This is a genomic window from Streptomyces sp. AC602_WCS936, assembly GCF_019049125.1.
Taxonomy (GTDB): domain Bacteria; phylum Actinomycetota; class Actinomycetes; order Streptomycetales; family Streptomycetaceae; genus Streptomyces.
Genome location: NZ_JAGMUF010000054.1, coordinates 109,820 through 167,490 on the forward strand (window position 1 = coordinate 109,820; position 57,671 = coordinate 167,490).

At 71.9% G+C, this 57,671-nt stretch carries 42 protein-coding genes (2 of these 42 running past the window's edge); 18 read left to right on the forward strand and 24 right to left on the reverse strand.

All coding sequences use genetic code 11. The features are described 5' to 3' along the window. The 4 genes from KUM03_RS17865 to KUM03_RS17880 form a co-directional block, all read right to left on the reverse strand. On the reverse strand, positions 1-618 hold the 5' portion of the coding sequence (locus KUM03_RS17865) for a dihydrodipicolinate synthase family protein (protein WP_217249993.1). Its footprint begins 342 nt before the window's first position; the window shows 618 of its 960 coding nt (coding positions 1-618); its start codon is at positions 616-618; the stop codon falls past the left edge of the window. A 93-nt stretch (positions 619-711) separates the two neighbouring features. Beyond that, positions 712-2,190, reverse strand: coding sequence for an exo-alpha-sialidase (locus KUM03_RS17870; protein WP_217249995.1), 1,479 nt, complete (start codon positions 2,188-2,190; stop codon positions 712-714). A 26-nt stretch (positions 2,191-2,216) separates the two neighbouring features. Further along, on the reverse strand, positions 2,217-3,239 hold the full coding sequence (locus tag KUM03_RS17875) for an acetylxylan esterase (protein ID WP_217249998.1): 1,023 nt from the start codon (positions 3,237-3,239) through the stop codon (positions 2,217-2,219). Between the two features lie 240 nt (positions 3,240-3,479). Then, positions 3,480-4,232: a FadR/GntR family transcriptional regulator gene (locus tag KUM03_RS17880; RefSeq protein ID WP_374225339.1), complete on the reverse strand. Its 753-nt coding sequence runs from the start codon at positions 4,230-4,232 to the stop codon at positions 3,480-3,482. A 185-nt stretch (positions 4,233-4,417) separates the two neighbouring features. Here KUM03_RS17880 and KUM03_RS17885 point away from each other — a divergent pair, with 185 nt between their 5' ends. From KUM03_RS17885 to KUM03_RS17905, 5 genes are all read left to right on the forward strand, one after another. Further along, a complete protein-coding gene (locus tag KUM03_RS17885; protein ID WP_217250002.1) occupies positions 4,418-5,971 on the forward strand; it encodes an ABC transporter substrate-binding protein in 1,554 nt (517 codons plus the stop codon). A gap of 107 nt (positions 5,972-6,078) precedes the next feature. Next, on the forward strand, positions 6,079-7,029 hold the full coding sequence (locus KUM03_RS17890) for an ABC transporter permease (protein WP_217250004.1): 951 nt from the start codon (positions 6,079-6,081) through the stop codon (positions 7,027-7,029). Continuing rightward, positions 7,029-9,008, forward strand: a complete 1,980-nt coding sequence (locus tag KUM03_RS17895) for a dipeptide/oligopeptide/nickel ABC transporter permease/ATP-binding protein (protein ID WP_217250006.1) — start codon at positions 7,029-7,031, stop codon at positions 9,006-9,008. Before KUM03_RS17890 ends, KUM03_RS17895 begins: the two co-directional genes overlap by 1 nt. Further along, positions 9,005-10,024 (forward strand): ABC transporter ATP-binding protein, encoded by a 1,020-nt coding sequence (locus KUM03_RS17900; RefSeq protein WP_254399484.1) that lies wholly within the window; start codon positions 9,005-9,007, stop codon positions 10,022-10,024. The genes KUM03_RS17895 and KUM03_RS17900 overlap by 4 nt, the downstream gene beginning before the upstream one ends. A gap of 93 nt (positions 10,025-10,117) precedes the next feature. Further along, positions 10,118-12,373: a PI-PLC domain-containing protein gene (locus KUM03_RS17905; RefSeq protein ID WP_217250009.1), complete on the forward strand. Its 2,256-nt coding sequence runs from the start codon at positions 10,118-10,120 to the stop codon at positions 12,371-12,373. A 48-nt stretch (positions 12,374-12,421) separates the two neighbouring features. Here KUM03_RS17905 and KUM03_RS17910 read toward each other — a convergent pair whose 3' ends face one another. The 4 genes from KUM03_RS17910 to KUM03_RS17925 form a co-directional block, all read right to left on the reverse strand. Continuing rightward, positions 12,422-15,805: a CARDB domain-containing protein gene (locus tag KUM03_RS17910; RefSeq protein ID WP_217250011.1), complete on the reverse strand. Its 3,384-nt coding sequence runs from the start codon at positions 15,803-15,805 to the stop codon at positions 12,422-12,424. A 373-nt stretch (positions 15,806-16,178) separates the two neighbouring features. Next, entirely contained in the window at positions 16,179-17,624 is a 1,446-nt protein-coding gene (gene argG, locus KUM03_RS17915; RefSeq protein WP_217250014.1) for an argininosuccinate synthase, read from the reverse strand. Between the two features lie 46 nt (positions 17,625-17,670). Further along, entirely contained in the window at positions 17,671-19,113 is a 1,443-nt protein-coding gene (locus tag KUM03_RS17920) for an NAD-dependent succinate-semialdehyde dehydrogenase (RefSeq protein ID WP_217250016.1), read from the reverse strand. 20 nt (positions 19,114-19,133) lie between these two features. Continuing rightward, positions 19,134-20,402, reverse strand: coding sequence for an aspartate aminotransferase family protein (locus KUM03_RS17925; protein WP_217250019.1), 1,269 nt, complete (start codon positions 20,400-20,402; stop codon positions 19,134-19,136). A gap of 242 nt (positions 20,403-20,644) precedes the next feature. Between KUM03_RS17925 and KUM03_RS17930 the strand changes: the two genes are divergently transcribed. The 3 genes from KUM03_RS17930 (at position 20,645) to KUM03_RS17940 (ending at position 23,794) form a co-directional block, all read left to right on the forward strand. Next, a complete protein-coding gene (locus KUM03_RS17930; protein ID WP_217250021.1) occupies positions 20,645-22,303 on the forward strand; it encodes a PucR family transcriptional regulator in 1,659 nt (552 codons plus the stop codon). A 119-nt stretch (positions 22,304-22,422) separates the two neighbouring features. Next, the gene (locus KUM03_RS17935; RefSeq protein WP_217250023.1) at positions 22,423-23,121 is read left to right on the forward strand and encodes a GPP34 family phosphoprotein; all 699 of its coding nucleotides are present in this window, start codon (positions 22,423-22,425) and stop codon (positions 23,119-23,121) included. Between the two features lie 100 nt (positions 23,122-23,221). After that, a complete protein-coding gene (locus KUM03_RS17940) occupies positions 23,222-23,794 on the forward strand; it encodes a dihydrofolate reductase family protein (RefSeq protein WP_217250025.1) in 573 nt (190 codons plus the stop codon). A gap of 7 nt (positions 23,795-23,801) precedes the next feature. Here the strand turns inward: KUM03_RS17940 and KUM03_RS17945 are convergent, their stop codons facing one another. The 5 genes from KUM03_RS17945 to KUM03_RS17965 all read right to left on the reverse strand — a co-directional run bounded on the left by KUM03_RS17945 (position 23,802) and on the right by KUM03_RS17965 (position 29,712). After that, positions 23,802-24,161 carry a DUF6463 family protein gene (locus KUM03_RS17945; RefSeq protein ID WP_217250027.1) on the reverse strand — a complete coding sequence of 120 codons (360 nt, stop codon included), beginning with the start codon at positions 24,159-24,161 and terminating at the stop codon, positions 23,802-23,804. An 86-nt stretch (positions 24,162-24,247) separates the two neighbouring features. Then, the gene (locus tag KUM03_RS17950; protein ID WP_217250029.1) at positions 24,248-26,629 is read right to left on the reverse strand and encodes a glycoside hydrolase family 3 N-terminal domain-containing protein; all 2,382 of its coding nucleotides are present in this window, start codon (positions 26,627-26,629) and stop codon (positions 24,248-24,250) included. After that, positions 26,626-27,444, reverse strand: coding sequence for a carbohydrate ABC transporter permease (locus KUM03_RS17955; RefSeq protein ID WP_217250031.1), 819 nt, complete (start codon positions 27,442-27,444; stop codon positions 26,626-26,628). Before KUM03_RS17955 ends, KUM03_RS17950 begins: the two co-directional genes overlap by 4 nt. After that, positions 27,441-28,397 carry a carbohydrate ABC transporter permease gene (locus tag KUM03_RS17960; protein WP_217250033.1) on the reverse strand — a complete coding sequence of 319 codons (957 nt, stop codon included), beginning with the start codon at positions 28,395-28,397 and terminating at the stop codon, positions 27,441-27,443. The genes KUM03_RS17955 and KUM03_RS17960 overlap by 4 nt, the downstream gene beginning before the upstream one ends. Before the next feature lie 10 nt (positions 28,398-28,407). Beyond that, positions 28,408-29,712 carry an ABC transporter substrate-binding protein gene (locus tag KUM03_RS17965; RefSeq protein WP_217250035.1) on the reverse strand — a complete coding sequence of 435 codons (1,305 nt, stop codon included), beginning with the start codon at positions 29,710-29,712 and terminating at the stop codon, positions 28,408-28,410. Positions 29,713-29,849: 137 nt separating this feature from the next. Here KUM03_RS17965 and KUM03_RS17970 point away from each other — a divergent pair, with 137 nt between their 5' ends. Further along, a complete protein-coding gene (locus tag KUM03_RS17970) occupies positions 29,850-30,899 on the forward strand; it encodes a LacI family DNA-binding transcriptional regulator (RefSeq protein WP_217250038.1) in 1,050 nt (349 codons plus the stop codon). Between the two features lie 22 nt (positions 30,900-30,921). Here KUM03_RS17970 and KUM03_RS17975 read toward each other — a convergent pair whose 3' ends face one another. The 3 genes from KUM03_RS17975 to KUM03_RS17985 all read right to left on the reverse strand — a co-directional run bounded on the left by KUM03_RS17975 (position 30,922) and on the right by KUM03_RS17985 (position 34,190). Next, positions 30,922-32,148, reverse strand: a complete 1,227-nt coding sequence (locus KUM03_RS17975) for a hypothetical protein (protein ID WP_254399486.1) — start codon at positions 32,146-32,148, stop codon at positions 30,922-30,924. A gap of 78 nt (positions 32,149-32,226) precedes the next feature. Beyond that, positions 32,227-32,661: a DUF2809 domain-containing protein gene (locus KUM03_RS17980; RefSeq protein ID WP_217250618.1), complete on the reverse strand. Its 435-nt coding sequence runs from the start codon at positions 32,659-32,661 to the stop codon at positions 32,227-32,229. Then, complete coding sequence (locus tag KUM03_RS17985; RefSeq protein WP_308406351.1) at positions 32,658-34,190, reverse strand: fused MFS/spermidine synthase; 1,533 nt, start codon at positions 34,188-34,190, stop codon at positions 32,658-32,660. The genes KUM03_RS17980 and KUM03_RS17985 overlap by 4 nt, the downstream gene beginning before the upstream one ends. A 241-nt stretch (positions 34,191-34,431) precedes the next feature. On the opposite strand from KUM03_RS17985, the gene KUM03_RS17990 reads away from it, so the two are divergent. From KUM03_RS17990 to KUM03_RS18005, 4 genes are all read left to right on the forward strand, one after another. Continuing rightward, positions 34,432-36,627, forward strand: a complete 2,196-nt coding sequence (locus KUM03_RS17990; protein WP_217250042.1) for a discoidin domain-containing protein — start codon at positions 34,432-34,434, stop codon at positions 36,625-36,627. 37 nt (positions 36,628-36,664) lie between these two features. Continuing rightward, positions 36,665-38,830, forward strand: coding sequence for a discoidin domain-containing protein (locus KUM03_RS17995; protein ID WP_217250043.1), 2,166 nt, complete (start codon positions 36,665-36,667; stop codon positions 38,828-38,830). A gap of 100 nt (positions 38,831-38,930) precedes the next feature. Beyond that, positions 38,931-40,010, forward strand: coding sequence for a DUF1996 domain-containing protein (locus tag KUM03_RS18000; RefSeq protein WP_217250044.1), 1,080 nt, complete (start codon positions 38,931-38,933; stop codon positions 40,008-40,010). Then, positions 40,010-42,442: a glycoside hydrolase family 3 protein gene (locus KUM03_RS18005; RefSeq protein WP_217250046.1), complete on the forward strand. Its 2,433-nt coding sequence runs from the start codon at positions 40,010-40,012 to the stop codon at positions 42,440-42,442. Before KUM03_RS18000 ends, KUM03_RS18005 begins: the two co-directional genes overlap by 1 nt. A 406-nt stretch (positions 42,443-42,848) precedes the next feature. On the opposite strand, the gene KUM03_RS18010 is transcribed toward KUM03_RS18005, so the two are convergent. Continuing rightward, the gene (locus KUM03_RS18010) at positions 42,849-44,168 is read right to left on the reverse strand and encodes an ROK family protein (RefSeq protein ID WP_217250048.1); all 1,320 of its coding nucleotides are present in this window, start codon (positions 44,166-44,168) and stop codon (positions 42,849-42,851) included. Between the two features lie 181 nt (positions 44,169-44,349). Between KUM03_RS18010 and KUM03_RS18015 the strand changes: the two genes are divergently transcribed. From KUM03_RS18015 to KUM03_RS18030, 4 genes are read left to right on the forward strand one after another with little or no spacing between them, the layout of a single operon-like run. Then, complete coding sequence (locus tag KUM03_RS18015; RefSeq protein ID WP_217250050.1) at positions 44,350-45,666, forward strand: sugar ABC transporter substrate-binding protein; 1,317 nt, start codon at positions 44,350-44,352, stop codon at positions 45,664-45,666. A gap of 14 nt (positions 45,667-45,680) precedes the next feature. Beyond that, positions 45,681-46,694, forward strand: coding sequence for a carbohydrate ABC transporter permease (locus KUM03_RS18020; RefSeq protein ID WP_217250052.1), 1,014 nt, complete (start codon positions 45,681-45,683; stop codon positions 46,692-46,694). A gap of 28 nt (positions 46,695-46,722) precedes the next feature. Next, on the forward strand, positions 46,723-47,562 hold the full coding sequence (locus KUM03_RS18025; protein WP_217250595.1) for a carbohydrate ABC transporter permease: 840 nt from the start codon (positions 46,723-46,725) through the stop codon (positions 47,560-47,562). 58 nt (positions 47,563-47,620) lie between these two features. Continuing rightward, positions 47,621-48,976, forward strand: coding sequence for a GH1 family beta-glucosidase (locus KUM03_RS18030; protein WP_217250054.1), 1,356 nt, complete (start codon positions 47,621-47,623; stop codon positions 48,974-48,976). A gap of 164 nt (positions 48,977-49,140) precedes the next feature. Here the strand turns inward: KUM03_RS18030 and KUM03_RS18035 are convergent, their stop codons facing one another. Beyond that, a complete protein-coding gene (locus KUM03_RS18035; protein WP_217250055.1) occupies positions 49,141-49,932 on the reverse strand; it encodes an aminotransferase class IV family protein in 792 nt (263 codons plus the stop codon). Positions 49,933-50,222: 290 nt separating this feature from the next. Here KUM03_RS18035 and KUM03_RS18040 point away from each other — a divergent pair, with 290 nt between their 5' ends. Continuing rightward, a complete protein-coding gene (locus KUM03_RS18040) occupies positions 50,223-51,611 on the forward strand; it encodes an MFS transporter (protein ID WP_217250057.1) in 1,389 nt (462 codons plus the stop codon). A gap of 42 nt (positions 51,612-51,653) precedes the next feature. On the opposite strand, the gene KUM03_RS18045 is transcribed toward KUM03_RS18040, so the two are convergent. The 6 genes from KUM03_RS18045 to KUM03_RS18070 form a co-directional block, all read right to left on the reverse strand. Continuing rightward, complete coding sequence (locus KUM03_RS18045) at positions 51,654-53,624, reverse strand: GAF domain-containing protein (RefSeq protein WP_217250059.1); 1,971 nt, start codon at positions 53,622-53,624, stop codon at positions 51,654-51,656. 76 nt (positions 53,625-53,700) lie between these two features. Continuing rightward, positions 53,701-54,501, reverse strand: a complete 801-nt coding sequence (locus tag KUM03_RS18050) for a 3-hydroxybutyrate dehydrogenase (protein WP_217250061.1) — start codon at positions 54,499-54,501, stop codon at positions 53,701-53,703. 54 nt (positions 54,502-54,555) lie between these two features. Continuing rightward, positions 54,556-55,035, reverse strand: a complete 480-nt coding sequence (locus tag KUM03_RS18055; protein WP_217250063.1) for an NUDIX domain-containing protein — start codon at positions 55,033-55,035, stop codon at positions 54,556-54,558. A gap of 68 nt (positions 55,036-55,103) precedes the next feature. Next, positions 55,104-56,717, reverse strand: a complete 1,614-nt coding sequence (lnt, locus tag KUM03_RS18060) for an apolipoprotein N-acyltransferase (protein ID WP_217250065.1) — start codon at positions 56,715-56,717, stop codon at positions 55,104-55,106. Between the two features lie 107 nt (positions 56,718-56,824). Next, the gene (locus KUM03_RS18065; protein WP_217250067.1) at positions 56,825-57,367 is read right to left on the reverse strand and encodes a hypothetical protein; all 543 of its coding nucleotides are present in this window, start codon (positions 57,365-57,367) and stop codon (positions 56,825-56,827) included. A gap of 78 nt (positions 57,368-57,445) precedes the next feature. After that, positions 57,446-57,671, reverse strand: partial view of a glutamate racemase gene (locus KUM03_RS18070; protein ID WP_217250069.1) — the 3' portion only. Its footprint extends 560 nt past the window's final position; only the last 226 of its 786 coding nucleotides appear in the window; its start codon lies off the right edge, out of view; its stop codon occupies positions 57,446-57,448.

The window sequence follows — 57,671 nt, forward strand, 5'->3', positions numbered from 1 at the left end:
CACGGTCAGTTCGGAGCCGGTGAGGATGCTGAAGGAGGGGGCCGGGCCGTCGGTGCGTCCGTGGCGTCCGCCGAGTTCGACGATCAGGCGGCGCAGGCCGCCCTCGTCGCCGCTGCTGTCCTTGAGGCCGGCCAGGGTTCCGTCCACGGCGAGGTCGCGCACCAGGGCGGTGGAGAGCTTGCTGTGTACGGAGACGGGCAGGTCGTAGGCGTACAGGGGCAGGTCGACGGCCGAACGGACCGCGCGGAAGTGGCCGGCGATCTCACGCGGGTGCGTGCGGGCGTAGAAGGGCGCGGTCGACACCAGGGCGTCGGCGCCCGCCTTCCGGGCGGCGTCGGCGTGCTCGAGGACCCGGGGCGTGGTCGTGTCGATGGCGCCGGCCAGCACGGGCACCCGCCCGGCGACAGCCTCGACGACCGTCTCCAGGGCGATCGCCCGCTGCCGGTCGGTGAGGAAGGCGACCTCGCTGCTGGAGCCCAAGGCGAACAGCCCGTGCACTCCCCCGCTGACGAGGTGCTCGACGAGCCGGGTGAGCGAGGCGGTGTCGACCTCGCCCGACGCATCCAGGGGGGTGCAGACGGGCGGCACGACGCCGCGCAGGGGCTGGGACGAGGACATGGTGTCTCCTGGGGCTTGCGAGTGGTGGTACGGGGTGGGACGGGCCGCCCGCCGCCGCGTCGTGGGCGGGCGTGCGGGCGGCCCGTGGCCTGGCTACGGCGAGGTGACGGTGAGCGTCGAGTCGCCGTAGGAGTACTGGTTGCCGCGGACCTCGTAGGTCGCGGTCGTCGTCACGCTGCCCGCGGTGGCGTTCGCGGGGACGGTGACGGGGATCCTGACGTTGGCGCCCTGGCCGGGGTTGAGGGCGGGCATGGTGACCTCGGGGGCGCTCCAGCCCTGGGGCAGCTTCAGGGAGACCGTGCCGGCGGGGAGCCGCACGTCGTTCTGGCTGACGACGCGCACGGTGACCTCCGTGGTCTTCCCGGCGGGCAGGGACGCGGGCGGCGTGACGGTGACGGGCGCGCAGACTCCGCCGAGCCACTTCAGGTCGAAGGACGAGTAGGTGATGTGCTTGTAGTCGTCCCGCTCCCACAGCAGGCCCATCCGCGCATTGGCCTCCGTGCCGTCGCCGAGCGGGGTGAGCGTCGAGTAGGCGGCCGAGCCGGCCTCGACGGTCTTGCGCACCGGCCAGTTCTGCCCGTTGTCGCAGGAGAGGCGGACGGTGAGGTTGCTGCGGCTGTTGGTGGTCGCGGTGTTGCTGAACATCAGCCAGGAGGCGCGCGGGTGGGAGGCCGGTACATCGGGGGCGAAGCGGGCGATGGAGCCGTTGTTGGCCGGGTCGGGCAGTTCCTTGTCCTGCTGGAACGGGGTGTAGGTGACGCCGCCGTCGGTGGAGTAGGCGATTGTGCGGTACGGCTTCGAACGGTTGTTGAGCATGACGCGGCCGTCGGAGAGCTCGACGGTCTTGTTCTCGTCGCCGCCCGGTCCGACGGGGGTGCCCATCCTCCAGGTGGCGCCGTGGTCGTCGCTGTAGGCACTGACCGCGTAGTTGGCGCCGTTGTGGCGGATGGCGTACTGCTGGATGAGGCGGCCCGCGTACTCGCCGTGCCGCAGCTGGATGCCCTCGCCGGAGGCCGCGAACATGCCGGCCCAGGCCGGGTTCTTGATCTCGGCGGTGATCCGCTCGTGCTTCCAGGTCAGTCCGTCGTCGTCGGAGTAGCTGTAGTCGGCCTGGAGGACATCCGGGTCGCTCTCGTCGTTGCCGGTCGCCGAGCCGAAGAAGCCCTGGTTCACGGAGGCCGCGTAGAAGAGGAAGATCCGCCCGGTCTCCCGGTCCACCAGGAGGCTGGGGTCGCCGTAGCCCTTGGGGGCGGCCTCCTTGCGGACGGTCTGCTGCGCCTGCCAGGTGGTGCCTCCGTCGGTGCTGCGCCGCACCACGACACCGATGTTGCCCGGCAGGTCGCCCAGGGTGGGCCGGGCGTCGTAGGCCGCGATCAGCGTGCCCTCGGTGGTCCGGGTCAGGGCGGGGATGCGGTAGTAGGGGGAGCCGGTGCCCGCGGTGGCGAGGTCTTCGGAGGTGAGCGTGCCGACGGCCGCCGCCCGCGCGGTGTCGGCGCCGTGTGCGGCGGGGACGGTGGCGGCCAGGACGGTCAGGGCGGCGGTGCCGATGGCCAGGGTGACTCTTCGCTGCATGAACAGGCCTCTTCTCGAGTGAGGGGTCAGGCGAGTCGGTGGTCGTGCAGTACGGAGAGAGCTGTGGGTGCCTCGGAGCGGGGAACGGTGAACAGCTCCCGCAACCAGGCGAGTTGTTCGCGCCGGTGGTGGCCGCCGCCGCCCTCGTGGCCGTTGAACTCGTAGACGCGCACGTCCTTGGGGCCGCCGTAGCGGTGGTAGGCGGCGAAGCACGTCGAGGGCGGGCAGATCTCGTCCATCATGGCGATGGAGAAGAGCGCCGGGGCCGAGGCGCGCGCGGCGAGCAGGGCCGCGTCGAAGTAGGAGAGCGTGGTGAGGACGGTTCCGGTGCGGTGGCGGTGCAGCCGCAGGTACTCCGCGATCTCGGTGTAGGGCGGCCGGGCGGCGACGGTCGCCGCGCGCCGTATGTCGCAGAGGAAGGGGACGTCGGGCAGCACGCCCGCCAGCCCGGGCAGCAGCCCGGCGACCGCGAGGGCGATGCCGCCGCCCTGGCTGATGCCGGTGACGACGACCTTCGACGGGTCGACGGACGGGTGGGCGAGGGCGGCCTCCACGAAGCGCACCGCGTCGGTGAAGACCCGGCGGTAGTAGTGGTCGTGGGGGCTTTCGACGCCGCGGGTGAGGAAGCCGGGGACGGTGCCGGTCAGGGCGGCGGTGTCGGGGGTGTCCCCGCCGGCCGTGGACCAGCCCTGGCCGCGGGTGTCCATGATGAAGTGCGCGTAGCCGGCGTTGGCCCACAGAACCTGCTCGTGCGCCAGGCCGCGACCGCGCCCGTAGCCGAGGAACTCGACCACGCAGCCGAGCGGACCGCTCGTCCGGACCGGCAGGTGCAGCCAGCCCCGGACGGGCTCGCCGGCGAAGCCCGGGACGGTCACGTCGTGGGTCGTCACCTCGGTGAGGCCGGTGTCCACGGGCGTGAAGCGGGCGGCGCCGCCCTGGGAGCGGGACTCCCGGAGGGTCCGGTCCCAGAAGGCGTCGAGGTCGGCGGGCTCGTCGAGGTCGGGCCGCAGTGCCAGGCACTCGGCGAGGGTGAGGTCCGTCAGTGGCATGAGTGGAGCCCCGGTGGGTGAGGCGTGCGCGCTGCGCAGCGCGAAGGTGCGGAAGGGGAGGAGGGAACGGGTCGGTCCGACCTCCGACGTCTCAAGAGCAGACGTCTGATGTCTGTTGTCCTGGGACACTAAAGATCCGGACGACGGCCGTCAAGTGCCCTTTCGAAGGCCGCCGGCTTGCGGCCGTACACAGAAGGCGCCCCCGCCACCGCGAGGGCGCCTCCGGGCCGGTCCGGTCGGTCAGCGGCGGGCGCGGGCCTCCGCGATCCGCTGCCGCACGGGCGCGTAGTGCTCCGCCAGCGCCTCCGCGAACTCGGCCGCGTCCCGCGCCCGCACCGCGTCCACGATCCGCTGGTGGTTGGCGATGGTGGCCGCCTCGTGCTCACGGGTGAAGACGTCGAGGTGCGGCGCGACGATGACGTAGACGTCCCAGAAAGCGGACGAGAGCTGTCCGACGAGGTCGTTGCCGAGCGGGGCGAGGAGCAGGGTGTGGAAGGCCCGGTCGGCCTCGACGAAGCCGTTCCCCTCCCCCGCGCCCGCCCTGCGCATCTCGTCGACGTGGGCGGCGAGGCGGTCGATCTGCTCGTCGCTCAGGGAGGTGACGAGCCGTTCGGCCATGCCCCGCTCGAACAGCTCGCGCACCTCGATGAGGTCGCTCATCACCTGGAAGTCGTCGTCGGGACTGAGCAGTCCCCGGAAGGCCAGGCTCTCCACCAGGGCGGACAGGCTCAGCCGTCCCACATAGGTGCCGTGTCCGTGCCGCACCTCGACGATGTCGAGCGCGGTCAGGATCCTGATCGCCTCCCGCACGCTGGAGCGGCTCGCGCCGAGCGCCTCGCACAGGGCGGGCTCGGTCGGCAAGGGGTCTCCCGGGCGCAGCTCGTTGCGCAGGATGTAGGCCTTGATTCCGTCCACGACTTCCTGCCGCAACGGTTGTCGCGCCGTCTTGGGCTCCGGCACCGAATGCCGAATCGCCCTTTGCCCCACCGCCACCTCTTGACCCCTCTCATTTGCCCAGCTACGTTCCCACGTTATCAAGCATCAGACATCAGACGTCTGATGCACTGTCGGTGAGGCGCCGACCACACTCGCCTCCTTCGGCTCGACCAACTCTCATCTCCCGCATGGAGGACTCCTTGTCCGCGCGCAGTGCAGCCGGCGTCGATCGCCGCACTTTCATGAGATACACGAGTGCCATCGGTGTGGCGACCGCGATCACCGCGGGGCTGTCGGCCTGCGGGGGCCCGGCCTCCAGCGGAGACGGTACCGGTGGTTCGGGCGGTGACGGCGACACCATCGAGGCCGGCATCGCCTACCCCCTGTCCACCGGCTTCGACCCGATGATCACCTCGGGTGCGACCCCGTACGCCGCCAACATGCACATCTTCGAAGGTCTGGTCGACCTCGACCCGGTCACGCTCGTGGCGCGGCCGACGCTGGCCACCGAGATGCCGAAGAAGATCAACGCGACGACCTACCGGGCCACCCTGCGCAAGGGCGCGACCTTCCACGACGGCTCCGCGGTCACCGCCGACGACGTGGTGTTCAGCTTCGAACGCGTCCTGGATCCGAAGAACGCCTCGCTGATGGCGCAGTTCGTCCCGTTCATCGACCGGGTCACCGCGGTCGACGCGTCGACGGTCGAGTTCAAGCTCAAGTACGCCTTCGCGCTCTTTCCCTCCCGGATATCCGTGGTCCGGATCGTGCCGAAGAAGATCGCGGGTGCCGACGCCAAGGCGTTCGACTCCAAGCCGGTCGGCTCCGGTCCGTACCGGTTCGTGTCGGCGGTCCGCGAGGACAAGATCGTCATGGAGAAGTACGACGAGTACAACGGCCCGCACCCCGCCAAGGCCAAGAAGATGGTCTGGCGCCTGATCTCCGACCCGTCCGCCCGGGTCAGCGCGCTCAAGTCCGGCCGGGTGCAGGCCATCGAGGACGTGCCCTACATCGACGTCAAGGGCTTCACCGGCCAGGACAAGGTGGAGTCCGTCCAGTCCTTCGGGCTGCTCTTCCTCATGTTCAACTGCGCCGACGCGCGCTTCGAGGACAAGCGGGTCCGGCAGGCCCTGCACTACGCACTCGACACCGATAAGATCATCTCGACCGCGCTGCTGGGCAACGCGGCGGCCGCCACCGGATACGTCCCGGCCACCCACCCCGACTACCACAAGGCCGCGACCGTGTACGCGCACGACCCGGCCAAGGCCAAGAAGCTCCTCGCCGAGGCGGGCGTGGACAAGCTGTCCTTCACCCTGATGCTCACCGACAACGGCTGGGTCAAGGACATCGCGCCGCTGATCAAGGAGAGCTGGGCGGCGGTCGGTGTCGACGCCTCGCTCGACATCCAGCAGTCCGCCGCGCAGTACGCCGAGATCGACAAGGGGAACTTCCACGCCCTGGCCGCGCCCGGCGACCCGTCCGTCTTCGGCAACGACGCCGACCTGCTGCTGCGCTGGTTCTACTACGGCTTCTGGCCGGAGAACCGCTACGGCTGGAAGGGCACCCCCGCCTACAAGCGGGCCAAGTCGCTGCTCGACAAGGCCGCGGCGGAGCCCGACGCCGGCAAGCGCAAGGAGCTGTGGGGGCAGGTCACCGACCTCGTCGCCGACGAGGCCGCCCTCTACCCGGTCCTGCACCGCAAGCTGCCCACCGCCTGGCGGGAGGGCACCCTGACCGGGTTCGAGCCGCTGCCCACCACCGGCCTGTCCTTCATCGACGTCGGCCGCGCCTGAGCCCGTACGCCCAGGCCGCCGGGCCGCCGCCGCACCGCACCGCACCGCACCGCACCGCACCGCACCGGTCGGCGGTGGCCCCCGGCCCAATCCCTAGGAACCTCACGATGGTTGCATTCCTCCGGCTCGCGCTGCGCCGCGTCGCGATGATGCCGGTGATGGTCCTCGGCATCGCGCTGCTGGTCTTCGTGGTCCTCCAGTTCTCGCCGACCGACCCCGCGTACAACGCGCTGGGAGAGTCGGCGAGCCCTGAGGCACGGGCCGCGTTCGCCGAGGCCAACGGACTCGACGACCCCCTGCCCGTGCGCTACTTCGCCTTCCTGGGCGATCTGCTGCGGGGGGACCTCGGCGTCACCATGTCGCCCAGCCAGCCCGTCACCGACCGGATCGCCACCGCGTTCCCGCTCACCCTGCAGCTGACCCTGCTCGGGCTCGCGCTGGCCGTCGTGCTGGCGCTGGTCTTCGGCGTCCTGAGCGCCGTCTACCGCGACCGCTGGCCCGACCAGGTCTTCCGGGTGCTGTCGATGGCCGGCATCGCCCTGCCCTCGTTCTGGCTCGGTGTGCTGCTCATCCAGCAGTTCGCGCTGAACATGCCGCTCTTCCCGACCGGTGGCTACGTCAATCCGGCCGACTCCTTCACCGGCTGGCTGGAGAGCATGGCGCTGCCCGCGGTGTCGCTGGCCCTTCCCGTCGCCTCGTCGCTGGCCCGGCTGATCCGCACCTCGATGGTCACCGAACTCGACCGCGACTACGTCCGCACCGCCCGGGGCAGCGGCCTGCCGCCGTTCCTGATCATCCGCTCGGTGCTGCGCAACGCCCTGGTCACGCCGCTGACCGTGCTGGGCGTCAAGGTCGGTTACATGCTCAGCGGTGCCGTCGTCATCGAGGCGATCTTCGACCTGCCCGGCATGGGCAAGCTGATCCTCGAAGGCGTCAACGGAGGCGACGTCGGCCTGGTCCAGGGCACCGTGCTCACCATCGCCGTCGCCTTCCTCGTGGTCAACGTCGTCGTCGACCTGCTGTATCTGCTCGTCAACCCGCGCATCAGGACGGTGTGATGTTCGCTCCACGTTCCCTCGCCGGGCGGCTGGCCCGGCCCGGCACCCGCCTGCGCCGCCTACCCCTGTCCTCACGGATCGCCCTCGGCATCCTGCTGGTGGTCGTGCTGGGCGCGGTGTTCGCCCCGCTGCTCACCCAGGACCCCCTGGCCACCGGCATCCCCGCCCAGGCTCCGGGCTCCGACCACTGGTTCGGCACCGACCGGGCCGGCCGGGACGTGTTCGCCCGGGTCGTCCACGGTGCGCGCTACTCGCTCGTCATCGGTCTCGGCGCGACCCTGCTGGCGCTGGTCCTCGGTTCCGCGCTCGGCGCCCTGGCGGCCACCTCGCGCAAGCTCGCCGACGAGTCGGTGATGCGCACGCTCGACGTCGTGATGTCCTTCCCGCCGATCGCGCTGGCCGCCGTGCTCGTCGCCGTCTTCGGGCCCAGCGTCCCGGTCATCATCTTCACCATCGCCTTCGTGTACTCGCCCTCGCTGGCCCGCGTGGTGCGGGCCAACGTGCTGGAGCAGTACGGCGAGGACTACGTCGCCGCCGAGCAGGTGATCGGCGCGCGCCGCACCCACATCGTGGCCCGGCACGTCGCGGTCAACTGCGCGGCGCCGGTGCTGGTGTTCGCGACCGTCATGGTGGCCGACTCGATCATCTTCGAGGCGAGCCTGTCCTTCATCGGCGCCGGTGTGCAGGACCCCGACCCCAGCTGGGGCAGCGTGCTGGCCTACGGCCGGCAGATCCTGCTGTCGGGCGGCTGGTGGGCGACGCTCTTCCCGGGCCTGTGCGTCCTGATCACGGTGCTCGCGCTGAACGTCCTGTCCGAGGGCATGACGGATGCCGCCGCCTCGCCGGACAGGTCCCGCACCGGCGGCACCGACTCCGACGACGACCTCGCCGCCGCCTCGACGCCCGTGGCCGAGGGCGCCGACGTGGACGCCGCGCTCGCCGAACTGGCGGCCCGGCTCACGGCCGCGGAGCCCGCCGTCCCGCCGCTGCGCGAGGACGCGCCGGACCTGCTCGTCGTGCGCGACCTGTCCATCCGGTTCCCCGACCGCTACGGCGACACCCGCGTCGTCGACGGCATCTCCTTCACCGTCCGTGAGGGCGAGACGCTGGGGCTGGTCGGCGAGTCCGGCTGCGGCAAGTCCATCACCAGCCTCGCGATCATGGGCCTGCTGGCCCGCAACGCCGAGGCCGAGGGCGAGATCCGCTACCGGGGCCGCGACCTGCTGAAGCTGTCCCCGAAGGAACGCCGGGCGCTGATGGGCCCGGAGATCGCCATGGTCTACCAGGACGCCATGTCGTCCCTGAACCCGTCCGTGCTGATCGGCACCCAGCTGAAGTGGCTCACCTCCCGCGGCGGCACCCGCACCCCCGCCGAGCTGCTGGAGCTGGTCGGCCTCTCCCCCGAGCGCACCCTGCGCAGCTACCCGCACGAGCTGTCCGGCGGCCAGCGCCAGCGCGTGCTGATCGCCATGGCGCTCTCCCGCAGCCCCCGGCTGCTCATCGCCGACGAGCCGACCACCGCCCTCGACGTCACCGTCCAGGCCCAGGTCGTCGAACTGCTCATCAAGCTGCGTGACGAACTCGGCTTCGCGATGGTCCTGGTCTCCCACGACCTGGCCCTGGTCGGCGACCTCGCCCACCGGGTCGCGGTGATGTACGCCGGTCAGGTCGCCGAGGCCGGCGACACCCGGGCGCTGCTGACCGACCCGGCGCACCACTACAGCCGGGGGCTGCTCGGCTCGGTGGTCTCGCTGGAGTCGGGGGACGGGCGGCTGCACCAGATCCGCGGTGTCGTACCCGCGCCGAAGGCGTTCGGCGCCGGCTGCCGGTTCGCCTCGCGCTGCGCCGCCGCCACCGAGCTGTGCGCCACCACACCGCCGCCCGCCACCGACCGCGACGCCGGCCGGGACCACCTCTTCGCCTGCCACCACCCGGCGCCCGAGAAGCGGTCGGCCAAGTCGCTGGAGGGCGCCCGATGACCGCACCGGAGGACACCGCCATGGACCCCATCGTCCGGCTCGAGAGCATCCACGTACGGCACAAGGCCCGCAGCGGCGGCATCCTGCGCCGCGACGCGGTGCACGCCCTCACCGACGTCTCCCTGGAGGTGCGGCGCGGCGAGATCCTCGGCCTGGTCGGCGAGTCGGGCTGCGGCAAGTCGACGCTGGCCCGCGTGGTCACGGGGCTGCAGCGCCCGACCGAGGGACGGGTCCACTTCCGGGGCCGGGATCTGTGGAAGATGGGCGCCGCCGAGCGCCGTACCGAATTCGGCTCCGCCGTCGGTGTGGTCTTCCAGGACGCCTCCACCGCGCTGAACCCGCGGCTTCCGGTGCGGCGCATCCTGCGCGACCCGCTGGACGTGCACCAGCGCGGTACGCGCGACGAGCGGGAGCGGCGCGTCGAGGAACTCCTCGACCTGGTCGGCCTGCCCGGCCACACCCTGGAGGCACTGCCCGGCCAGCTCTCGGGCGGCCAGCGCCAGCGCGTCGCCATCGCCCGCGCGCTCGCCCTGGAGCCCGAGCTGATCGTCGCCGACGAACCCACCAGCGCGCTGGACGTGTCGGTGCGCGCCCAGATCCTCAACCTCCTGGTGGACCTGCGCGCCCGGCTCGGTCTGGGCATGGTGTTCATCTCCCACGACGTGCAGACGGTGCGCTACCTGGCCGACCGGATCGCCGTGCTGTACCTGGGCCGGGTCGTCGAGGAGGGCGCGGCCGCCGAGGTCGCCGGTGCCTCCCGGCACCCGTACACGGAGGCGCTGCTGTCGGCCACGCCGAGCCTGCTGGAGCGCCCCGAGCGGATCGTGCTGCACGGCCCGGTGCCGTCGGCGACCAACCCGCCCTCCGGCTGTCCCTTCCGCACCCGCTGCTGGAAGGCGGACGACGCGTGCGCCACCGCCTTCCCGGCGGCGACGGACGGCCCGGGCGATCACCGCTGGCACTGTGTGCATCCGCAGCGGAGCGACGCCGCTCAGGAGGTCCCGAGCGGGAGCTGACCCGCATCGGCCGACCGTGCCAGGGCATGAGTGTGATGGCGTACCACCCGTACGCCGTGTCGCACGACGGTCGGCCGAAACGAGAATGGGGTCATGGACGGACTGGTTCGGCGTTCCCCCTGGGTCGGGATGCTGATCTGGTGCGTGGCGGTGCTGAGCCTGTCCGTCCTGGCCGCGGCGGCGGTGGTGCGCAGCACCGTCCTCGACCCGAAGTTCTACTCCCAGGTGCTGGAGGACGAACGGGCCTATCAGCGCTTCTACGACGAGGTACTGGTCGACCCGGCCAGTACGCCGCTGACCCAGGAGCTCCTGGACCGGCTGCCCGTCCCGCAGTCGACCATCACCTCGAACCTCAAGGTGGTGATCCCGCCGGAGACGCTGCGGGCCATGGGCGACCGGCAGATCGCCGAGGTGATCCACTACCTGGAGGGGGACCGCGACCGGCTGCGGATCACGGTCGATCTGGAGCCCGTCGTGGCGAACGTCGAGCGGCTCAGCCAGGCCTACTTCGGTGACGCCGTCGCCGCCCTGCAACAGCGGTCCGAGCCCGACTTCCAGGCCTTCGTGCAGCGGCTGTCGGAACTGGCGGCGCAGGTGGTGGCGGGTGAGGCTCCGCTGGAGGGCCTGCCGTCGCTGCCGCTGTCCCACGGGCAGGCCGTCGCGGCGACCCAGGTGCTGATGCGCCTGGTGCCGGCGGACGCGCGCGCCGGGATCAGACCCACCGTGCAGGCGGCACTGGACCGCGGGGACGTGGCCGGGGCCCTGGCGTCGGTCGCGCCGGTCGCGCTGACGGACCAGGTCCGGGCGGCGGCCGCGGAGTTCCTGCGGGAGGCGCGGGAAGGCACCTGGGTCATCACGGTCGACGTCGACCCGACGCAGGAGGCGCTGGCCCCGGTGGACCGCGCCCGTTCCGTCACCCGCCTCTTCCAGGAGGTGGTGGAACCGGCGGCCGCGGTGCTGTGCGCCGCCGCGCTCACCCTGCTGTGGCTGTCCAGGCCCGGACCCGTCAGACGGCGGCTGATGCCGCTCGGGTGGGTGCTCGCGGCCGCCGCCTCGCTGACGGCCCTGACCGTGGCGCTGCTGCGTCTCATGCCGGTCGACGCCCTGTTCGGGACTCCGGCCTCGTGGCCCCCGTCGGCGGCGGAACTCCTCACGGACGTCCAGGCCACGGCCGTGGACCAGCTCCTGACGACCGCAGTGCTCGTCGCGGTGATCCTGCTCGCCGCGGGCGCCCTGCTGATCACCGTCGGGTGGGTGTGGGAGACCAGGCCCGGCATGCCGGTCCTCACCGATCCGCGGCACGGCCCGACGCTGACCTTCGCCGTCACGGCGTGCGCGCTGGTCGGCACGATGCTGGCGCCGGTGGCCGTCACCGGCTCCTCGCCGCGCATCTGCCAGGGCAGCGCCGAGCTGTGCGACGCCCGGTACGACGAGATAGCGCAGCTCGCGTCGCACAACGCGATGGCCACGACGGCGGACCGGTTCATCGGTCCCCTCCAGGACCCGGACATCGTCGGCCAGCTCGACGCCGGGGTGCGCGTCCTGCTCCTGGACACGCACCGCTGGGAACGGCCCGAGGAGGTCGCGGACCGGCTCAGCACCTCGGACTTCTCCCCCGCGCTGCGCCGGCGGCTCACCGAGATCCTGGAGCGGGTGAACCCTCCGGAGCCGGGCCTGTGGCTGTGTCACTCGGTGTGCGGGGCCGGGGCTCTGGAACTGGCGCCCACGCTGCGCCAGATCGGTGACTGGCTGCGGGCGAACCCCACGGAAATCGTCACGCTGATCCTCCAGGACGGGGTCGACGCCGTCGACAGCCAGGCCGCCTTCGAGCAGGCCGGGCTCTCGGACCTGCTGTACGAGCCGGACGCGGACCCGGACCGCCCGTGGCCGGAGCTGGGGGAGATGATCGACGAGGGGCGGCGGCTGGTCGTCTTCGCGGAGAAGGCCGACGGGCCCGCGCCGTGGTACCGCAACTTCTACCGGTACGGCATGGAGACGCCGTTCGCGTTCCGCAGCCCGGACGAGATGTCCTGCCTGCCGAACCGGGGCGGCACGGACAAGCGGCTGTTCCTGCTGAACCACTTCGTCACGGCCGGCGGCGGACGGCGGCTGGACGCCGGGACCGTCAACTCCCGGGAGCGGGTGCTGGAGCGGGCGCACAACTGCGAGCGGCAGCGCGGCAGGCCGGTGAACTTCATCGCGGTGGACTACGCGACGATCGGCGACGCGCTCGGCGCGGTCGAGGAGCTGAACGCCGAACGCCGCGAGGAGGACGGCCGCTTCCCCGTGGAGCGGTCGCCGGGAAGGCTCGGCGACGACGCGGTGATGGCCGCGTCGCCGAGGGAGTGAGGCGCGGGCCGGCGGGCCGCGGGCGGACCGCCGGCCGGTGCGCTGTTCCTAGCGGTTGATCTTGAACTGGGAGCCCGGCTCGATGCGTATGTCGTCCTCGGCCGAGTTGGTGATCGTGACGTCGGTCAGGGTGGCGCTGCCGCGGGCGCCGCCCATGGCGAGGATGCCCGATCCGTTGTTGGACTTGTCGATGCGGACGTTGTCGATCTTCACGTCCGGCATCGCTCCGCCTCCCGTCTTGAACTGGATGCCGTCGTAGGTCGAGTCGAGGATCTCGGTGTCCCGGATGGTGACGCCCGGGATGTCCTGGCCCTGCGCGAAGAGGGTGATGGCGCCGAACTCCTGCGCCTCGTTCCAGAACGCGCCGCCGGTGCGGTGCAGGGCGTTGTTCGCGATCAGGGTCTGCCCGGAGAAGGGCAGCGGGTCGTGGTCGGTGGCGAGCATGATGCCCGGGTAGTTCATCGTGTCGGAGATGACGTTGTTCTCGATCGTGTTGCCGTAGCCGCCGTAGATCGCGATGCCGTTGGCCCGCCACGGAAGCTGGATGGTGTTGTTGCGGAAGTGGTTGTCGTGGCCGACGTCCACCGAGGTGTCCTTGACGTACTTGCTGGCCCACACGGCGAGCGAGTCGTCGCCGGTGTTGCGGAAGGAGGAGTTGTAGACCGTGGAGTTGCGGGTGCCGTTGGCGAAGTTGATGCCGTCGGCGTAGGTGTTGCGGATCCGCATGCCGGTGAACTCCAGGCCGTCACCGGGGCCCCACAGCTCGGGGATGTTCGAGTAGTCGCGGCCGGCCCAGACACCGACGTTGGCGTGCTCGATCCACACGTTGCTGATCTTGGTGTCCTCGCCGAAGCGGCCGTTGAGGCCGACGCCGCCCTCGTGGTTGCCGTCGCCGCCGCGGATGGTGCCCGAGCCGAAGATGGCGAGGTCGGAGATCTGGGTGTTGTGGTCGATGTCGAAGCCGAAGTTGCCCTCGTGCGGGTGGTTGATGCCGCCGGCCTCGTGCGGCGGGGTCAGGGTGTACAGCTGGGAGTGCCACATGCCGGCGCCGCGGATGGTGACGTCCCGGATGCCGACCTGGTTGAACTGGCCGCGGTTCTGCGGATCGTCGGTGAGGATCTTCTGCTCCTGGCGCCACTGCCCGGCCGGGATCCACACGCAGGGGATGTCGCCGTTCTGGTCGGCGGTGACGGCCCGCTGGATGGCGTCGGTGTCGTCGAGTCCGTCACCGGGGACGGCACCGTACTCGGTGATCGGGACGCAGTTGTCCGGCTTGCTCTTCGGCGGCGCGACCTGCTCCAGGTCGATCAGGTCGATGACGTAGAAGGCGGCCGTGTCGCCCGCGTCGCGCTGGAGACGGAATTCGGTGCCCTGCGGGAAGGTGCGGTCCAGCAGCGCGTGGGACTCGTCGAACAGCCGCCGCGCGTCGGCGCCGGGCCGGTTGGTGAGGCCCTCGGGGTCGTCGGTGTCGCCGTACAGCCAGCTGTGCTTGGAGGACAGGGTCAGCTTCCGCACGAACTCGCCGTCCGCGTAGAGGCTGATCGTGGCCTCGGCTCCGCCGCCGCCGGGTGCGTCGGGGATGGAGTTGCGTACGACGATGGAGTTGGTGGGCGTGGTGGAGGTGAACTCGACGTGGTCGCCGGTGGAGTCGAGCCGGACGGACTTGCGGCCGGAGGACTCGGTGCCGAAGTTGGTGTGGCCGAAGGTGCGCTTGGCGTCGGTGGTGAGCAGGGTGCCCTCGTAGCGGCCGTTCTCCGCCTCGTACTCGGTGTACGGGACGGCGGCGCCGCGTCCGACGACGATGGACTTGGCGAGGACGTTGTTGTTCTCGTTGGTCTCGGTGACGACGCCGGTCGCGTCGGCGGTGGCGGTGAGCGTGGCGCCGCCGCTCGTCGCCTTCCAGGTGCCGCTGATCGGCACGTTGACGGTGGCGCCGGCGGCCACTTGGCCGGTCGTGCCGTTCAGGGTGGTGGAGCCGGCCTGGAGCCGGGTCACCGAACCCGCCTCGACGGCGCTGGTGCCGCGGTTGTGCACGGCGACGGTGAAGGTGACGGGCGCGCCCACGGCCGGATTGGCCGGGTCGGTGGTGATGGAGCGCACCTCCAGGTCGGGTCCGGGGGCCCGGTCGACGACCAGCCGGTCGGAGGCGGTGCGGCTGTTGTTGGTGTCGTCGAGTTCGGCGACCGTGTCCCGGGGGTCGGCCACGGCGGCTACGGCGTAGCTTCCGGCCGCGTGGGTGCCGGTGGCGATCTCCACCTCGGCGGACTCGCCGGGATCGAGTGCGGGCACCTCGGCGCTGCCGGCGGTGGCGCCCTCGACGGTGACCTCGGCCGTGGTGGCGGCCGAGGGTGCGGTCCCGGCGTTGCGGACGGTGGCGTTGACGGTGACCTCGTCCCGCTCCGAGGGGTCGGCGGGCGACCAGTCGAGGCCGGTGACGGTCAGGTCGGGCGCGGGCGCGGCGGCACCGACGACCTGGAACTCGGCGACCTGGCCGCCGGGTGCGCCGGTGTTGGAGAAGAACCTGAGCCGTACGTCGGACACGCGGCCGGTGACCGGGATGGTCACGGTGTTGTCCTTGCCGGGGCTGAAGGAGTAGTCGGCGCGGGCCCTCAGGGACGTGAAGTCGCTCTCGCCCTGCGCGCGGCCGAGCACTTGGATGCTCTGGGTCCGGGCGGACCAGATCGGGTCCGGGTTGAGCTTGACGACCACGGCGCTGACGTCGGCGTCGGCGCCGAGCTTCACGGTGAGGTCGGCGGGGTGGCCGGCGGCCTCCCAGTAGGTGGAGGTGGAGTCGTCGGTGGCGTTGGCCGCGACGTAGGAGTGGACCGACGAGGTGGCCTCGACCGGCTTGTTGCGGGCCAGGTTGGTGCCGGTGGGCGGTGGCTCGGTGACCACCTCGTCGCCGTAGACCTCCAGTTCGGAGAGCTGGGCCGCGTTCCAGCCGGTGTTGCCGGTGACGTGGACGCGGACGTAGCGCGTGTCGGCGGGCGCGTCGAGGTCGAGGGCGACGGTGTTGGCGCGGGCGGGGTCGAAGGCGCGTGACGCCGAGGCGTCGAGGGCGCGGAAGGTGGAGCCGTCGGTGCTGCCCTGGAGGGAGAGGGTCTGGCTGCGGCTCTCCCAGCCGGCGGGCAGTTTGAGGACCACCCGTTCGACATCGCGGGCCTCACCGAGGTCGACCTGCACCCACTGCGGGAAGGAACCGGCCGGGCCCTCCCAGTAGGTGGCCTGGGTGCCGTCGGTGGCGTTGCCGGCCGGGTACGCGCCGTGCGAGCCGCCCGCTGTGGCCGGGCGGCCGAGGGCGAGGTTCACGTCGGCGGCGGCCGTGGCGGCGTGCGCGCCGGCCGCGAAGGGCAGCGGGAGCAGCCCGACCGTCATCAGCCCGGTCACGACGGCGCCCGTCAGCGACCGTCGGCCGAGAGATCTCCATCTCATGGGGGTCCTCTTGTTCGGTGGGGAGTCGGGGAGCACGACAGGCCGGCAAGCAAAGGGGAAGCACCGACCATGCGCGTCAATTGAGCTGGACAGTCGATTCTTTGCGGAAAGTGCGTCATCAGGTTTCTAGCGTGTCACCTGTTTGTCAACGGTCCTCGTCACGACCGGATTTGATGCGCAAACTACTTGCACTGCTTGCGGTCGGCTTGCGTTGGCGTTGACCTGGGCATGTCGCGTCAGCATGTCCGGGCGACGCCGGTTCAACCTTGTACGGCACGCAAGTCGTGCACCGGGACGAGAAACAGAGAGGCCGGCCCGGCGCCCGTAGGCGTCGAGCCGGCCTCTGCCGGTGGGGGCGTCCCGGGGGACGCGGTCAGTCCGTGCCGGACTCCATGGCGGCGCGGTCCAGCAGCTCGTCGTCGCCGGAGACCTGGCCGCGGGAGGCGATGGCCTGGGCGCCGCCTTCCGGCATCGCGCCGATCAGACCCGTGGCGGCGGCCTGGGCGGCGCCGATGGCGGGGTTGGCGGTGCCGATCATGCCGAGCCCGGCGTACTGCTCCAGCTTGGCGCGGGAGTCGGCGATGTCGAGGTTGCGCATGGTGAGCTGGCCGATCCGGTCCACCGGACCGAACGCGGAGTCCTCGGTGCGCTCCATGGACAGCTTGTCCGGGTGGTAGCTGAACGCCGGGCCCGTGGTGTCGAGGATCGAGTAGTCCTCACCGCGCCGCAGCCGGAGGGTGACCTCGCCGGTGACGGCCGAGCCGACCCAGCGCTGGAGCGACTCCCGGATCATCAGCGACTGCGGGTCGAGCCAGCGCCCCTCGTACATCAGCCGGCCCAGGCGCCGCCCTTCGGTGTGGTACTGGGCGAGGGTGTCCTCGTTGTGGATGGCGTTGACGAGGCGCTCGTAGGCAGCGTGCAGCAGGGCCATGCCGGGGGCCTCGTAGATGCCGCGGCTCTTGGCCTCGATGATCCGGTTCTCGATCTGGTCGGACATGCCCATGCCGTGGCGGCCGCCGATGGCGTTGGCCTCCATCACCAGGTCGACCGGGGAGGCGAACTCCTTGCCGTTGACCGTCACCGGGCGGCCCTGGTCGAAGCCGATCGTGACGTCCTCGGCGGCGATCTCGACGGACGGGTCCCAGAAACGGACGCCCATGATGGGCTCCACGGTCTCCACGCCGGTATCGAGGTGCTCCAGCGTCTTGGCCTCGTGGGTGGCGCCCCAGATGTTGGCGTCGGTGGAGTACGCCTTCTCCGTCGAGTCCCGGTAGGGGAGGTCGTGGGCGAGCAGCCACTCCGACATCTCCTTGCGGCCGCCGAGCTCGGTCACGAAGTCGGCGTCCAGCCAAGGCTTGTAGATCCTCAGCTGGGGGTTGGCCAGCAGGCCGTAGCGGTAGAACCGCTCGATGTCGTTGCCCTTGAAGGTGGAGCCGTCGCCCCAGATCTGGACGTCGTCCTCGAGCATCGCCCGCACCAGCAGGGTACCGGTGACGGCACGGCCGAGCGGCGTGGTGTTGAAGTAGGCGCGCCCGCCCGAGCGGATGTGGAACGCCCCGCAGGTGAGCGCGGCCAGCCCCTCCTCCACCAGCGCCGCACGGCAGTCGACCAGGCGCGCGATCTCGGCGCCGTAGGTCTTGGCGCGGTCGGGCACCGAGGCGATGTCGGGCTCGTCGTACTGGCCGATGTCGGCGGTGTACGTGCAGGGGACGGCGCCCTTGTCACGCATCCACGCGACCGCGACCGAGGTGTCGAGGCCGCCCGAGAAGGCGATACCGACGCGCTCGCCGGTGGGGAGGGAGGTGAGGACCTTGGACATAGGAAGAGTATGCATGATTACGCATGACCATGCAAAGCCGGAGTGGTCAGGAGACCGGCATCGCCAGGTACTGGTACTCCAGGAACTCCTCGATGCCCACCGTCCCGCCCTCACGGCCGAGCCCGGACTGCTTGATCCCGCCGAAGGGCGCGGCCGGGTTGGAGACGAGGCCGGTGTTGAGGCCGACCATGCCGACCTCCAGGCGCTCGCCGACGCGCAGGGCGCGGTCGAGGCCCTCGGTGAAGAGGTAGCCGACGAGCCCCCAGGGGGTGTCGTTGGCGCGCCGCACCACCTCGTCCTCGTCGTCGAAGGTGAGGATCGCGGCGACCGGTCCGAAGATCTCCGTCTCCATCAGGCGGCTGTCGGGGGAGACTCCCGTGAGCACGGTGGGCGGGTAGAAGCAGCCGGGCCCGTCGGGGGTGCGGCCCCCCGCGAGTACCCGGGCGCCTCGTTCCAGCGCGTCGGCGACCAGGGCCTCCACCTTGGCCCGTCCGGCGGCGTCGATCAGCGGGCCGACGTCGACGCCGTCCCGGGTGCCGGGGCCGACGACGAGGGCGCCCATGCGCTCGGCCAGGCGCCGCCCGAACTCTCCGGCCGCCGAGCGGTGGACGAAGAAGCGGTTCGCGGCGGTGCACGCCTCGCCCATGTTGCGCATCTTCGCGACCATCGCGCCGTCCACCGCCTTGTCCAGGTCGGCGTCGTCGAAGACGATGAACGGCGCGTTGCCGCCCAGCTCCATCGACGTGCGCACGACCGTGTCCGCGCACTGGGCCAGCAACAGCCGCCCGACGGCCGTGGAGCCGGTGAAGGACAGCTTGCGGATGCGGCCGCCGCGCAGCAGCGGTTCGCACACCTCGCCCGCGCGGGAGGTGGTGACGACGTTCAGGACGCCGTCCGGCAGCCCGGCCTCCTGGAGGATCTCGGCGAGGGCCAGGCTGGACAGCGGTGTCTGCGGGGCCGGTTTGAGGACCATGGTGCAGCCGGCCGCGATCGCCGGGCCGATCTTGCGGGTGCCCATGGCCAGCGGGAAGTTCCACGGCGTGATCAGCAGGCAGGGTCCGACCGGGCGCCGGGAGAGCAGCATGCGGTTGCGTCCGTCGGGGAGGATGCCGTGACCGCCGTCGATGCGGACGGCCTCCTCGGAGAACCAGCGGAAGAACTCCGCCGCGTACGCCACCTCTCCCCTGGCCTCCGCGAGCGGCTTGCCCATCTCGGCCGTCATCAGACGGGCGAGCGCGTCGGTGCGGTCGAGGATGATCTCGTAGGCGCGGCGCAGGATCTCGCTGCGGGCCCGTGGCGCCGTACGGGCCCACTCCTCCTGTGCCTGGACCGCCGCCTCCTCGGCGAGCCGGGCGTCCTTGGGTCCCGCGTCGGCGACGTGGCAGAGGATCTCGCCGGTCGCCGGGTCGTCCACGGGCATGACGGCGCCGTCCGCGGCGTCCGCCCAGGCGCCGCCGATGAACAGCCGGGTCGGTGTGTCGTCGGTCACCGGACTCCTCCTCACCGTGCTCACCGGTCCGCGTCCCGCGACGTGCCGGCCTCCACCGCGGCCGCCCAGGCCCGCAGCCCCTCGTCGATCTCCGACTCGCCGATCACCAGCGCGGGAATCATCCGCACCACCTGGTTCCAGGCGCCGCACAGCAGCAACAGCAGGCCCTCGTCGACGGCGGCCCGCTGGACCCGGGCGGCCGTCTCGGGGTCGGGCTCGCCGTCCTCGGTGACGAACTCGGAGGCCAGCATCAGCCCCATCCCGCGCACGTCCCCGATGGCCGGCGTGCGGGCCGCCACCGCCTCCAGTCCGTGGCGCAGCCGCGCCCCCATGGCCTCGGCGTTCTCGACGAGCTTCTCGTCGCGTACGACGTCGAGGGTGGCGCAGGCCGCCGCGCACGCCACCGCGTTGGCGCCGTAGGTGCCGCCCTGGGAGCCCGGCCAGGCCTTGCGCATCAGCTCCTCGGACGCGGCGATCCCGGACAGCGGGAACCCGCTGGCCAGCCCCTTGGCGGTGATGAGGATGTCGGGGGTGACGCCGAAGTGCTCGTGCCCCCAGAACCGGCCGGTGCGGCCCACGCCGGTCTGCACCTCGTCCAGGATCAGCAGGAAGCCGTGCCGGTCCGCCCGTTCCCGCAGGCCTTCCATGAAGGCGCGGTTCGCGGGCACGTACCCGCCCTCCCCGAGGACCGGCTCGACGATGACGGCGGCGGTGTCGGCGGGCGAGGAGATCGTCTGGAGGGTGTAGTCGAGTTCCCTCAGGGCGAAGCGGGTGGCGGTGTCCTCGTCCCAGCCGTAGCGGAACGCGGTCGGGAAGGGAGTGACGACCACGCCGCTCATCAGCGGTGAGAAGCCGGAGCGGAAGCGGGTGCCGGAGGTGGTCATGGAGGCGGCGGCCACGGTGCGGCCGTGGAAGCCGCCGTGGCAGACCAGGACGTTGGGCCGACCGGTGGCCTGGCGGGCCAGGCGCAGCGCCGCCTCCACCGCCTCGCTGCCGGAGTTGGTGAAGAACAGGCTGTCCAGTCCGTCGGGCAGCACCTCGCCGAGCCGGTCGACGAGCCGGCCGAGCGGCTGGTGCATGACGGTCGTGTACTGACCGTGGATCAGGGCGCCCACCTGCTCCTGGGCGGCGGCCACGACCCTGGGGTGGCAGTGCCCGGTGCTGGTGACGCCGATTCCGGCGGTGAAGTCCAGATGGCGGCGGCCGTCCTCGCCGTAGAGGTGGACGCCCTCGCCCCGGACCGCCGTCACGGGCGTGGCCTGGCGAAGGTGCGGCGACAGTGCGGTCATGCTCGTCTCCCGGCCTGGTCGTGAGTCCTGCTGCGTCATCGGTTGTGCTGCGTCCCCCGAGCATGCCCGCGGCGCGTGCCCGGACAACGCGTGATCTGTCCGGGCGGGGCGCGGTATCCGGACGTTGTGTCAATCGGTGCGCTCCACCGTGCCGCGCCCTTGGTGTCCGGGGCGGGGTCCGGGCGCCCTTGCGCAGGTCAGTGACGCTTGTCAGAGTGACAACAGGCGCGCAGGGAGGCACCGTGAGCGAGAACCGGGACCCGGGTCCGGCGGGCCGTCCGCTCACCGTGGCCGACGTGCTGGCGCTGCCGGTCGTGGCCGACGGCGACCCGCGGGTGGTGACCGGCGTGGAGCACGTCGACCGCCCGGTGCGCTGGGTCCACATCACCGAACTGACGGACCCCGCCTCCTTCCTCAAGGGCGGCGAACTGGTCCTCACCACCGGCATGCCGCTGCCCGACGACGCCGGCGGGGTGCGCCGCTACGTCGACGAACTCGCCGCGGTGGGCGCCGCGGCCCTGGTCATCGAGCTCGTCCGCCGGTACCACCGGCCGCCCGACGCGCTGGTCGACGCCTGCCGGGCGCGCGGTCTGCCCCTGGTCACGCTGGCCAAGGACGTGAACTTCCTGGAGGTCACGCAGGTCGTCCACGCGCTGCTCCTCGGCAACCAGGCGGACGCGATGCGCCGGACCCAGCGCGTCCACGAGGCCTTCACCGCCCTCACCCTGCGGGGCGCCGGGCCCGAGGACGTGCTGCGCGCGGCGGCGGAGATGAGCGGACACACGGTCGTACTGGAGAACCTGGTCCACCGGGCACTGATCTGCGAGCCCTCCGGCAGCACCGCGGAAGCCGTGCTCACCGACTGGGAGCGGCGCTCCCGGTCCACCCCCGCCGCCGACCGGGCGGGAATCCGCGGGCCCGAGGGCTGGCTCGTGGCGCCGGTGGAGTACCAGGGCGAGACCTGGGGGCGGGTGGCCATGCTCCACGGCCCGTCCGGCGAGTCCGGCGCGACCGTCCCGGCCCGCACTGCCACTCCCCCGCCCTTCGGCCCCGAGGACGTCACCGTCCTGGAGCGCACCGCGATGGCCCTCACCATCGCCCGCCTCACCCGGCCCACACCCTGGGAGCGCGCCGCGCACCGCAACGCCCTGCGCGACCTCGCGGAACAGCGCCACCACTCCCCCGCGGACGCGCGCGCCCGCGTCGCGGCGCTCGGGCTGTCCACGGAGCAGACCCGCTTCGTCGCCCTCCTCGCCGACGTCCCGGCCGAATCGGAGACCGCGAGGACCGAGGCCCGCCTCTCCGAAGAGCTGGACGCGTCGGGAACGCAGGCGCTCGTCGGCCTCCTGGCCCCCACCCGCGTCGGCGTGCTGCTGGCACTGCGCCCGTCCCAGCCCTGGCGGCAGGCGGTCGAGCGGGTGAGCCGGACCGTCCTGGAGTCGGCCCCGGGTACGACCGTGAGCGTCGGTTCCCCGGCCGGGGACCTCGCCGACGTCGCCCGCTCGTTCCGCGAGGCGGCCCGGGTGGCCGAGGCGACCGCGCCGGGGCAGCCCCTCCCACCGGACCGCTCCTTCCACGAACGGTCCGACCTCGGCCTGCGCCGCCTGCTGTTCGCGCTCCGCGACGACGTCCGGGTCCAGGAGTACGCGGAACGGCAGCTGGGCCGCCTCCTCGACCACGACGCCCGGCACGGCACCGGCCTCCTGGCCACCCTGCGGAACTACCTGGACGCCGCCGGCAACAAGACCGTCGCCGCCCGCGCGGCGGGCGTGTCCCGGGAGACCGTCTACCAACGCCTGCGCACCATCGAGCGGGTGCTCGGCCGCGATCTGGAATCCGGCGAGCAGCGCACCGAACTCCACGTGGCGCTGCAGGCGCTCGACGCCCTGCGGGGGCGCTGACCGCGCCGGGGAAACCGGCGGTGCGGGAACGGCGGGTGCGGGTAGGCGCGTCTGCGAGGGCAGGGGCGAAAGCCTCGCCCGCGACCGCCCGCCCAGCCCGACACCGGAGGACCGAACGCATGACATCCCCCACGGAAACCCTGAAAGACCCGGAAGTCCCCACCACCCTCGGCGAGCAGCTCCTGCTCCTCTCGCTGGACGACGAGTCCGGCACCGCGAGGGAGACGGCACGGGTGGCGCCGGCGATCGCCGCGGCCGCGCTGGTGGAGCTGTCGCTGGCCGGCCGCGTCGACGTGACCGACGAGAAGGTCACCGTCGTCGACGCGACGCCGCTGGGCGAGCCCGCCTTGGACGCCGCGCTCGAGACCGTCGGCGGCGGCGACGAGCCGGGCACGGCGAAGGACTGGATCGAGCGGCTGAAGACGGACGCGGTGACCCGTGCGAACACCGGCCTGATCGACAAGGGCCTGGTCCGCGAGGAGCGGAAGAAGGTGCTCGGGCTCTTCCCGGTACGCCGCTACCCGGAGGCCGACGGCTCCGTGGAGGCGGCGGTGCGCCGACGCCTGGAGGCCGTCGTCCTGGACGGCGCGGCACCGGACGAGCGTACGGCGTCCCTGATCGCCCTGCTGCACGGAGCGAAGCTGCACCGCCTGGCCTTCCCGGACGCCGACGCGCGCCGCGTGGTGGCGGCCATGGAGTCGGTCTCGCAGGGCCAGTGGTCCGCGGCGGCCGTGCGCCACGTGGTGAAGGCCGCGGAGGACGCGCTGGCGGTGATCGTGGCGGTGACGGCGGCGACGACGGTCGTGACGACCGTCTGAGGTTCACGCGAGACGGAGCGATGAGTTTCCCGCCGACTACCGGTCCTACATCCTGAACGTGCTGGAAACCGGACTTGAGACAGACAGTGGGGAACCCGAGATGCGTACCTTGATCAGCACCGCCTTCGTCTCGCTCGACGGCGTCGTGGAGGCCCCGGGCGGCGAGCCCGGATACCGGAACTCCGGGTGGACCTTCAAGGACGTGGAGTTCCTGCCCGAGGCGTACGACATCAAGGACCGGGAGCAGAAGGAGGCCACGGCCCTGCTGCTGGGCCGGGTCAGCTACGAGGCGTTCAGCCCGGTGTGGCCGGACATGGCGGAGTTCCCCGGCTACAAGGTGATGCCGAAGTACGTCGTCTCCACCACCCTCACCGAGGACGACCTGGTGTCGAACTGGGGCGAGACCACCATCCTGCGCTCCCTCGACGAGGTCGCCGCGCTGAAGGAGACCGAGGGCGGCCCGATCATCGTCCACGGCAGCGCGGCGCTGAACCGGAACCTGTCGGACGCCGGTCTGATCGACCGCTACCACCTGCTCGTCTTCCCGCTCCTGCTCGGCGCGGGCAAGCGGCTGTTCAGCACCACGGACAAGGACACCCAGAAGCTGAGGCTCGTCGAGCACGAGGTGTACGCCAACGGCCTGCAGAAGCAGGTCTTCGACGTGGTGCGCTGACCCGGGCTCAGCCGCGCAGCGTCCTGCGCAGCACGAGGCCGCCGATCGCCGCGAGGGCGGGGAAGCCGCCCTTCGGCATGACCGCGGTGCCCGCCACGCCGACTGCGGCCAGCACGGCACCGGCGGCGCGCTGGGCCGGGACGTCCCGGTGCTCCTCCGCGGACCGCAGCAGCCGGCCGCCCATCCAGAGGGCGGGTGCGGCGGCCAGGAACCAGAAGGCGGTGGCCCGGTCTCCCCGGTCCGGCACCGAGCCGAGGAGGTTCCCGCGTGCCATGTCGGCGAGCACGTCACGGTAGACCACGGCGCCGACGGCACCGTGGGCCAGGCCGACGAACTGGAGTTGGCGTCCCGCTGAGCGTCGCGTCATGGCCTCATCGTACGGGCGGGACGGCCGCCGACGAGCGGCGCACCCGGGCGAGTTGCCGGGTGCGCCGCTCGTGGTCCGCCGGCGGATCAGGCGTCGGCGGCGCCTTCCAGACCGAAGTCGGCGTGCAGTCGCCGGGTGTGGTCGACGCGGCGCTCCGGGCCGGTGAGGGTGACCGTCGCCGTCAGCCGCGGATCGGTGCTGGAGGCGGCGAACCTCAGTTCCAGGTCGCCGGGCTCGACGACGCGGTGGCCGTCGCGTCCGGTGAACGCCGCGAGGTCGGCCGGGACCGTGACGCGCAGCCGGCGCCCCTCCCCGGCCTCCAACGGCACCCGGGTGTAACCGATGAGGCGCTGCACCGGCTGGACGACGGAGGCGACCGGGTCGTGCAGGTAGAGCTGGACGACCTCGGTGCCGTGCCGTGCGCCGGTGTTGCGGACGGTGAGCGCCAGCTGGAACTCCCCGTCGGTGGGCGCCTTTTCGCCGTCCACGACGAGGTCGCTCCACTCGAACGTGGAGTACGTGAGGCCGTGTCCGAAGCCGAAGGCGGGCGTCGGGTCGATGTTGGAGACCTCGCTGGCGTGGGCGAGCCGGGCCCCGAGGTAGGTGGTCGGCTGGGCGCCCGGGCCGCGGGGCACGCTGACCGGCAGCCGGCCCGAGGGGTTCGTCCGTCCGCCGAGTACCGCGGCGAGGGCTGCGGTGCCCTCCACGCCGGGGAAGAACGACTGGACGATCGCCGCGGCCTCCGGCACGGCCCGGCCCAGGGCGTAGGGGCGTCCCGCGAGCAGCACGGTCACGACCGGCTTGCCGGTGTCGAGCAGCGCGTCGAGGAGCCGCTGCTGCGCGCCGGGCAGGCTCAGCGACTCCGTGTCGCAGCCCTCGCCGCTGGTGCCGCGCCCGAACAGCCCGGCCCGGTCCCCCAGTACGGCGAGGACGACGTCCGCGTCGCGGGCCGCGCGGACGGCCTCGGGGATGCCGGACACGTCCCCGTCGTCGACGCCGGTGCCGCGTACGGTCGTGAGCTCGGCGTCGGGGAACTCGGCGGCCAGCGTGGAGCGCAGGGTGGGCAGGTCGATGCCGAGGGGAATCTCGGGGTGGTGGACGCCGATGTGCTGCGGGAAGGAGTAGCAGCCCAGTACGGCGGTGGGCTCGTCGGCGTTGGGTCCGACCAGGGCGATGCGGCGCGGCCGGTCGAGCGGCAGGGTGCCGTCGTTGCTCAGGAGGACGACCGCCTCCTCGGCGACCGTGCGGGCCAGCTCCCGGTTCTCCGGGCCGTCGAGGTCGATCCGGCCGCGCAGGGCTTCCGGGTCGTCCAGGTCGGCGCCGTCCAGCGCGGACGGCACGGGGTCCCAGTCCCGGTCGAGCAGGCCGAGTTCGGCCTTCTGCGTGAGCACCCGGCGCAGGGCGCGGTCGATCACCTCTTCGGGGACGCGGCCGGCCGCCACCGCCTCGGCCAGGGGTGCGCCGAAGGTCTTGACGGTGGGCAGTTCGACGTCGACGCCCGCCCCGAGCGCGGCCCCGGCGGCGCCGGCCCAGTCGGCGGTGATGTCGTGCAGGGTCTTGAGGAAGGCGATGCCGAAGTAGTCGGCGACGACGGTGCCGTCGAAGCCCCAGGTTTCCCTGAGCAGTCCGGTCAGCAGGGCCTCGTCGGCCGCGGCGGGCACGCCGTCGGTGTCGGTGTAGGACGCCATCACCGACCGGGCGCCGCCCTCGCGGACCGCCATCTCGAAGGGCGGCAACAGGACGTCGGCGCGCTCGCGCGGCCCCATGGGCGAGGGGGCGAGGTTGCGGCCGGCCCGGGAGGCCGAGTAGCCGACGAAGTGCTTGAGGGTGGCGACGATTCCGGCTCCCTCCAGGCCGCGCACATAGGCGGTGCCGATGGTGCCGACGAGGTAGGGGTCCTCGCCGATGGTCTCCTCGACGCGGCCCCAGCGGGCGTCGCGCACCACGTCCAGAACGGGCGCGAGGCCCTGGTGGACGCCGACGGAGCGCATGTCGCGGCCGATCGCGGCGGCCATGCGGTGGACGAGGTCCGGGTCGAAGGTGGCGCCCCAGGACAGCGGGACGGGGTAGGCGGTCGCGCCCCAGGCGGCGAAGCCGGCCAGGCACTCCTCGTGCGCGACGGCGGGGATGGCGAACCGGTTCGCCGAGGCTATGCGTGCCTGGGTACGCAGCAGCGAGAGCGCTCCGAGCGCGGGGTCGACGGGGGCGGTGCCGAAGGGGCGGGTCAACTGGCCCAGTCCGGTGGGCAGGAGCGCGTCGAGGTCGACGGCCTCCTCCATGTCGTGCTGGTGGGGGGCGACGTCGCCACCCTCGTCGGACGCGCCGACCCACACGCCGTACAGCTGGGCGATCTTCTCCTCCATGGTCATCGCCTTGATCAGCGCGGACACCCGGGTGGAGACGGGGTGGGCGGGGTCGTTCCAGAGGGGGACTTCAGGGGCGGTCTCAACGGCCACGTTGTCGATCACTTTCCTCCGACGCCCATCAGGCCCTGGACCAGGGCACGACGGGCGAACAGGTAGACGAGCAGGATGGGCGTCATGGACAGCACCACGGCTCCCAGCAGACCGGGGATGTCGATGCCGTGCGCGGTCTGGAAGTTGTACAGACCCAGCGTCACCACCTTGGTGGAGTCGGACTGGGTCAGCACGAGCGGGAACAGGAAGCCGTTCCACGCCTGGAGCGCGGAGAACACCACGATCGTGGAGAGTCCGCCGCGGGACAGCGGCAGCACGAGCTGGAAGAACATGCGCCGCGGGCTCGCGCCGTCCATCGCCATGGCCTCGTACAGCTCCGGCGAGATGTCGCGCATCGCGCCGCTGAGGATCAGGGCGGTCATCGGCAGGCAGAACGCGGCCGTGGGCAGGATGACGCCGAGCAGGTTGTCGTACAGCCCGGCTTCGCTGATCAGGTAGAACATCGGCACGATCACGGCCTGGGCCGGGATGGCGAGGCCGAGCAAGAACAGCCGGAAGATCGCCGACGTGGCCCGGCCGCGGCTGCGGACGATCGCGTAGGAGAGCGGCGGTACCAGGAGCAGCACGATGCCGATCACGCAGGCGGTGACGACGAGCGTGTTGAGGAAGTACTGGCCGAAGCCCGAGTCGAAGGCGCCGGTGTAGTTGTCGAGGGTGAAGCTCTCCGGGAAGGAGACCGGGCCGTTCTCGGCGTAGTCCTGGCGGGTGCGCAGGGTCGCGGCGAGCATCACGTACAGCGGCAGGCCGACCAGGACGAGCCAGACGAGTGAGCCGGCGCCGGCCACGTAGTTGGGTCGGCGCCTCATGACACACCCTCCATGGAGCTGCGCATCTTGTCGTAGCCGGAGACCCGGACGACGATCAGCGAGATGATCGTGGCCGCGACGACCAGGGCCAGGGCGATCGCGGAGCCGGTGCCGTAGTCGAAGCTCTTGAACGCCTTGTCGTACATGTAGTAGGCGCTGATGGTGGTGTCGGTGCCGGGGCCGCCCTGGGTCAGGATGAGGACCGTCTCGAACGTGGTCAGGCCGCCGACGATCATCAGGATCATCGAGGTGATCATGGAGGTGCGCAGCTGCGGCAGGGTGATGTGGAAGAACTGCCGGTAGCGGCCAGCCCCGTCGATCTCCGCCGCCTGGTACAGCACCGGCGGGATCGCGCGGGCGGCGCCCTGGTAGATCAGCGTGTGGAACGGCGTGAACTGCCAGGTGCTGACGAACGCCAGCACCCCGATGGCGGTGGCCTGCTCACCGAACAGGTTGCCGTCGCCGAACAGCCAGGTGGCGTCGGCGGGGATGCCGAAGTTCGGGTCGAGCAGCGCCCGCCACAGCACGGACACGGCCGTCGCGGACAGCAGCAGCGGGATGAAGTAGATGACCGACAGGACGGCGCGGTTGCGCTGGTGACCGGCGGCCCAGACGCCGAGCAGGATGCTCAGCGGCGTCTGGAGGACCACGCCGAGCGCGGTCAGCAGCAGGGTCAGCCAGACGCTCTTGAGCATGACCGGGTCGTCGAGGAGGCGCGACCAGTTGTCCGTGCCGACGAACTCGGGCGAGCTGAGCCCGTCCCAGCTCATGAAGGACAGCACCGCCACCATGATCAGCGGCACGATCGCGAAGAGGGCGAAGAACACTGCGGCGGGCAGCGCCCAGGCGAAGCCGGGGCGGCCCACCTTCGTCGTGGACGAGGCGGGCGGCCGCCGCCGGGACTCCTTGCGGGGTCCGGCGGCGGGCCGGGCGCTCGTGATCTGTGTGGTCATGAGCCGTTCGTCACTCGGTCGGGAGGGCCTGCATGGCCTGGATGAAGCCGTCCGTGTCGAGCTGTCCGTTGAAGAACTGCTGGACGGCCTTGTGCATGTCCGAGCTCGCCTTCTGCGGGTACGCCTGGTCCCAGGACAGCTGGAACGACGGGGCGTCGGCGACGAGTTCGTACTGGAAGCGCGAGTACTCGGGGGTGCCCGAGGTGTCGATGAACTTGTCGGTGTCGGTCGTGGTCGGCAGGTTGCCGATCTCCAGCTGCGCCTTGACGAACTCGTCGGAGTACATGAGCTTCAGGAACTCGGCGACGGCCTCGGGGTGCTCGGTCTTCTTCATCACCGAGTAGTAGTTGTTGGTGTTGCCGGCGACGTTGGCCGGATCACCCTTGCCGCCCTGGACGGCCGGGAAGGCGGTGTAGCCGAGGTCCTTCTCGGCGAAGTCCGGGTGGTCCGTGAGCTGCTGGGAGTAGTACCAGGAGCCCATCAGCTCGAAGCCGGCCTTGCCGGAGGCCACCAGCTGGACCGAGCCGCCGTTGGTGTACTTGACGGAGTCGTAGTTCTTGCCGAAGGCGCCGGAGTCGACGAGCTCCCTGATCATGTCGAGGGCCTTCTTGCTGTCCGGGCTCTCCCAGGCGCTCTTGTCGCCCCCGACGGCCTTCGCGAACAGCTCCGGTCCCGCTATGCGGTCGTAGAGGTACTGGAACCACATCTGGGTGGGCCAGACGTCGCCGCCGCCGAGTGCGATCGGCGTGACGCCCTCATCCTTGAGCTTCTCCACCGCGTCGAGCAGTTCGTCCCAGGTCTTCGGCGGCTGGACACCCGCCTCTTCGAGGACCTTCTTGTTGTGGAAGAGCAGGACGGGCTGGGTGCCGCGCATCGGGATGCCGTACGGCTTGCCGTCGACGACGGCGTTCTCGAAGACCGTCGGCAGGAACTTCTTCTCCAGGTCCGGGTTCTTCTTGATCATGTCGTCCAGCGGCATCAGCAGGTCCGCCTTGACGAACGGCTTGATGCTGCCGCCGCCCCAGTTGAAGAAGATGTCCGGAGCCTGGGGGGTGTTGATGATCGTCTGGAGCTTCTTCTGGTAGTCGGCACCGGGGATGGTGTCGAGCACCGCCTTGACGTCGGACGTCTTGTTGAAGGTGTCGACGATCTGCTGCTCGACCTTGTTGGTGGCGTCCCCGTAGACCAGGACATGGATCTTGCCGTCGTCCGACGACGCCCCGCCGTTCCCGTCGCCGCAGGCCGCAAGGCTCAGTGCCAGGGCGAGCGTCGCGCCGGTGGCGACCAGTCTGGGCAAGCGCGCACGTGTCTTCATCGTTCGCCTTTCGAAAGTTTCGGCTCCATCACCGAAAGTCCATGCCGTCGGACAGTAAAGTCAGGCGGGATTCACGGTCAATGACCGTGCGCGGGACGACCCAAAACGTTATCGATCGCATGGCCTATCCTCCTTGCATGTACGGTGAAGTTGAGGTGGGCGCCAGGGTGACGCTGGCCGAGGTCGCGAAAGAGGCTGGGGTCTCCCCTCCGACAGTTTCGAAGGTCCTCAACGGTCGTTCGGACGTCTCCCGCGCCACCCGGTCGCGGGTCGAGCGGCTGCTGGAGGTGCACGGCTACCGCCGGCGGACCTCGGACCGGCCGCGCTTCCCGCTCGTCGAACTCGTCTTCCACGAGCTGGACAGCGTCTGGGCGGTGGAGCTCGTGAAGGGGGTGGAAAACGTTGCCAAGGCCAACCGGGCGACCGTCGTGCTCACCCGGAGCGGCTCGCGGCACGCGCCCGCTCCCGACTGGATCGAGGGAGTGCTCCGCCGCAGGCCGCTGGGGGTCGTGCTGATCTTCTCCTCGCTCCCGGCGCAGGTGAAGCACCGGCTACGCTCGCGTGACATCCCGTTCGTCATCGTCGACCCGGCCGGCGACCCCGACCCCGACGTGCCGTCCGTGGGCTCCGCCAACTGGGCCGGGGGCCTGGCGGCGACGCGCCATCTCACCGACCACGGGCACGAGCGCGTCGCGATCGTCACCGGCCCCGAGGACATGCTGTGCTCACGGGCCCGCCTCGACGGCTACCGTTCGGCGATGGCCATGGCGGGTCTGCCCGTCGATCCCCGCCTGATCCGCTTCGGCGACTTCCAGGTGCACGGCGGCTTCGAGCACGCCATGGACCTGCTGGACGGCCCCGGCCGGCCCACCGCCGTCTTCGCGGGCAGCGACCTCCAGGCCCTCGGCGTACTGGAGGCGGCCCGTCGCAAAGGCCTGCGCGTCCCCGAGGACCTCTCGGTGGTCGGCTACGACGACGTGCCACCGGCCCAGTGGTCGAGTCCGCCGCTGACCACGGTCCACCAGCCGCTGCGGCACATGGCCGAGGAGGCGACCCGCATGCTCTTCGGCCCGGACGGCCCCGGCGGTGCGGCCCGGCGCATCGAACTGGCCACGCGCCTGGTCGTACGGCAGAGCACCGCGCCACCGGGAGGGCCCGCCCGGGCCGCCGCACCGGGGACCGGGTGAAGTGCCCGTGCCGGGACGCGGATCAGCGCGGGCGCGTGACGAGGACCTGCCGCTCGGTCATGGTGGTCGACTCCCCCAGCAGGTCCAGCGGTTCGGCGTCGTACGCCACCGCCCGGCCGTGCGCGTCGGTGGACGGGCCGGACGCCGGCCGCTGGTTCACGGTGCCGTCGGGCCGGGCGGTGACCGTCGTGGTGCGGCCGGTGCGCAGGTCCAGCAGGTAGACCACCTGGAGCGGGCCACGGGGCACCCGCTCCTCGGCCGCCACGAACACCACGTGCCGGCCGTCGGCGCTCAGCCGCCCGGAGTGCGTGGCGAACTGCGGCCTGGGCCCCAGGACATGGCGCAGGGACCCGTTCCTCAGGTCCTTGACGAAGACGTCACCGGTGTCGTTGGTGCCCCGGGGCGGCAAGGTCCGGCAGTTGAAGCGGAAGGAGACGTGCCGGCCGTCCGCTCCCATCACCGGGTCGGTGACCCAGTGCTCGGAAGGGTCGTCCACGCACTCGGGGTCGACGCGGGTCCGCCGGTCGGCCCGCCGGTCGAGCACGTAGACGTGGGTGGCGGGGTCGGCCGCCGCGGGGTCCGAGGCGAGGTAGGCGAGGTGCCGGCCGTCGTGGCTCAGGGTCGGTCGCGCGACCTGCTGCCCGTCCCCGGCCATCGGGTCGTCGACCCACTCGCCGGTCCCCCGCCTGAGGTCGCGCACGCGGATGCGGGGATTCGCCTCCGGCTGCTGCGCCGGCCGCGCCGTGAAGGTCACGTACCGTCCGTTTCCGCTGATGGCCGGTGCGTTGGCGCTGGTGAACCGTGCGTCGGTGCCGTCACTGACCAGTTCGGTGCGGCCCGTGCGGACGTCGTAGACGTGGGCGGTGGCTCCGTCGAGCGTCGGGTAGGCGACCCGGGTGCCGTCGGCGCTGATGGACGGGGCGACGGTCGGCGCGCCCCGGTCCATGCCCTCGGCCAGGTCACTGGCCCAGTGCAACCGCCCGGTCCGCAGGTCCTTCACGTAGACGTCACTGGCGTCGTCGGTGTCGCCGGGCGCCAGGTTCGAGGCGTACGACCAGAAGGCCACGTAGCGGCCGTTGGCGCTGATCGCGGCGTACCGGCTCCGCTCGTTGCCCATCACGTCGTCGGACGTGACGTTCACGTGCTCTGTGCCGGGCTTCAGTTCCAACGCCCCCGCGGGCATCGTCTGCACGGCGGCGCACACCACGGCCACAGCGGCGACGGCGGCCGCTCTTCCCCCAAGACGCATGCTTCCCCCCGGTCGGCACGTCTCCCCCGGCCCCGCGGCCGAGGCCCCCAGCCATGGAAGCTGCTCGCGACCGTCCGGTCAATGCGCTCGACGCCGTACGAGCGACGAAGAACGCCCGCCACCGACCGCTCCCGAGGACGCGACGACGAGCCACCCGGCCAGCGCACCGACCGCGTACCAGAACAGGTCCGGCGCGTTGAAGGTCGAACCGAGCACCAGGCGGGCGGCGGTGCTGCGCCGGGAGAGATCCGCCGGCACACCGCTGAGCTGCAGGAACTCCACGCCCCAGCTCACGGCCAGCGCGAGTGCGGCGGCCTTTGCGGTCGGCACCCGCGGCGCCACCAGAAAGACGAGGGTGAAGATGAGCAGGGTGTACAGGCTGTCCCCGCCGTACTTGGCCGCGTCTCCCGCCGCCACGGACCGCAGTCCCAGTCCGGCGCCGACGACCGAAAGGGCGGCCGCGGCCGCCGACAGACGGACCCGGCTCGCCTCACCGCGACGTGCGCCCGTCACCGGCCGCCCCGCGAGTCGTAGGGCTGGAGGAGCTGGTCGACGGGGGCGTAGTCGTCGGTGAGCGGCCGGGCGTCGCCGATCCAGGAGGTGAGGTCGTCGCCGGTCGCGAGCTGCCATCCGACTTGCCGGGCGTCGAGTGCTTCCTGGGTCTCACGCAGGTCGACCGGCCGGTCGGAGGCGAGCACCACCAGGTTGCCGCCGTCGGGAGCGGCCCGGTCCGAGCCGATGTCGACGGGGTCGCCGACGAGGACGACGTGCTCGAACGTCTCGCTGAGCGTGGCGACTTCAGCGCGTGCGAAGGCCAGGTCACCGTGGTCGATCAGGTTGGCGGCGTACAGGCCGTCCTCCTCCAGCACCCGCCGTACGTCCCTCATCGCCTCCACCGTCGTGAGGTGCCACGGCACGCTGACGCCCCCGAAGGCGTCACCGACGACCAGGTCGCGGCTGTCCGTCTCCAGCCGCCGCAGACCGAGCCGGCCGTCCTCCGTGCGCACGTCGATCCCGGTGTCCGGCCTCAGACCGAACCGCTCGCGGTCGATGCGCACGACCCCGCCGTCGATCTCGGACACCAGGCTGCGCGTGCCCGGCCGGGTGGCCGCGAGGTAGCGCGGAAAGGTGAGCCCGCCGCCGCCCAGGTGATAGGCGGTGATCGGCTCCCCTTCGGGAAAGGCGGTGTCGACCACCGACGCGAGGGCGCGCACATAGGTGAACTTCAGGTACGTCGGGTCGTCGACGTCGACGTAGGAGTGCCGCACGCCGTCCAGCACGAGCGTGTGTCCGCCGTCCCGGTCCGGGTCCGCCACGACCCGCGCGCAGTGGTACTTGGTCTCCGCGTCGCAACCGCCGGGCGCGGGGACGGTGGCGAGGCCGCCGGCCACGACCACGAGGGTGAGGGCGGGGGTCCCGGCCCACCCGCGCGCTCGCCAACCCACCAGCGCCGAGCCGGCCAACAGCAGTGCGCCGAGGCCGACCAGGATGCCGCTGACCGGCAACCGCGAGATGAGGACGAAGCCGGTGAGGACGGTGCCGAGGATGGCACCGACGGTCCCGACGCCGGACAGCCGGCCGACGACCGTCCCGGTCTCGGCGAGGCTCGTGAGGCGCAGCTTGGTCACCATCGGCGTCACGGCGGAGAGCAGCGCGCCCGGTACGAGGATGGTCAGGCCCGCGACGATCAGGAGCAGCACGGGCGCCCACTCCGCGGTGGAGCGCAGCACGGCGGGGGTGAGCGCCACGACCGCGCCGGACACCCCGAGCGAGGGGCCGATGAGCCGGCGTGGGTCGACCTGGTCCGCGAGGCGCCCGCCCAGCCAGGAGCCGAGGGCGATCGCGGTGAGGGCGATACCGATCACCATGGTGCTGGTTTCCAGGGTGAGGCCGAGGTAGGGGGCGAGCAGCCGCAGCGCGACGATCTCGACGACCAGGACCGCGGCCGAGGACCCGAACACCAGCACGGCGGCGGAGCGGGACCCCAGGCCCCGGTAGCGGGGAGCGTCTCCGGCGGCGGGCGAGGAAAGCGGTCCGGTCACGGACGACATCCTCGCACGGGGCTCGTCGGCCGTGCTTCCGTACGCCGACAGGGAGGCACCGGCCCGCGCCGTCGGTCGCCCAACACCACGCGCGGGCAACGGAAGTGAGTACTCGTGAACACTTAATGCAAGTCAAAAGAAAAGCTGTGCACGAAACCTTGACCGGGTCTGCCCCGACGGGCAAGGTGCCGAAGAGCGCTCTCCCACCTCTCCCGCCTTCTCCGTGCCAAGGAGTCCCTCCATGCCCATTTTCGGCACACCACCGGCGGCGCCGGTGTCGCGCGGACCCGGTCGCCGCGGGCTCGTCGGCGTCCTGGTCACCGCGCTGGCCGCCGCCCTGCTCGCCGTCGTCCCCGCCACGCGGGCCCAGGCCGCGCCCGTGCTGCTGTCCCAGGGCAAGCCGGTCACCGCCTCCAGCCAGGAGCACTACGGCACCCCGGCGACCGCGGCCGTCGACGGCGACAGCGGCACGCGCTGGTCGAGCGCCGCCGCCGATCCGCAGTGGCTCCGCGTCGACCTCGGCGCCCCCGCCTCCCTCAGCCGGGTCGAGCTGAGCTGGGAGGCCGCCTACGCCAGGTCCTACCGCATCGAGACGTCCCAGAACGGCACGGACTGGTCTACGGCCTACTCCACCACCACAGGCGCCGGTGGCACGGAGACGGTGAACGTCTCCGGCACCGCCCGCTACGTCCGCATGCTCGGCACCGCCCGCGCCACCGGATACGGCTACTCCCTCTGGGAGTTCAAGGTGTTCGGCACCACCGGCGAGGACCCCGGCCCGGTCATCCCGGGCGGCGGCGACCTCGGCCCGAACGTGCACGTCTTCGACCCGTCCACGCCCGGCATCCAGGCCAAGCTGGACCAGGTCTTCCAGGAGCAGGAGTCGGCGCAGTTCGGCTCCGGCCGGCACGCCTTCCTCTTCAAGCCGGGCACCTACAACGGCCTCAACGCCCAGATCGGCTTCTACACCCAGATCCTCGGTCTCGGTCTGCGCCCCGACGACACGACGATCAACGGTGACATCACCGTCGACGCCGGCTGGTTCAACGGCAACGCCACCCAGAACTTCTGGCGCGGCGCGGAGAACCTCGCCGTGAATCCGGTCAACGGCACCAACCGGTGGGCGGTCTCGCAGGCCGCGTCCTTCCGTCGGATGCACGTCAAGGGCGGCCTCAACCTCGCGCCCAACGGCTACGGCTGGGCCAGCGGCGGCTACATCGCCGACAGCAAGATCGACGGCCAGGTCGGCAACTACTCCCAGCAGCAGTGGTACACCCGCGACAGCTCCATCGGCGGCTGGTCCAACAGCGTCTGGAACCAGGTCTTCTCAGGTGTCGAGGGCGCGCCCGCCACCAGCTTCCCCGAGCCCCGCTACACCACGCTCGACACGACGCCGATCTCCCGCGAGAAGCCCTTCCTCTACCTGGACGGCGACGAGTACAAGGTCTTCGCCCCCGCCAAGCGCACCAACGCCCGCGGCACCACTTGGGCGAACGGCACCCCGCAGGGCGAGTCGATCCCGCTGGACGAGTTCTACGTCGTCAAACCCGGGGCCACCGCCGCCACCCTCAACGCCGCCGTCGACCAGGGTCTGCACCTGCTGTTCACCCCGGGCATCTACCACGTCGACCGGACGATCGACATCGACCGGGCGGGCACCATCGTGCTCGGCCTCGGTCTCGCCACGATCATCCCGGACAACGGGGTGACCGCCATGAGGGTCGCCGACGTCGACGGTGTACGCCTCGCCGGCTTCCTCATCGACGCCGGCCCCGTCAACTCCCCCACGCTGCTGGAGATCGGCCCGCAGGGCGCGTCCGCCGACCACGCGGCCAACCCGACCACCGTGCAGGACGTCTACATCCGCATCGGCGGAGCGGGCGCCGGGAAGGCGACCACCAGCATGGTGGTCAACAGCCACGACACGATCATCGACCACACCTGGGTGTGGCGGGCCGACCACGGCGAGGGCGTCGGCTGGGAGACCAACCGGGCCGACTACGGCGTCCGCGTCAACGGCGACGACGTCCTGGCCACCGGGCTGTTCGTCGAGCACTTCAACAAGTACGACGTCGAGTGGTACGGCGAGCGCGGCCGGACGATCTTCTACCAGAACGAGAAGGCGTACGACGCCCCGAACCAGGCCGCCATCCAGAACGGCGACAGCAAGGGTTACGCCGCCTACCGGGTCGACGACTCGGTCGACACCCATGAGGCATGGGGTCTGGGCAGCTACTGCAACTACAACGTCGACCCGAACATCCGCCAGGACCGGGGCTTCAAGGCGCCCGTCAAACCGGGGGTGAGGTTCCACAGCCTCCTCGTGGTCTCCCTCGGCGGCATGGGCCACTACAACCACGTCATCAACGACACCGGCGCCTCCACGGTGCCCGCCGGCACCACGACCGTGCCGTCCACCGTCGTGTCCTACCCCTGACCGGTCCGCCCGTCGCCTCAACCCGCCAGGAGCAGCTGTGTCCCCAGCACCCCCGTACCGCAGACCCGGCGGCCGCCGCGCCGTCCCCCTGCTCGTCCTCGGCGCACTGGTGGCGTCGTCGCTCGCCCTCGCCGCCCCGACGGCCGAGGCCGCGGAGACCCTTCTCTCCCAGGGCAAACCCGCCACCGCGTCCTCCCAGGAAGGCGACGGATACGCCCCCTCGGCGGCCGTCGACGGCAATCTCACCGGCACCCGCTGGGCCAGCCAGTGGAGCGACCCGCAGTGGTTCCAGGTCGACCTCGGACAGCGGTCCGACCTCAGCCGGGCCGTGCTGACCTGGGAGGGCGCGTACGGCAAGAGCTACCGGATCCAGACGTCCGACAACGGCACGGACTGGCGGACCCTGAAGACCGTGACCGACGGTGACGGCGGCACGGACGAGGTCACCGTCTCCGGTTCCGGCCGCTACGTGCGCATGCTGGGCACCGAGCGGTCCGGCGGCTACGGCTACTCCCTCTGGGAGTTCCAGGTGTACGGAACCACGGACGGCACACCGCCCGCCCCGGGAGCGGTCGAGGTCACCGGCTCCCAGGGCGACTGGCAACTGACCGTCGGCGGCGAGCCGTACACCGTCAAGGGACTGACCTGGGGCCCGTCCGTCGCGGACGCCCCGAAGTACATGCCCGACGTCAAGTCCATGGGCGTCAACACGATCCGCACCTGGGGCACCGACGCCTCCACCGAGCCGCTGCTCGACAGCGCCGCAGCGCACGGCATCCGCGTCGTCAACGGCTTCTGGCTCCAGCCCGGCGGCGGCCCCGGCTCCGGCGGCTGCGTCGACTACGTCACCGACACCACGTACAAGAACAACATGCTCACCGAGTTCGCCAAGTGGGTGGAGGCGTACAAGAGCCACCCGGCGACCCTCATGTGGAACGTCGGCAACGAGTCCGTCCTGGGCCTGCAGAACTGCTACAGCGGGGCGGAGCTGGAGGCGCAGCGCAACGCCTACACCGGCTTCGTCAACGACGTCGCCAAGAAGATCCACAGCATCGACCCCGACCACCCCGTCACCTCCACCGACGCCTGGACCGGAGCGTGGCCGTACTACCAGCGCAACGCGCCCGACCTCGACCTGTACTCGATGAACTCCTACGGCGACATCTGCGGCGTCCAGGAGGACTGGGAGGAGGGCGGCTACACCAAGCCGTACCTCATCACCGAGGGCGGCCCGGCCGGCGAGTGGGAGGTGCCCGACGACGTCAACGGCGTCCCCGACGAGCCGACCGACGTGCAGAAGGCCGAGGGGTACACCAAGGCCTGGGACTGCGTCACCGGCCACGAGGGCGTCGCGCTGGGCGCCACCCTCTTCCACTACGGCGTCGAGCACGACTTCGGCGGCATCTGGTTCAACCTCGTGCCCGACGGGCTGAAGCGGCTGTCCTACTACGCCGTCAAGCAGGCGTACGGCGGATCGATCGCCGGTGACAACACACCGCCCGTGATCACCGACATGGCCGTCTCCCCCGCCTCGTCGGCCGCGGCGGGCGAGGAGTTCACCGTCCGCGCGGACGTGCGCGACCCCGACGGTGATCCGGTCACGTACCAGGTCTTCCTCAGCGGCAACTACGCCAACGGCGACAAGCGCCTGGTGGAGGCCGAGTGGCGGTCCACCGGGAACGGCACCTTCGCCGTGCGGGCCCCGGAGAAGCTGGGCGTGTGGAAGGTGTACGTCCAGGCCGAGGACGGCCGCGGCAACGCGGGCATCGAGACCAAGTCGGTCAAGGTCGTCGCCCCGCCGGTCACCGGCACCAACGTGGCGCTGAACAAGCCGACCACCGCGTCCTCCTTCCAGCCGTCGTACGGCGACTGCCCGTGCGAGCCCGCCAAGGCGACGGACGGCAGGACCGACACGCGCTGGGCCAGCGACTGGAGCGACCCGCAGTGGATCCAGGTCGACCTGGGCGCCCCCACCACCATCCGCAAGCTCCAGCTCGTGTGGGACCCCGCCTACGCCAAGTCCTACGACGTACAGGTCTCGGGCGACGGCACCACCTGGCGCACGGTCCACAGCACGACCGCCGGCAACGGTGACGTCGACACCATCGACGTCGCCGAGACTGCGCGGCACGTGCGGCTGCACCTGACGGCGCGTGGCACCGGCTGGGGCTACTCGCTGCACGAGTTCGGCGTCTACAGCTGACGGCATCTACAGCTGACGGCACCTACGACTGACGGCGAAGGGCGTCCGGCGGCGCCCTTCGCACCACCCCCACCAGGCACCTCAGCGGGCAGGAGGCTCCATGAGACCGCGTTCGAAACTCCCCGCGCTGCTGCTCGGCACCGCACTCGTCGGGGGCGTGCTCGGCGTCGGCACCGTCGCCACGGCCGCCGATCCGGGCAGCGCTCCGGCCGTCTCGGCCGGCGCACACACCGGGCACACGCTGGCGGTGTCGACCCAGGCGTCCGCCGACGATCCCGACGGCGACGGGTACATTCCGGCCGTCCCCCCGGTCACCGGCGTGACCCCGTCCGAGGCCACCCCGCCGCCGCGCTACCACAAGGAGTTCCAGGCCAACTGCGCCGTCACGCACACCGCGCCGGACGACCCGATCGTGTACCCGGGGCAGCCGGGCAAGTCCCACGACCACACCTTCATGGGCAACACCTCGACGAACGCCGGCAGCACGACGGCGAGCCTCTACGGCGGTGACACCACCTGTCTCGCACCGGCCGACGCCTCCGCGTACTGGATGCCCTCCCTGAACAAGGGGGACGAGAAGATCCTCCCCGTCGGTCCGCAGGTCATCTACTACAAGGCCGGTGTCACCGACTACACCAGCGTGCGGCCCTTCCCCAAGGGACTGCGGTTCGTCGTCGGCAGCCCCATGCAGAGCGCCCAGGAGTTCCGCGGCCACAAGGGCTTCGTCGAGGGCTGGGAATGCGGTGACAGCTTCTTCAACGTCGACTTCCCGGCGAGCTGCCCGAGCCGGCCCGACGTCCAGCTCAACATCCGTATGCAGGCGCCCAGTTGCTGGGACGGCAAGCACCTCGACACCCCAGACCACAAGAGCCACATGGCTTATCCGGTCGTCAAACCCGGCACCAACGACAACATGTGCCCGGCCTCCCACCCGGTCGCCCTGCCGATGATCGAGTTCAAGATGGCCTTCCCGGTCAACGGCGACATGAGCGACGTACGGCTGGCCAGTGGACGCGGCTACTCCTTCCACTACGACTTCTTCAACGCCTGGGAGGAGCGGACCCTCGAGGCGCTGGTCGACCACTGCATCGTGGGCGGTCTCCAGTGCGACACGCGCGGCTACGACCAGAACCACCCGGAGCGCGGCGCGGTGCTGGACGCGGACCACCGTCTGCCCTGATGGACGACGAGACACTCGACCGGCTCATCGGCGGGCTGAGCCTCGAACAGAAGGTGCGCCTGCTCACCGGCGCGACGACCTGGCGCACCGCCGGTGAGCCCGGAATCGGGCTGCGGGAGTTGGTGTTCTCGGACGGGCCCGCCGGGGTACGGGGCGAGGCGTGGGACGAGCGCCGCACCTCGCTCCTGCTGCCCTCCGCCTCCGCCCTGGGCGCGATGTGGGACGAGGAGCTGGTGGAGCTGCTCGGCGGTCTGCTCGCCACCGAGGCCGCCCGCAAGGGCGTGGACGTGGTGCTGGCGCCCACGCTCAACCTCCACCGGAGTCCGCTGGGCGGCCGCCACTTCGAGTGCTTCTCCGAGGACCCGGAACTGACCGGCCGTACCGGGGCCGCGCTGATCCGGGGCATCCAGGCCCTCGGGGTGGCGGCCACCGCCAAGCACTACGTCGGCAACGACTCCGAGACCGACCGGCTGACCGTCGACGTCCGGGCGTCCGAACGGGCTCTGCGAGAGGTGTACCTCGCCCCCTTCGAGGCGGCGGTCGAGGCCGGGGTGTGGCTCGTCATGGCGGGCTACAACGCCGTCGGCGGCACGACCATGACGGCCAGTCCGCTGCTGGCGGAACCCCTCAAGGGCGCATGGGGGTTCGACGGGGTCGCCGTCTCCGACTGGGCGGCGGTGCGCACCACCGGGGAGACCGGTCGCGCCGCCCTCGACCTGGCGATGCCGGGACCGGACAGTCCCTGGGGCTCCTCGCTGGTGCGGGCGGTGAAGGACGGCCTGGTCGCCGAGGAGGCGGTCGACCGGAAGGTGCGTCGGCTGCTCCGGCTCGCGGACCGCGTGGGCGCGCTGGAACCCCGCCGCCCACGCCGGGTGCCGGCGACGGCGTCCCGCGACACCCGGGCGTTGCTGCGCCGCGCCGTCGGTGCCGGTTCGGTCCTGCTGCGCAACGACGCCGTGCTGCCGCTCGACCCCGCCGGGCTGTCCACCGTCGCGGTCGCCGGCGGGCACGCCGCGTCCCCCCGCGTCCAGGGCGGCGGCAGCGCGGGGGTCTTCTGCTCGGGCGTGGTGACCCCGCTGGCCGGCATCCGCGCCCGGCTGCGGGGCCGGGCCCGGGTGGTGTACGAGCCCGGCCCGGCCCCGGAGGCGCCGCCCGCTCCCCTCGGCACCGACCGGTGCAGCGACCCGCGCTCGGGCGCCCCCGGCGTGCTCCTGCGGGTGCTGGACGCGGCGGGGCGGGAACTGCGCGCGGAGCACCGGCTCTCGGGCCGGCAGCTGGAGCCGGACCTGCCCCCGGGCGCCCATACGGTGGAGATCGCCGCCGTGCTGCGGCCCCAGCGGCCGGGCGAGTGGACGTTCGGCGTCGGGGGCTTCGGACGCATGACGCTCACCGTCGACGGACGCACGCTCCTGGACGGGGAGTTCCCCGGCGAGACGGACGACCCGGCCGTCGTCCACGTCAGCCCGCCCCTGCGGACGGCGCGGACGGTACTGACCGCCGGGCGGCCCGCGCACGTGGTGGCCCGGCGCGAACTGGTGCCCGGCCGCGGACGTGCCACCGTCGTCGCCGCGGCGCCGCCGGCCCCGGACCCGGCGGCCGCGCTGGAGGGCGCGGTGCGGGCTGCCCGGGACGCCGACGCCGCGATCGTGGTCGTCGGCACCACCGAGTACGGCGAGACCGAGGGGTACGACCGCACGACGCTGTCGCTCGGGGGGCACCAGGACGAACTGGTCCGCGCCGTGGCCGCCGCGAATCCGCGCACGGTCGTGGTCGTCAACAGCGGCGGCCCGGTCGAGCTGCCGTGGCGCCGGGAAGCAGGAGCCGTGCTGCTCACCTGGTTCCCGGGGCAGGAGGCCGGCGCGGGGCTGGCCGACGTCCTGTTCGGCCTCGCCGAGCCCGGCGGCCGGCTTCCCACCACCTGGGCGGCGTCCCTGGCGGACGCGCCCGTGACGTCCACCCGGCCGGTCGAGGGCCGGCTCGACTACGCCGAGGGGCTGCACATCGGCCACCGGGCGTGGCTGCGCGCCGGAGCGGAGCCCGCCTACTGGTTCGGCCACGGACTCGGCTACACGACGTGGGAGTACCGGGCCGTGGAGGCTCCCGCGCACGTCGCGGCGGGCGAGCCGTTCACGGTTCGGGTGACGGTACGCAACACCGGTACCCGCGCCGGGCGCGAGGTCGTACAGGTCTATCTGGCACGCCCCGATTCGGCGGTGGAGCGTCCGGTGCGCTGGTTCGCCGGATACGCGGCCGTCCGGACGGAGCCGGGCCGGACGGCGAGTGCCGAGGTGGTGGTGTGCCCGCGCGCCCTGCGGCACTGGTCGGAGACGGACGATTGCTGGGCCACGGAGCCGGGCGCCTACCTGCTCATGGTGGGCAGGTCGGCGGGGGACATCCGGTGGGACGGGGAGGTCACGGTCGACGGCGACTGAGGGGTGGTGGGGCGATCCCGGCCGCGACGCTGGGCCGGATCGCGGCACAGGGCCGGGGCCTGCGTAGTACCGCGGCAAACCTCCCCGAGCGCGAGGAGGGAGGGGAGGACACGGTCAGCAGCGTCTGAGGAGGCGGGGGGCGGTCCGGGCAGCGCATTCGCCTGGGCCGCGGCACAGACCCTGGGTCGGGACCCGGGCCGGGGCCCGTGTGGTGCCGCGGGGAACTTCGCCGGGCCCGCGCCTTCGTCCGGTGTCCGGGCGCCACGCGGCCCGCGGTGGTGGCCGGCTGCGCACGTGACCCGGGCTCGGCGCGTGCGGGAGCCAGCCCTGGACGGCGGCGGCCATGGACCACGGCCGGTCGGGCTGCCTCCCGGGAGCGCTCCGCCGGGGCGGCAGGCGCCGCTCGCTACACCGAGCGCTCCCGCAGGGCGGTGCGCCACGCCGGGTCCTGTTCCACCGCTTCGGCCTCCTCCGGCCGACCGCCACGCGCGAAGAAGCCGGCGAGCGGCAGGACCGCGGCGCCCACGGTGACGGCGTCCGGCCCCAGGGTGCCGAGGTCGATGCGGACGCGGGCGGCGGGGTAGGTGAGGGCGTACGAGGTGGCGTGGGCCGTCACCGCGTCCAGGAAGCGCCGCCCCAGTTGCAGTCCGGCCCAGCCGCCGACCAGGATGCGCTCGGGCTGGAAGAGGTTGATCAGGTCGGAGAACCCGGCGCCCAGGTACTCGGCGGTCTCCTCCAGGACGGCGAGCGCGGTGGCATCGGGCTCCGGGCCGGTGCCCGCCGCGCCCGGCTCCGGGTACGCGGCCGCGAGCATCGCGGTGAGCGCGGTCTCCTCGTCCACGCCCGCGGGCGGCTGCCCTCCCGCCTCCGCCCAGCGTTGGAGCAGCGCCTCCGCGCCCGCGTACGCCTCCAGACAGCCGAGGGCGCCGCAGCGGCACCGGCGCCCGCGCACCCGCACCGTCAGGTGCCCCCACTCCACTGCCCGGGCCGGGCCCATGTCGTCGTCGACGACGCAGGCGCCGACGCCGGAGCCGAAGAGCACCACCGCGACGCTCTGCGCGCCCCGGCCCGCGCCGAACCACATCTCGGCCTGGCCCAGCGTCCTGGCACCGTTGTCGATGTAGTAGGGCACGGTCTCCGGCACGATCCGGGACTCGCGCAGCAGCCGCTCCAGGGGAACGGCGTCCCAGCCGATCGTCTGACCGTGCACGACGGCGCCGTCCTGAGGGGTCCTGGCGACGATGCCCGGCACGCCGATCCCGACGCCGAGCAGCCGCTCCGCCGCGATGCCGGCCTCGTCCAGCACCTGGCGGATGCCCTCCCGCAGGTGCCTGACGACGACGCCGACCTCGTAACGGTCGAGACGGTTCGGGCCGTCGGTCTCCAGCGGGCTCTCGACCCGGGCCAGCTCGGTGAGGGCGAGGTCGAAGAGTTCGACCCGTACGCGGGTCTCGCCGATGTCGACGCCGATCATGTAGCCGCTGCGCGCGCTGACGCGCAGCAGCGTGCGGGGACGGCCGCCCGCCGAGTCGACGCTGCCCGCCTCCTCCACCAGCCCTTCGGCGACCAGCTCGGCGACCACGTTGCTCACCGAGCCCGAACTCAGCCCGGTGGCCGGTCCCAGGGAGAACCGGCTGAGCGGCCCGTCGAAATACAACCGTTGCAATACCGCGGTGCGGTTCTCCCGCCGCAGGTCACGCACTGTACGGCCACTGCGCACTTTCACCCTGTCCCCTCGTTCCGAAGTCGTCACCGCAATCTACCTGTGGCCGAGCCCTTGACGCACCCTTCCATCTGAAGCTTAACTCACAGCCTAAATTAAGCCGTGGCCGGGCCGGAGCGCGGGGCGCTGCCCCGGCCGCCCGCGACCACGGGCGACTCGTCATCTCCCGGAAGGCCTCTGGAGCATGCGCAGAATCAGAGCCGCAGCCGTCGGCGCCGTCACCCTCTCGTTCGCCCTCACCGCGGCGGCCTGCGGCGGGGGGTCGTCCGGCACCGAGGGTTCCAACGAGCAGCCGAAGACCCTCACCTACTGGGCCTCCAACCAGGGCGCGAACCTGGAGGTGGACAAGGAGGTACTCCAGCCGGAGCTCGACAAGTTCGAGAAGGAGACGGGCATCGAGGTGAAGCTGGAGGTGGTGCCGTGGTCGGACCTCCTCAACCGCATCCTCACCGCCACCACCTCCGGCCAGGGCCCGGACGTCCTCAACATCGGCAACACCTGGAGCGCCTCGCTCCAGGCCAGCGGTGCCCTGCTGCCCTGGGACGCGGAGAACTTCGAGGCGATCGGAGGCAAGGACCGCTTCGTGGAGTCCGCGCTCGGCTCCACCGGCGCCCAGGGCCAGGACCCGGCCGCCGTACCGCTGTACTCCATGGCCTACGCGCTCTACTACAACAAGAAGATGTTCGCCGACGCCGGCATCGAGAAGCCGCCGGCGACCTGGGACGAGCTGGTCGAGACCGGCAAGAAGCTCTCGAAGGACGGCAAGTGGGGCCTGGGCGCCGAGGGCTCCAACCTGTCGAACAACATCCACCAGGTCTTCGTCCTCGCCAAGCAGCACGGCGCGGACTTCTTCACCGCGGACGGCAAGGCCGACTTCACCTCCGACGGCGCCGTGGCGGCGGTGAAGCAGTACGTCGACCTGATGGCCGAGGACAAGATCATCGCGCCGGGCAACGCCGAGTACGCGCAGAACCAGTCCCTGAGCGACTTCGCCAAGGACAAGACGGCCATGGTGCTGTGGCAGACGGCGTCGGCCACCTTCAAGTCGCAGGGCATGAACGAGGACGAGTGGGGCGTCGCGCCCGCCCCCGTGCAGTCCGGCGAGCCCGGCCCGGGCAAGGCCACCAACTCCATGGTGGCCGGCATCAACATGGCCGTCTTCAAGAACACCAAGAACATCGACGGCGCCAAGAAGTTCGTGAAGTTCATGACCAGCGACGAGGAGCAGGTCATCCTCAACAAGGCGTACGGCTCCATCCCGCCGGTCAAGGCCGCCCAGCAGGACCCGGCCTTCGACACCCCGGCGCTCGCCGTTCTCAGGGACACCCTCGCAGGCAGCGCCACCGCGCTGCCGCAGGTCCCCGAGGAGTCGCAGTTCGAGACCGTAGTCGGCACCGCGGTCAAGGAACTCTTCGCCGACGCCGCGGCCGGCCGTGCCGTCACCACCGAGTCGGTGCGGGCCAAGCTCGAAGAGGCCCAGCAGCAGATGCCCGCGAAGTGAGCACGGACACCGCCATGACCACCACCGCTGCTCCGAGCACAGGCGAGCGGACGGCACGGAAGACCGACCCCGGGGCGGCGCCGCGCGGACGCCGCCCCGGGCGGCTGCGCCGCGTCGGGCTGCCGTATCTGCTGCTGCTGCCCGCCCTGCTGCTCGAACTGCTCGTCCACCTCGTGCCGATGGTGATCGGCATCGTCGTCAGCTTCAAGGAGCTGACCCAGTTCTACATCCGCGACTGGTCCACCGCCCCCTGGGCCGGCCTCGACAACTACTCCCTGGCGGTCGACTTCGACGCCCCCGTCGGCGAGGCGCTGCTGAAGTCCTTCCTCACCACCTGCCTGTTCACCGTCCTCTCGGTCGGCCTGTGCTGGCTGCTCGGAGTGGCCGCGGCGATCTTCATGCAGGAGACCTTCCGCGGCCGGGGCGTCCTGCGCACGCTGTTCCTCGTCCCGTACGCCCTGCCCGTCTACGCCGCCGTCATCACCTGGGCGTTCATGTTCCAGCGGGACAACGGCCTGGTGAACCACGTGCTGCACGACCAGCTCGGCCTCACCGGCAGTCCCCCGTTCTGGCTGATCGGCGACAACAGCTTCGTCGCCCTGCTCGTCGTCTCGGTGTGGAAGGGCTGGCCGTTCGCCTTCCTCATCGTCATGGCCGGGCTCCAGAACATCCCGAAGGACCTCTACGAGGCCGCCGCCCTCGACGGCGCGGGCGTGTGGCAGCAGGTCCGCCGCATCACCCTGCCGGCGCTGCGCCCCGTCAACCAGGTCCTCGTCCTGGTGCTGTTCCTGTGGACCTTCAACGACTTCAACACGCCGTTCGTCCTGTTCGGCAAGGCGGCACCCGAGGCCGCGGACCTGATCTCCATCCACATCTACCAGTCCTCGTTCCAGACCTGGAACTTCGGGACGGGCTCCGCGATGTCGGTGCTGCTGCTCCTGTTCCTGCTCGTGGTGACGGGCGCCTACCTCTGGTTCACCTCCCGGGGACCTCGAGGACCCCGAGGAAGGAAGGCCACCGATGCCTAGCCCAGCCGCCCGCCGGCCCCGCTCCCCGATGGCCGCACCGCGGTCCTTCCTGTGGAGCCGGCGGATCTTCCTGACCTGCCTGACCGTCTTCGTGCTGCTGCCGGTGTACGTGATGATCTCCAGCTCGCTGAAGCCGCTGGAGGACGTGTCGGGCAAGTTCGCGTGGTTCCCCTCGGGTCTCACCGTCCGCCCGTACTTCGACATCTGGGACACGGTCCCGCTGGCCGACTACTTCATGAACTCGCTGATCGTGGCGGGCGCGGCGACCGTCTGCTCCGTCACCATCGCCGTGTTCGCCGCCTACGCGGTCAGCCGCTACACCTTCCGCGGCAAACGCGTCTTCACGGTGACGGTGCTGTCGACCCAGATGTTCCCCGGCATCCTGTTCCTGCTGCCGCTGTTCCTCATCTACGTCAACATCGGCAACGCCACCGGCATCGCCCTCTTCGGCTCCCGCGGCGGCCTGATCCTCACCTACCTCACCTTCTCACTGCCCTTCTCCATCTGGATGCTGATCGGGTACTTCGACTCGGTGCCCAGAGACCTCGACGAGGCCGCCAAGGTGGACGGCTGCGGGCCGCTCGGCGCCCTGTTCCGGGTCATCGTGCCCGCCGCGGTCCCCGGCATCGTCGCCGTCGCCGTCTACGCGTTCATGACCGCCTGGGGCGAGGTCCTCTTCGCCTCCGTCATGACCAACGAGACCACCCGCACCCTCGCCGTCGGCCTGCAGGGCTACTCCACCCAGAACGACGTGTACTGGAACCAGGTCATGGCCGCCTCACTCGTCGTCAGCCTGCCCGTCGTCGCCGGCTTCCTGCTCCTGCAGCGCTACCTCGTCACCGGTCTCACCGCCGGCGCCGTCAAGTAGCCGCCGGGCCACCACCGGCACCCCCGTCCCACTCGCCCCCACCCCTGAGAGGCCCTCTGTGTCCGAATCGCTCGACCTCGCCGCCTTCCCCGCCGACTTCGCCTGGGGCACCGCCACCTCCGCCTACCAGATCGAGGGCGCCGCCACCGAGGACGGCCGGGCACCGTCGATCTGGGACACCTTCTCCCACACCCCGGGCAGGGTCGCGGGCGACGACCACGGCGACGTGGCCTGCGACCACTACCACCGGTGGCCGGAGGACCTCGCCCTGATGAAGCGGCTCGGCACCGACGCCTACCGCATGTCGGTCGCCTGGCCCCGCGTGAAACCCGCCGGAGACGGACCGGTCAACCCGGTCGGCCTCGACTTCTACGACCGCCTCGTCGACGCCCTCCTCGACGCCGGCATCACCCCCAACATCACCCTCTACCACTGGGACCTCCCCCAGGCCCTCCAGGACCGCGGCGGCTGGACCGTGCGCGACACCGCCGAACACCTCGCCGACTACGCCTCCGTCGTCGCCGCCCGGCTCGGCGACCGCGTCACCCGGTGGGCCACCCTCAACGAACCGCTCTGCTCCGGCTGGATCGGCCACCTGGAGGGCCGCATGGCACCCGGCCTGACCGACCTGACCGCAGCCGTGCAGGCCTCGTACCACCTGCTGCTCGCCCACGGCCTCGCCACCCGGGCGATCCGCGCGGCGGTCCCGGGCGCGCGGGTCGGCCTCGTCACCAACCACTCCACCATCGAGGCCGCGTCGACCCGCCCGGAGGACATCGCGGCGGCCGGCCGCATGGACGGCCACACCAACCGCTGGTGGCTCGACCCCGTCTACGGCCGCGGCTTCCCCGCCGACATGCGCGAGCTGTACGGAGTGGACCTGCCGGAGCGTGCGGGCGACCTGGACACGATCGCCGCGCCCCTCGACTGGCACGGCCTCAACTACTACTTCCCGGCAACCGTCACCGACGACCCCGGGGGCCCGGTCCCGTACGCCCGTGAGGTCCGGCTGCCCGACGTACCGCGCACCGGCATGGACTGGCAGATCGACGCCGGCGGCCTGGAGGCCCTGCTGCTGCGCCTGACCGACGACTACGGCGTCCGCGAGCTGTACGTCACCGAGAACGGCTCCGCCTTCCCCGACACCGTCTCGCCCGACGGCACCGTCCACGACCCCGACCGCGCCCGCTACCTGGAGCAGCACGTGAACGCCTGCGCCCGGGCGCTCCGCAAGGGCGCGCCACTGGCCGGCTACTACGCCTGGTCCCTCCTCGACAACTTCGAGTGGGCCTACGGCTACGACAAGCGCTTCGGCCTCGTCCACGTCGACTACGCGACCCAGATCCGGACCGTCAAGACCAGCGGCCTGCGGTACGCGGACATCATCCGCGCCCACCGGGAGTCCCACGCCTGACCGTACCTGCCGTCCCCGGGGATCCGGCGGACTCGCGTATGACCAGTTCCGGTTGGAAGACGAGCAGGACCGGCTGCAGCGTGCGTGCCCGGAGATACCCCACGACCCCGTTGACGAGGCGGCCGCTGCGGACCAGGTCCTGGCGTCACAACCGTCGCTTGGTGCTACAGCTCCTCGCCGGGAACGGACAGGTACGCGTCACGTAGCACGCTCAGTACCGGGTGATCGGTCGACAGGCTTTCGTTGTCGATGGCAGACAGAGCGCGCACTCCGATGGAGGTGTTCGTGGCGAACGCTGCCGCCATGCCCTTGGCCTGGTCGAGGGTCACAGCGGTCGTCCGATGACTGACTCCACGCGTGTGCTGCTTCAACAGGGCCATCGTCACACCGGGCAGCACGGGTGCGTCAGGCCACACGACCGTCCCGTCGCCGTCGATGAATCCGACGTTCCAGGTTCCGCCCTCGGAGACCAAGCCGTCGCGGCCGATGAACAGGGCGTCGTCCGCGCCGGCGAGCTGGGCGGCGCGGCGTGCGTGCAGGGCCCCGAAAAGACCACAGTGCTTGACCTGGGGAAGATCACGTTCGTACTGCATGCTGCGCACGTGCAACGGAGGCGGCGACAGCTGACCGGCGGGACGCACGGTGACCAGAGGCCGCGGATCCCCGGCGTCGGCGGGGTGCCCCATGTCGACAGCGGGGTCGTAGATCGTCACGCGAACGACGCATGGTCCTGGACGTCCCTGGACGGCGGCCCGAACTCGCTCACGGACCCGGCCGACGTCGAGCGTTGCGCCATACACGGCCGCGCAGTCGCGGACAAGGCGTTCCAGGTGCAGCGACAGGCCGCGAATGGACCCGTCGGCGTCGACGCGCATGGACGTGAAGTGGGCGAAGTTCGTCAACGCCAGAGGCAGCAGGTCGTCCGCCCCGGCCGGCTTCTCATCGAGTGTGACCATGCGGCTCAGCATGTCAGGCGGACACCGGATCTTGGTACCCGCACAGTCGTTGCCGACGGTCGGCCTCAGTGGGAATTCGTTCCCTCTTCGAGCCGCACGGCGTTCGCCAGTCAGACCAGGTCCAGAACGTCCGGATCGCCCGGCGCCGCCGATTCCCTGAGCCAGCATGGTGGCCACGCGCATACCCATCCCCCGAACTATGTTGTCCCGCCACATGTGCCCTTGACCTGCGTCTTCCTACCGTGTGCCCTCACGTACCCGTCCCCACCGCACACGAGGAAGTGGCGCACATGGCCTCAGCAGCATCCGCTCCCCCGACGCCCGGCAACCTCAAGCGCATCGTCGCCGCGTCCCTCATCGGCACCACCATCGAGTGGTACGACTTCTTCCTCTACGGTTCCGCCGCCGCGCTCGTCTTCAACAAGCTGTTCTTCCCGGACTCCGACCCGCTGGTCGGCACGCTGCTGTCGTTCCTGACCTACGCCGTCGGGTTCGCCGCACGGCCGCTGGGGGCCCTGGTGTTCGGGCACTACGGTGACCGGCTCGGGCGCAAGAAGCTGCTGGTGCTGAGCCTGTTGATGATGGGCGGGGCGACCTTCGCGATCGGGCTGCTGCCCACGCACGCGACCATCGGCACGGCCGCTCCCGTGCTGCTGACCGTGCTGCGGCTGGTCCAGGGCTTCGCCCTCGGCGGCGAGTGGGGCGGGGCCGTACTGCTGGTGTCGGAGCACGGGGACGCGCGGCGGCGCGGGTTCTGGGCGTCGTGGCCGCAGACGGGGGCGCCGGCGGGGCAGTTGCTGGCGACCGGTGTGCTGTCGCTGCTGACGGCCGTGCTGTCGGACTCCGCGTTCAACAGCTGGGGGTGGCGGATTCCCTTCCTGCTCTCCGGCGTACTGGTCATGGTCGGTTTGTGGATTCGTCTGTCTGTCGATGAATCGCCGGTGTTCAAGCAGGCGTTGGCACAGGCCGAGACGCGGAAGGCGAAGGCCGAGCCCATGCCGCTGGTCTCCGTGCTGCGGCACCACTGGCGCGACGTACTGATCGCGATGGGCGCGCGGATGGCGGAGAACATCAGCTACTACGTCATCACGGCCTTCATCCTCGTCTACGCCACCACCGCCGCCGACGTCTCCAAGCAGACCGCGCTCAACGCGGTGCTGATCGCCTCGGCCGTGCACTTCGCGGTGATCCCGGGCTGGGGCGCGCTGTCGGACCGGATCGGCCGGCGCCCCGTGTACCTGCTGGGGGCGGCCGGGGTCGGGCTGTGGATGTTCCCGTTCTTCACGCTGATCGACTCCGGGAGCTTCGGCGCTCTGCTGCTCGCGGTGACCGTGGGACTGGTGCTCCACGGTGCCATGTACGCGCCCCAGGCGGCCTTCTTCTCCGAGATGTTCGCGACCCGGGTGCGCTACTCGGGTGCGTCCATCGGCGCCCAGTTCGCCTCCGTGGCGGCCGGTGCGCCCGCCCCGCTGATCGCCACCGCCCTGCTGTCCGCGTACGACAGCTCCACTCCGATCTCGCTCTACGTCATCGCCTCGGCCGTGCTGACGCTGATCGCCGTGGGCGTGGCCAAGGAGACGCGCAACCGGGACCTCGCCGAGGTCGCGGCCTCCCCCGAGGACGCCGATCCGGACGGCACCGGGGCGGCGTCCCGTACGCCGGGGGCCCGCACCGTCTGATCAGGCCCTCCACCGGCCCCCGTGCGCCCGTGCGTACGGGGGTCAGTGCTGTGCCGGTATCGACAGGCGGTGGAGTCTGAGGGCCAGTTGGATCTCCAGAGCGCGCTCGGGGCTCTGCCAGTCGTCGCCCAGGAGCCGGCCGACGCGTTCCAGGCGCTGGGCGACCGTGTTCACGTGGACGTGGAGCTCGTCCTTGGTGCGGGCGGGGCTCATGCCGCAGGCGAAGTACGCGTCGAGGGTGCGCACGAGTTCGGTGCCGCGCCGCTCGTCGTAGGCGACGACCTGGCCGATGGTGCGGTCGACGAAGCCGGAGACGTTCTGGTCGCCGGCCAGGAGCAGGCCCAGGAAACCGAAGTCCTCGGCGGCGGCGCCGTCCCCGGAGCGTCCCAGCAGCCTCAGGGCGTCGAGGCAGCGCCTGGCCTCGATGTACGCGGCGGACACGGCGTCCGGGTGGGCGACGAGGTCCTCCACGGGGGCGGAGGCACCGACGGTGACGGCCTCGTGCACGGCCGTGCCCAGGTGCCGGGCGGTGCGGCGGGCCAGGTCCGTGGCACCGTCCCCGGTGGCGAGGGGCAGCAGCAGTACGGTGCCGCCGTCGCGGGCGGCGGCCAGGCCGTGCCGGGTCGCGGCGAGGTGGGAGGCCGCGGACCACAGCCGTCTGCGCGCGTCCGCCTCCTGGTCGGCGTCGGGCGCGGTGGCGTCCAGGCGGGCGGCTAGCACGACGTGGGTGGCGGCCAGGTCGGCGCGCAGCCGTCGGGCGCGGTCGCCCAGCAGGCGCGGGTCGCGGTCGCGGGCGTCGAGCAGGTCGTCCAGCAGCTCGCCGCGGACCCGCTGTTCGGCCTCGGCGGCGGAGCGGCGGGCGAGTAGGAGGAGGGAGGTGACCATCGCGGCCCGCTCCAGGGTGAGCTGGTCGACGGGGTCGAGCCCGGGGTGGCCACGGAGCACCAGGGCGCCGAGCAGCTCGTCGCCGGCGGCGACGGCGGCGATCCAGTCGTCCTCGTGGCGCACCGCGTGGCCCTCGGCGCGGGACGACTCCAGGGCGCGCGCAGGCGCGGCCGCGGCCTCGGCGAACTCGACGGTGCCGTCCAGCACCTGGGAGACGGCGGCGGCCACGTCGTGGACCCCGCCGCCGCGCAGCACGAGTTCGGCGAGCCGGTCGTGGACGTCGGAGGCGCGCTCGATGACGCCGCTGCGGTCCCGGATGATCTCGTTGGCCCGTTCCAGGTCGGCCAGGGCCGAGCGGGTCTCGGCGAGCAGGTTCGCGGTGTCGATGGCGGCCGCGGCCAGGGCGGCGAAGGAGCCGAGCAGGGCGATCTGCTCGCGTTCGAAGACCCGGGCGCGCCGGTCCGCGGCGAAGAGCACGCCGATGACGTGGTGGCCGAGCATGAGGGGGACGCCGAGGATGGCGACCAGCCCCTCGTCGCTCACGCCCGCGTCGATGGTGCGGGTGTGCTGGAAGCGGGCGTCCTTGAAGTAGTCGTCGGTGACGTAGGGGCGGGCGGTCTGGGCGACGAGGCCGCCGAGTCCTTCGCCCATGCCGAGCCGCAGCTGCTGGAAGCGGGCGGCGACCGAGCCCTCGGTGACCCGCATATAGGTGTCGCCGCGGGCCGGGTCGTTGAGGCTGAGGTAGGCCACGTCGGTGCCGAGCAGGGAGCGGGCCCGCTGCACGATCGCGCGCAGGACGGCGTCCAGGTCGCGCAGTCCGGCGAGGTCGTGGGCCGTCTCGAACAGGGCGGACAGCTCGGCCTCCCGGCGCCGACGGCCCTCCAGCTCGGTGCGGACGCGCAGGGCGAGGCTCTTGGCGCGTTCGAGCGCGGCGATCCGCTCGGCCGGGCCTCCCTCCGCGCGGGCGAGGAGCACCGGCTGCTCGTAGGCGTCGGCGGAGGCGCCCCTGGCCAGCAGCTCCAGGAAGGGGGTCTCGACGGGCGCGGGTGCCGCTGGCGCGGCCGCGTCGGACGGTGCGGCCGCGTCGTGGGCGGGGCGCTCGGCGGACTGCACGTGATCGCGGGACATGCTCACAGGATTCCCCATCGGGCGGTCGCCGCGGCAGCCCTGTGGAAAACCCGGGCCCGCCGGGCCGCCGCCCTGGTCAGTGGGCCGTCCAGCCGCCGTCCAGGACCAGCGACGTGCCGGTGACGAAGGACGCCTGCGGGCCGCACAGGTAGGCCACGGCCTCGGCGACCTCGTCGGGTTCGATGAGCCGCCGCAGCGCGCTGTCCCTCAGCAGTACGTCGTTCAGCACCTGCTCCTCGGGGACGCCGTGGGCGCGGGCCTGGTCGGTGATCTGCTTCTCGACCAGCGGGGTGCGTACGTAGGCGGGGTTCACGCAGTTGGAGGTGACGCCGTGGGCCGCGCCTTCGAGGGCGGCGGTCTTGGACAGTCCCTCCAGGCCGTGCTTGGCGGCCACGTACGCCGCCTTGTAGGCCGAGGCGCGCAGACCGTGGACGGAGGAGATGTTGACGATGCGCCCCCATCCCTGCCCGTACATGTGGGGAAGGGCGCCGCGGATGAGGCGGAAGGGGGCCTCCAGCATCACGGTGAGCACGGTGTGGAAGACGTCCGGCGGGAACTCCTCGATGGGGCGCACCAGCTGCAGGCCCGCGTTGTTGACGAGGATGTCGGTGCCGGCCGCGGCGCGTTCGGCGGCGTCCAGGTCGGTCAGGTCCAGGACCTGCGGTTCGACGCCGCCCGCCAGGTCACCGCAGCTCCCGGCGAGCGCGTCCAGCCCGGCGGCGTCCCGGTCGACGGCTCTGACCTCGGCCCCGGCGGCGGCGAGCCGCTGCGCGCAGGCACGGCCGATGCCGCCGGCGGCACCGGTGACGAGGGCGGTGCGCCCGCGGAGGTCGAGCGCGGAGGCGTGGGGGGCCGGGAGGACGCTGGGCGAGGTCATGTCCCGACCCTAGGCAGGCCACACCGCTCACCACATGTGGGCGCGCTCCATACTTCAGAGTGAACCAGTGTTGTCGAACCATGTGGGGGCGTCGGACAGTGCCTGCTTGATCCGGAACTGCCCGAACTCCCCGAGCTCCGGCAGGGCGTCCACCTCGAACCAGCCCACCTCCAGCGACTCGTCGTCGTTGACCCTGGCCTCGCCGCCGACGGCCCGGCAGCGGAAGGTGATGTCCATGAACTGGCAGACGTCCCCGTTGTCGTACGTGACGGGGTTGAGTGCCTGGGCGAGGACCAGCCGTTCGACGACGCACCGTACGGCGGTCTCCTCCTCCACCTCGCGCACGGCGCAGGCCGCGGGCTGCTCCCCCGGTTCCGGGATGCCGCCGACCAGGGACCAGCGTCCGTTGTCCGACCGCCGGCCGAGCAGCACTCTGCCCTCGTCGTCGAAGACGACGGCGGTGACTCCGGGGAGCCACAGCAGCTGGTGTCCGGCGGTGGCGCGCAGGTCGCGGATGAAGTCGGGAGTAGCCATGGGCACGACCCTAACGGGCGGCCCGGACCGCTCCCTCCGGCGTCGCGGGGCGTGCGGCGGGCGTACGGCTACACGCCACCGGCGCGCCGGCCGCGCACACCGGCGCCGACGGACCGGCCGAGCCCGCCGGCCGCGACCAGCACCAGGGCGACCTCCGGGGCCACACCCAGCCGGGTGGCGGGTGTCTCGGAGGAGCGCAGGGGCACCTCCTGGACCAGCGAGTCCGCCACGAACATGCCGGTCTTCTGGGTGATCCTGCCGTCCGGCATGATGATCGCGCTGACTCCGCTGGTCACCGGCACGGCGACGGTTCGGCTGTGCTCGACCGCGCGGACGCGGGACATGGCGAGCTGCTGGTAGGTCATCTCGCTGCGGCCGAAGGTCGCGTTGTTGCTGGGCACCGAGATCATCTGGGCGCCGTCGGTGACCTCGGAGCGCACCGCCCAGTCGAAGGCGGCCTCATAGCAGGTGACGAGCCCCACCTCGGTGCCGGCCATGGTGAACACGCCCGGCTCTGAGCCCCGGCTGAAGTCCTGGCTGACCATGGAGGTCCACTCGTCGTTGATCGCCCCGATGAGCGGGCGCAGCGGCAGGTACTCGCCGAACGGCTGGATCTGCCGCTTGTCGTAGGTGTCGACGGGGCCCTTGTCCGGGTCCCACAGGATCTGCTCGTTGAGGAGCTTGCCGTCGCGCTCCACGACACCGCCCACCGAGATGGGCACACCGATCGCCTTGGCGGCCCGGTCGATGACCGCGCGGGCGTCGGGGTTGGCGAAGGGGTCGATGTCGGAGGAGTTCTCCGGCCAGAGCACGAAGTCGGGCCGGTCCACCTTGCCCGCCTCGACCTCGGCGGCCAGGCGCAGCGTCTCGCGCGCGTGGTAGTCGAGTACGGCCCGGCGCTGGGCGTTGAAGCCGAGGCCCGCGCGCGGCACGTTGCCCTGGACCACGGCCACGGTCGCGGTGCCGTCCTCCGCCTCGTCGCTGACCAGCGGGCGTGCGGCGACGGCGCCCAGGACGGGTACGGCCACGCTCAGCAGGGCCACGGTCGCCGCGCTGCGGCGCACCTCGCCGGTACGCCGTGCCCGGACGGCCAGACGGACGGCCTCGTGGAGGCCGAAGCCGCAGAGGACCACCGCGAAGCCGAGCACCGGCGTGCCGCCGACCGCGGCGAGCGGCAGGAACACGCCGTCCGCCTGACCGAACGCGATCTTGCCCCAGGGAAAGCCCTCGAACGGCACCCGCGCGCGTGCGGCCTCCCCGGCGATCCACAGCGCGGCCGCCCACAGGGGCCATCCCGGCAGCTTCGACACCGTCGCGGCGCCCGCGCCGACCAGCGCCACGAAGACCGCTTCGATCGCGGCCAGGGCGAGCCAGGGGCCGGGGCCGACCTCCACGCCGGTCCACACCAGCAGCGGCAGGAGGAAGCCGAGGCCGAAGAGGTAGCCGAGGCCGAGGCCCGCCTTCCAGCCGCGGCCGCGCAGCGCCCAGCCGAAGCCGGCGAAGGCGGGCAGGGCCAGCCACCACAGGGTGCGCGGCGGGAAGCTGACGTAGAGCAGCACTCCGGAGAGCGCGGCGACGACGGCCGGGAGGAGGCGCAGGAGCCGCGCGGCGGCGCGCGAGGAGCGTGTGTCCTGGGGCTGCGTCCGGTCCGACTCGCCGACGGAGGTTGCGGTGGCTGTCACCCCCCGGAGTGTACGGCGGGTGACCGTGCGGCCGACAGCACGGTCCTCGGCCGGCGACCGGCCGCCGGGTCCGTCCGCCGACCGGCCCGCGCGCCGGGACCGCGCGTTCAGCGCGCCGAGCCGGGTGCCTTCGGCCGCAGGCGGTCCTTGATGACCTGGACGGCCGCTTCGGCGTCGTCGACGGTGACGGTGAAGGTGTGGCCGTCCCACAGGCGCAGGACCAGGCCCTCCCCGCGGCGTACGACGACCGCGGTGCCCTTCTCCGGTCGCCAGCGGTAGCCCCAGCCGCCCCAGTGGCGCGGGGTGACGTACGGGGCGAACTCGGCGCCGGCGACCTGGGAGAGGGGGATGCGGCGGCGCGGCACGCCGATGTGACCGCAACGCACCTCCAGGCACTCCTCGTCGACTCTCAGCGCGACGTGCACGAAGGCGAGCGTGCCGAAGAGGACCAGCAGTCCCGCCGCGATGCAGCCGACGACCGCCATGGCCAGCGGGGCGCCGCCGGACTCCCAGGCCGATTCGACGGCCAGCGCGATGCCGAACGCCAGGCAGGCGGCACCGATGAGGGCCAGCAACCACTGGACCCGGTTGGTGGCACGTCCGGTCCAGACGTGCGGTGGGGGGACGCTCTCGCCGTGGCGATGCCTCATGGATATGAGGTTACTCAGGTTTCGCTGCGCCGGTACCTCGTCGCGCAGGGTGACTGGGCCGACCGGGCGGACCGCCGGTCAGTGCGCCGGCGTGACCGCTTGCAGCAGCCGGCCCTCGTCGTAGGCGAGCGCGGGCGCGGGCAGCGTGCCCTCGCGTCCGCTGAGGAGCACGGTGAGGGTGCCTTCGGCGGGTGCGCCGGGGTCGGGACGGGCTCCGATCCGGCGCAGTGCCTGGGTGGCGACCGCGCCCGCGGAGCCGTGCAGGACGAGGCGCGGTCCGTCGGGACGCTGGACGGCGGCCCGG

Bases quoted from the DNA above. Each gene is read 5' to 3' on its own strand.
- KUM03_RS17905 (WP_217250009.1), top strand. From the start codon at position 10,118: ATGGACGGACTGGTTCGGCGTTCCCCCTGGGTCGGGATGCTGATCTGG.
- KUM03_RS18050 (WP_217250061.1), bottom strand. From the start codon at position 54,501: ATGACCTCGCCCAGCGTCCTCCCGGCCCCCCACGCCTCCGCGCTCGAC.
- KUM03_RS18015 (WP_217250050.1), top strand. From the start codon at position 44,350: ATGCGCAGAATCAGAGCCGCAGCCGTCGGCGCCGTCACCCTCTCGTTC.
- KUM03_RS17890 (WP_217250004.1), top strand. From the start codon at position 6,079: ATGGTTGCATTCCTCCGGCTCGCGCTGCGCCGCGTCGCGATGATGCCG.
- KUM03_RS17955 (WP_217250031.1), bottom strand. From the start codon at position 27,444: ATGAGGCGCCGACCCAACTACGTGGCCGGCGCCGGCTCACTCGTCTGG.
- KUM03_RS18055 (WP_217250063.1), bottom strand. From the start codon at position 55,035: ATGGCTACTCCCGACTTCATCCGCGACCTGCGCGCCACCGCCGGACAC.
- KUM03_RS17875 (WP_217249998.1), bottom strand. From the start codon at position 3,239: ATGCCACTGACGGACCTCACCCTCGCCGAGTGCCTGGCACTGCGGCCC.
- argG (WP_217250014.1), bottom strand. From the start codon at position 17,624: ATGTCCAAGGTCCTCACCTCCCTCCCCACCGGCGAGCGCGTCGGTATC.
- KUM03_RS17940 (WP_217250025.1), top strand. From the start codon at position 23,222: ATGCGTACCTTGATCAGCACCGCCTTCGTCTCGCTCGACGGCGTCGTG.
- KUM03_RS17885 (WP_217250002.1), top strand. From the start codon at position 4,418: ATGAGATACACGAGTGCCATCGGTGTGGCGACCGCGATCACCGCGGGG.
- KUM03_RS18005 (WP_217250046.1), top strand. From the start codon at position 40,010: ATGGACGACGAGACACTCGACCGGCTCATCGGCGGGCTGAGCCTCGAA.
- KUM03_RS17990 (WP_217250042.1), top strand. From the start codon at position 34,432: ATGCCCATTTTCGGCACACCACCGGCGGCGCCGGTGTCGCGCGGACCC.
- KUM03_RS18035 (WP_217250055.1), bottom strand. From the start codon at position 49,932: ATGGTCACACTCGATGAGAAGCCGGCCGGGGCGGACGACCTGCTGCCT.
- KUM03_RS17900 (WP_254399484.1), top strand. From the start codon at position 9,005: ATGACCGCACCGGAGGACACCGCCATGGACCCCATCGTCCGGCTCGAG.
- KUM03_RS18065 (WP_217250067.1), bottom strand. From the start codon at position 57,367: ATGAGGCATCGCCACGGCGAGAGCGTCCCCCCACCGCACGTCTGGACC.
- KUM03_RS17945 (WP_217250027.1), bottom strand. From the start codon at position 24,161: ATGACGCGACGCTCAGCGGGACGCCAACTCCAGTTCGTCGGCCTGGCC.
- KUM03_RS17970 (WP_217250038.1), top strand. From the start codon at position 29,850: ATGTACGGTGAAGTTGAGGTGGGCGCCAGGGTGACGCTGGCCGAGGTC.
- KUM03_RS18000 (WP_217250044.1), top strand. From the start codon at position 38,931: ATGAGACCGCGTTCGAAACTCCCCGCGCTGCTGCTCGGCACCGCACTC.
- KUM03_RS18025 (WP_217250595.1), top strand. From the start codon at position 46,723: ATGGCCGCACCGCGGTCCTTCCTGTGGAGCCGGCGGATCTTCCTGACC.
- KUM03_RS17910 (WP_217250011.1), bottom strand. From the start codon at position 15,805: ATGAGATGGAGATCTCTCGGCCGACGGTCGCTGACGGGCGCCGTCGTG.
- KUM03_RS18045 (WP_217250059.1), bottom strand. From the start codon at position 53,624: ATGTCCCGCGATCACGTGCAGTCCGCCGAGCGCCCCGCCCACGACGCG.
- KUM03_RS17960 (WP_217250033.1), bottom strand. From the start codon at position 28,397: ATGACCACACAGATCACGAGCGCCCGGCCCGCCGCCGGACCCCGCAAG.
- KUM03_RS17935 (WP_217250023.1), top strand. From the start codon at position 22,423: ATGACATCCCCCACGGAAACCCTGAAAGACCCGGAAGTCCCCACCACC.
- KUM03_RS17870 (WP_217249995.1), bottom strand. From the start codon at position 2,190: ATGCAGCGAAGAGTCACCCTGGCCATCGGCACCGCCGCCCTGACCGTC.
- KUM03_RS17975 (WP_254399486.1), bottom strand. From the start codon at position 32,148: ATGCGTCTTGGGGGAAGAGCGGCCGCCGTCGCCGCTGTGGCCGTGGTG.
- KUM03_RS17925 (WP_217250019.1), bottom strand. From the start codon at position 20,402: ATGACCGCACTGTCGCCGCACCTTCGCCAGGCCACGCCCGTGACGGCG.
- KUM03_RS18040 (WP_217250057.1), top strand. From the start codon at position 50,223: ATGGCCTCAGCAGCATCCGCTCCCCCGACGCCCGGCAACCTCAAGCGC.
- KUM03_RS18020 (WP_217250052.1), top strand. From the start codon at position 45,681: ATGACCACCACCGCTGCTCCGAGCACAGGCGAGCGGACGGCACGGAAG.
- KUM03_RS17965 (WP_217250035.1), bottom strand. From the start codon at position 29,712: ATGAAGACACGTGCGCGCTTGCCCAGACTGGTCGCCACCGGCGCGACG.
- KUM03_RS17895 (WP_217250006.1), top strand. From the start codon at position 7,029: ATGTTCGCTCCACGTTCCCTCGCCGGGCGGCTGGCCCGGCCCGGCACC.